This window comes from Thalassotalea agariperforans, from assembly GCF_053470345.1.
This window is the reverse complement of the sequence record NZ_JBQMWH010000002.1, coordinates 1-57,671: the sequence shown is the minus strand read 5'-3', so window position 1 is coordinate 57,671 and position 57,671 is coordinate 1. Positions and strand designations below refer to the sequence as shown.

General features: G+C 37.4%; 45 protein-coding genes (1 of these 45 running past the window's edge). 27 read left to right on the top strand and 18 right to left on the bottom strand.

Annotated elements, in window-relative coordinates; all coding sequences use genetic code 11:
* A protein-coding gene (uvrB, locus tag ACSLUO_RS03450; RefSeq protein WP_448246240.1) for an excinuclease ABC subunit UvrB crosses the window boundary here: on the top strand, positions 1-68 show its 3' portion. Its footprint begins 1,936 nt before the window's first position; the window shows 68 of its 2,004 coding nt (coding positions 1,937-2,004); its start codon lies beyond the left edge, outside the window; the stop codon is at positions 66-68.
* 153 nt (positions 69-221) lie between these two features.
* Here uvrB and ACSLUO_RS03445 read toward each other — a convergent pair whose 3' ends face one another.
* Together ACSLUO_RS03445 and cspD are read right to left on the bottom strand one after the other, a co-directional pair.
* Positions 222-434 carry a hypothetical protein gene (locus tag ACSLUO_RS03445; protein WP_448246239.1) on the bottom strand — a complete coding sequence of 71 codons (213 nt, stop codon included), beginning with the start codon at positions 432-434 and terminating at the stop codon, positions 222-224.
* Positions 435-681: 247 nt separating this feature from the next.
* Positions 682-903 (bottom strand): cold shock domain-containing protein CspD, encoded by a 222-nt coding sequence (cspD, locus tag ACSLUO_RS03440; RefSeq protein WP_448246851.1) that lies wholly within the window; start codon positions 901-903, stop codon positions 682-684.
* A 196-nt stretch (positions 904-1,099) separates the two neighbouring features.
* On the opposite strand from cspD, the gene clpS reads away from it, so the two are divergent.
* Together clpS and clpA are read left to right on the top strand one after the other, a co-directional pair.
* Positions 1,100-1,420 (top strand): ATP-dependent Clp protease adapter ClpS, encoded by a 321-nt coding sequence (gene clpS, locus ACSLUO_RS03435; RefSeq protein ID WP_448246237.1) that lies wholly within the window; start codon positions 1,100-1,102, stop codon positions 1,418-1,420.
* A 27-nt stretch (positions 1,421-1,447) separates the two neighbouring features.
* Positions 1,448-3,706: an ATP-dependent Clp protease ATP-binding subunit ClpA gene (gene clpA, locus ACSLUO_RS03430; RefSeq protein WP_448246236.1), complete on the top strand. Its 2,259-nt coding sequence runs from the start codon at positions 1,448-1,450 to the stop codon at positions 3,704-3,706.
* Between the two features lie 109 nt (positions 3,707-3,815).
* Here the strand turns inward: clpA and ACSLUO_RS03425 are convergent, their stop codons facing one another.
* The 8 genes from ACSLUO_RS03425 to ACSLUO_RS03390 all read right to left on the bottom strand — a co-directional run bounded on the left by ACSLUO_RS03425 (position 3,816) and on the right by ACSLUO_RS03390 (position 10,925).
* Entirely contained in the window at positions 3,816-4,277 is a 462-nt protein-coding gene (locus ACSLUO_RS03425; RefSeq protein ID WP_448246234.1) for a GNAT family N-acetyltransferase, read from the bottom strand.
* 5 nt (positions 4,278-4,282) lie between these two features.
* Positions 4,283-5,455, bottom strand: coding sequence for a JmjC domain-containing protein (locus ACSLUO_RS03420; RefSeq protein ID WP_448246232.1), 1,173 nt, complete (start codon positions 5,453-5,455; stop codon positions 4,283-4,285).
* Between the two features lie 109 nt (positions 5,456-5,564).
* Positions 5,565-6,935, bottom strand: a complete 1,371-nt coding sequence (gene purB / locus ACSLUO_RS03415; RefSeq protein ID WP_448246230.1) for an adenylosuccinate lyase — start codon at positions 6,933-6,935, stop codon at positions 5,565-5,567.
* A gap of 118 nt (positions 6,936-7,053) precedes the next feature.
* Entirely contained in the window at positions 7,054-7,671 is a 618-nt protein-coding gene (hflD, locus tag ACSLUO_RS03410; RefSeq protein WP_448246228.1) for a high frequency lysogenization protein HflD, read from the bottom strand.
* Between the two features lie 21 nt (positions 7,672-7,692).
* Positions 7,693-8,856, bottom strand: coding sequence for a tRNA 2-thiouridine(34) synthase MnmA (gene mnmA / locus ACSLUO_RS03405; RefSeq protein WP_448246226.1), 1,164 nt, complete (start codon positions 8,854-8,856; stop codon positions 7,693-7,695).
* A gap of 123 nt (positions 8,857-8,979) precedes the next feature.
* Positions 8,980-9,540 (bottom strand): VF530 family protein, encoded by a 561-nt coding sequence (locus ACSLUO_RS03400; RefSeq protein ID WP_448246224.1) that lies wholly within the window; start codon positions 9,538-9,540, stop codon positions 8,980-8,982.
* A gap of 89 nt (positions 9,541-9,629) precedes the next feature.
* Positions 9,630-10,145 carry an NUDIX hydrolase gene (locus ACSLUO_RS03395; RefSeq protein WP_448246223.1) on the bottom strand — a complete coding sequence of 172 codons (516 nt, stop codon included), beginning with the start codon at positions 10,143-10,145 and terminating at the stop codon, positions 9,630-9,632.
* Between the two features lie 57 nt (positions 10,146-10,202).
* Entirely contained in the window at positions 10,203-10,925 is a 723-nt protein-coding gene (locus tag ACSLUO_RS03390) for a pseudouridine synthase (RefSeq protein ID WP_448246221.1), read from the bottom strand.
* Positions 10,926-11,110: 185 nt separating this feature from the next.
* Here ACSLUO_RS03390 and ACSLUO_RS03385 point away from each other — a divergent pair, with 185 nt between their 5' ends.
* The 4 genes from ACSLUO_RS03385 to ACSLUO_RS03370 all read left to right on the top strand — a co-directional run bounded on the left by ACSLUO_RS03385 (position 11,111) and on the right by ACSLUO_RS03370 (position 18,478).
* A complete protein-coding gene (locus ACSLUO_RS03385) occupies positions 11,111-13,333 on the top strand; it encodes an NADP-dependent isocitrate dehydrogenase (protein WP_448246219.1) in 2,223 nt (740 codons plus the stop codon).
* Positions 13,334-13,592: 259 nt separating this feature from the next.
* Complete coding sequence (locus ACSLUO_RS03380; protein ID WP_448246218.1) at positions 13,593-14,012, top strand: CBS domain-containing protein; 420 nt, start codon at positions 13,593-13,595, stop codon at positions 14,010-14,012.
* Positions 14,013-14,117: 105 nt separating this feature from the next.
* Positions 14,118-18,038 (top strand): ATP-dependent RNA helicase HrpA, encoded by a 3,921-nt coding sequence (hrpA, locus tag ACSLUO_RS03375; protein WP_448246216.1) that lies wholly within the window; start codon positions 14,118-14,120, stop codon positions 18,036-18,038.
* Positions 18,039-18,178: 140 nt separating this feature from the next.
* Entirely contained in the window at positions 18,179-18,478 is a 300-nt protein-coding gene (locus tag ACSLUO_RS03370) for a PilZ domain-containing protein (RefSeq protein WP_448246215.1), read from the top strand.
* Between the two features lie 90 nt (positions 18,479-18,568).
* Here ACSLUO_RS03370 and ACSLUO_RS03365 read toward each other — a convergent pair whose 3' ends face one another.
* Complete coding sequence (locus ACSLUO_RS03365) at positions 18,569-19,759, bottom strand: class I SAM-dependent methyltransferase (protein ID WP_448246213.1); 1,191 nt, start codon at positions 19,757-19,759, stop codon at positions 18,569-18,571.
* A gap of 130 nt (positions 19,760-19,889) precedes the next feature.
* On the opposite strand from ACSLUO_RS03365, the gene ACSLUO_RS03360 reads away from it, so the two are divergent.
* From ACSLUO_RS03360 to ACSLUO_RS03345, 4 genes are all read left to right on the top strand, one after another.
* Positions 19,890-20,159, top strand: coding sequence for an acylphosphatase (locus ACSLUO_RS03360; RefSeq protein ID WP_448246212.1), 270 nt, complete (start codon positions 19,890-19,892; stop codon positions 20,157-20,159).
* 54 nt (positions 20,160-20,213) lie between these two features.
* Positions 20,214-21,185, top strand: a complete 972-nt coding sequence (locus tag ACSLUO_RS03355; protein ID WP_448246210.1) for an NAD(P)H-quinone oxidoreductase — start codon at positions 20,214-20,216, stop codon at positions 21,183-21,185.
* A gap of 154 nt (positions 21,186-21,339) precedes the next feature.
* Positions 21,340-22,650, top strand: a complete 1,311-nt coding sequence (locus ACSLUO_RS03350) for a methyl-accepting chemotaxis protein (RefSeq protein WP_448246209.1) — start codon at positions 21,340-21,342, stop codon at positions 22,648-22,650.
* 485 nt (positions 22,651-23,135) lie between these two features.
* Complete coding sequence (locus ACSLUO_RS03345; RefSeq protein WP_448246207.1) at positions 23,136-26,108, top strand: TonB-dependent receptor; 2,973 nt, start codon at positions 23,136-23,138, stop codon at positions 26,106-26,108.
* Between the two features lie 260 nt (positions 26,109-26,368).
* Here ACSLUO_RS03345 and ACSLUO_RS03340 read toward each other — a convergent pair whose 3' ends face one another.
* On the bottom strand, positions 26,369-29,335 hold the full coding sequence (locus ACSLUO_RS03340) for a TonB-dependent receptor (protein ID WP_448246205.1): 2,967 nt from the start codon (positions 29,333-29,335) through the stop codon (positions 26,369-26,371).
* Positions 29,336-29,433: 98 nt separating this feature from the next.
* Positions 29,434-32,010 (bottom strand): family 16 glycosylhydrolase, encoded by a 2,577-nt coding sequence (locus ACSLUO_RS03335; RefSeq protein ID WP_448246203.1) that lies wholly within the window; start codon positions 32,008-32,010, stop codon positions 29,434-29,436.
* Positions 32,011-32,560: 550 nt separating this feature from the next.
* On the opposite strand from ACSLUO_RS03335, the gene ACSLUO_RS03330 reads away from it, so the two are divergent.
* The 4 genes from ACSLUO_RS03330 to ACSLUO_RS03315 all read left to right on the top strand — a co-directional run bounded on the left by ACSLUO_RS03330 (position 32,561) and on the right by ACSLUO_RS03315 (position 39,137).
* Positions 32,561-36,004 carry a 1,3-beta-D-glucan phosphorylase, GH149 family gene (locus tag ACSLUO_RS03330; RefSeq protein ID WP_448246201.1) on the top strand — a complete coding sequence of 1,148 codons (3,444 nt, stop codon included), beginning with the start codon at positions 32,561-32,563 and terminating at the stop codon, positions 36,002-36,004.
* A gap of 205 nt (positions 36,005-36,209) precedes the next feature.
* A complete protein-coding gene (locus tag ACSLUO_RS03325; RefSeq protein ID WP_448246200.1) occupies positions 36,210-37,250 on the top strand; it encodes a sensor histidine kinase in 1,041 nt (346 codons plus the stop codon).
* An 18-nt stretch (positions 37,251-37,268) separates the two neighbouring features.
* Complete coding sequence (locus tag ACSLUO_RS03320; protein ID WP_448246198.1) at positions 37,269-38,078, top strand: LytR/AlgR family response regulator transcription factor; 810 nt, start codon at positions 37,269-37,271, stop codon at positions 38,076-38,078.
* A 264-nt stretch (positions 38,079-38,342) separates the two neighbouring features.
* Positions 38,343-39,137 carry a transporter substrate-binding domain-containing protein gene (locus tag ACSLUO_RS03315; protein WP_448246196.1) on the top strand — a complete coding sequence of 265 codons (795 nt, stop codon included), beginning with the start codon at positions 38,343-38,345 and terminating at the stop codon, positions 39,135-39,137.
* 68 nt (positions 39,138-39,205) lie between these two features.
* Here ACSLUO_RS03315 and yfaE read toward each other — a convergent pair whose 3' ends face one another.
* The 5 genes from yfaE to ubiG form a co-directional block, all read right to left on the bottom strand.
* Complete coding sequence (gene yfaE / locus ACSLUO_RS03310) at positions 39,206-39,463, bottom strand: class I ribonucleotide reductase maintenance protein YfaE (protein ID WP_448246195.1); 258 nt, start codon at positions 39,461-39,463, stop codon at positions 39,206-39,208.
* A 5-nt stretch (positions 39,464-39,468) separates the two neighbouring features.
* Entirely contained in the window at positions 39,469-40,599 is a 1,131-nt protein-coding gene (gene nrdB, locus ACSLUO_RS03305; RefSeq protein ID WP_448246193.1) for a class Ia ribonucleoside-diphosphate reductase subunit beta, read from the bottom strand.
* A 141-nt stretch (positions 40,600-40,740) separates the two neighbouring features.
* Entirely contained in the window at positions 40,741-43,008 is a 2,268-nt protein-coding gene (gene nrdA / locus ACSLUO_RS03300; protein WP_448246191.1) for a class 1a ribonucleoside-diphosphate reductase subunit alpha, read from the bottom strand.
* A 403-nt stretch (positions 43,009-43,411) separates the two neighbouring features.
* Positions 43,412-44,065 carry an HAD family hydrolase gene (locus tag ACSLUO_RS03295; protein WP_448246189.1) on the bottom strand — a complete coding sequence of 218 codons (654 nt, stop codon included), beginning with the start codon at positions 44,063-44,065 and terminating at the stop codon, positions 43,412-43,414.
* 5 nt (positions 44,066-44,070) lie between these two features.
* The gene (gene ubiG / locus ACSLUO_RS03290; protein ID WP_448246188.1) at positions 44,071-44,778 is read right to left on the bottom strand and encodes a bifunctional 2-polyprenyl-6-hydroxyphenol methylase/3-demethylubiquinol 3-O-methyltransferase UbiG; all 708 of its coding nucleotides are present in this window, start codon (positions 44,776-44,778) and stop codon (positions 44,071-44,073) included.
* 171 nt (positions 44,779-44,949) lie between these two features.
* On the opposite strand from ubiG, the gene ACSLUO_RS03285 reads away from it, so the two are divergent.
* The 12 genes from ACSLUO_RS03285 to ACSLUO_RS03230 all read left to right on the top strand — a co-directional run.
* A complete protein-coding gene (locus ACSLUO_RS03285; RefSeq protein WP_448246186.1) occupies positions 44,950-45,471 on the top strand; it encodes an Mpo1 family 2-hydroxy fatty acid dioxygenase in 522 nt (173 codons plus the stop codon).
* Positions 45,472-46,211: 740 nt separating this feature from the next.
* On the top strand, positions 46,212-48,917 hold the full coding sequence (gene gyrA / locus ACSLUO_RS03280) for a DNA topoisomerase (ATP-hydrolyzing) subunit A (RefSeq protein ID WP_448246184.1): 2,706 nt from the start codon (positions 46,212-46,214) through the stop codon (positions 48,915-48,917).
* 143 nt (positions 48,918-49,060) lie between these two features.
* Positions 49,061-50,146 (top strand): 3-phosphoserine/phosphohydroxythreonine transaminase, encoded by a 1,086-nt coding sequence (gene serC, locus ACSLUO_RS03275; protein WP_448246182.1) that lies wholly within the window; start codon positions 49,061-49,063, stop codon positions 50,144-50,146.
* A 1-nt stretch (position 50,147) separates the two neighbouring features.
* The gene (gene aroA, locus ACSLUO_RS03270) at positions 50,148-51,440 is read left to right on the top strand and encodes a 3-phosphoshikimate 1-carboxyvinyltransferase (protein WP_448246180.1); all 1,293 of its coding nucleotides are present in this window, start codon (positions 50,148-50,150) and stop codon (positions 51,438-51,440) included.
* A gap of 111 nt (positions 51,441-51,551) precedes the next feature.
* On the top strand, positions 51,552-52,232 hold the full coding sequence (gene cmk / locus ACSLUO_RS03265) for a (d)CMP kinase (RefSeq protein ID WP_448246179.1): 681 nt from the start codon (positions 51,552-51,554) through the stop codon (positions 52,230-52,232).
* A gap of 107 nt (positions 52,233-52,339) precedes the next feature.
* On the top strand, positions 52,340-54,010 hold the full coding sequence (gene rpsA, locus ACSLUO_RS03260; RefSeq protein ID WP_448246177.1) for a 30S ribosomal protein S1: 1,671 nt from the start codon (positions 52,340-52,342) through the stop codon (positions 54,008-54,010).
* Positions 54,011-54,094: 84 nt separating this feature from the next.
* Complete coding sequence (gene ihfB / locus ACSLUO_RS03255; RefSeq protein ID WP_448246175.1) at positions 54,095-54,379, top strand: integration host factor subunit beta; 285 nt, start codon at positions 54,095-54,097, stop codon at positions 54,377-54,379.
* Positions 54,380-54,458: 79 nt separating this feature from the next.
* Positions 54,459-54,686 (top strand): lipopolysaccharide assembly protein LapA domain-containing protein, encoded by a 228-nt coding sequence (locus ACSLUO_RS03250; RefSeq protein WP_448246173.1) that lies wholly within the window; start codon positions 54,459-54,461, stop codon positions 54,684-54,686.
* 17 nt (positions 54,687-54,703) lie between these two features.
* Entirely contained in the window at positions 54,704-55,873 is a 1,170-nt protein-coding gene (gene lapB / locus ACSLUO_RS03245) for a lipopolysaccharide assembly protein LapB (RefSeq protein WP_448246171.1), read from the top strand.
* A gap of 151 nt (positions 55,874-56,024) precedes the next feature.
* Positions 56,025-56,723, top strand: coding sequence for an orotidine-5'-phosphate decarboxylase (gene pyrF / locus ACSLUO_RS03240; protein WP_448246169.1), 699 nt, complete (start codon positions 56,025-56,027; stop codon positions 56,721-56,723).
* A gap of 86 nt (positions 56,724-56,809) precedes the next feature.
* Positions 56,810-57,112, top strand: coding sequence for a ComEA family DNA-binding protein (locus ACSLUO_RS03235; protein ID WP_448246167.1), 303 nt, complete (start codon positions 56,810-56,812; stop codon positions 57,110-57,112).
* Between the two features lie 144 nt (positions 57,113-57,256).
* A partial coding sequence (locus tag ACSLUO_RS03230) for a transposase (RefSeq protein ID WP_448246165.1) occupies positions 57,257-57,671 on the top strand: 415 nt, incomplete at its 3' end.

Below are 57,671 nucleotides of genomic sequence, written 5' to 3'. Positions count from 1 at the left end.
TTGAAAAAGCCGCTGCTGCTCGTGATACCATCAATAAATTAAGAGAACATCAGTTATTAAGAGGGTAGAAGTTGTATTTTCAGGCTGATGAGTTTCACCTGATAAAGATATAGCATGAAGTTTATTAATAAATGAGATAAATATATCTAGCGTGTATTTTGTATTACTTTAACACCGCAACGTTGTTGTTAATAAACTTCAAATGCTAACCTTAATTTTGATTAATTGAGCTCCATCATTGAATAGTTAAGAATAATATTCGATATCGATTCTTCAGTACATTTACCTAAACTACTTATTTCCTCAATAATTTTATCTTGAATATCAACTGGAAATAACATTAGCTGTTCAAGATATAAGTGTGCCTGTGTGTTTTTATTACAATTAACCAGCTCTTTCAAATGACGAGCATGATTAGTCCAAGTCGAACTCATATGTTTCCTCGTATTGTCAACAGCTAATTAAGCTTAGTCGATAGTGGCAGAAGTAAATATATTAATTTAGCATTAAAATGGCGCTCTAGTAGCCATTTGATATAAGCGTACTTAGGGAAAGAAATAATAGATATGGGAATTAGATGAATAATATGTTTTTTATTGGTTGTTATCCTGAAATGTCTAAAGATTGCGGGCATAAAAAAACACAGACTTGCTGTGCTTTTTTATTAGTTGTCGGTAAATATTATTCCGACACGTCATCGCCTGTCGGAGTAATACTTGCTGCATGATGTCCTTTTGGACCTGCATCAAGCTCGTAATTAACGTCTTGACCAGCTTTTAGCGTTCGATAACCATCCATTTGTATCGTCGAATAGTGTGCGAAAATATCCTCACCACCATCCTCTGGACGAATAAAACCAAAACCCTTTGCATTATTGAACCATTTAACTGTACCGTGAGCCATACTTCTACTTCCTTCTATTTCTTCCTTCAGTACTAAAACTTCCCAGAGACAAATGCGTATAAAAAACATACGCTTTTCAAATCCTAGATAAAATATAGAATTAGTCAAGTTAAATAACATCTTTTTTACAAAATAAATGATAAAAAGTTATGAAAATATGCCTGCAAAATATTTAAGATAAGGCTAATATAAAGTTATGAGTATTATGAATGTATCGACGGATCATCAGGAAGCTACTGATGTATCTGTTACCAATAAAATTCAGCCACCTTCTATGTATAACGTTATTTTATTTAATGACGATTATACGCCAATGGATTTTGTGGTTGATGTATTAGCTAAATTTTTCAATATGGATTCGGACAAAGCAACGGATATTATGTTGACTGTTCATTATCAAGGTAAAGCAAAATGTGGAACATATACTGCAGAGGTAGCAGAGACCAAAGTTAGTCAAGTGTTAAATTATGCGTTAGAGCACCAACATCCACTCAAGTGTGATATGGAAAAGGCTTAGTATCATGGTTTTATTTAGGAGTAGCCTATGTTGAACAAAGATTTAGAAGTTTCTTTGAACTTAGCATTTCGTCAAGCAAAAGAATCTCGTCATGAATTTATGACGGTTGAACATCTTTTGTTGGCCTTATTAGACAATCCATCCGCAACCGATGCATTATCTGCATGTGGTGCCGATATGGCGCAATTAAGAAAAGAGCTAAATGATTTTATTGTTGATACCACGCCGGTTATTCCAGCTGAAGATGGCGAAAGAGAAACTCAACCAACGTTAGGCTTTCAACGGGTTTTACAACGTGCTGTGTTTCATGTTCAGTCATCAGGTAAGACAGAAGTTACGGGCTCAAATGTACTGGTGGCTATTTTTAGTGAGCAAGAGTCACAAGCCGCTTATTTTCTTAAAAAATCAGATGTTACTCGTTTAGATATCGTTAATTTTATTTCTCATGGTATCAGTAAAATTGAAAGCCATGATGAACATATCGCCGATCAACCAGCAGTTGAGGCGCAAGAAGAAGAGCCGCGCACCATTGAAAACTTTTCAGTAAACCTTAACGAAGAAGCGTTAAAAGGCAATATTGATCCGTTAATTGGCCGTGAGCAAGAATTAGAAAGAACCTTACAGGTATTAAGTCGTCGTCGTAAGAACAACCCATTATATGTTGGTGAAGCCGGTGTTGGTAAAACCGCGATAGCAGAAGGGTTAGCAAACTTAATAATTTCGGATAAAGCACCAGAATTTATTGCCGATGCCACCATTTATTCGTTGGATATGGGCGCTTTATTAGCAGGAACTAAGTACCGAGGCGATTTTGAAAAACGTTTTAAAGCCTTATTAAAAGACTTAGAAAAAGATAGTAACGCGATTTTATTTATTGATGAAATTCATACCATTATTGGTGCAGGTGCTGCATCAGGGGGCATGTTGGATGCGTCAAATTTAATTAAGCCGTTATTATCTTCAGGGAAATTACGTTGTATTGGTTCGACAACTTATCAAGAATACCAAAGTATTTTTGAAAAAGATCGCGCCTTAGCACGTCGTTTCCAAAAAATTGATATCAGTGAACCAAGTGTTGATGATACAACAAAAATTTTGATTGGTTTGAAAGAAAAATACGAATCGCATCACGGTATTCGTTATACCAATAAAGCATTACGTGCGGCAGCTCAATTGTCGGCGAAGTATATTAATGAACGCTTTTTACCTGATAAAGCAATTGATGTTATTGATGAAGCAGGGGCAAAACAACAACTTGTTGCCGCGTCAAAACGTAAAAAAGTGATTAACAATACCGATATTGAAACTATCGTGGCAAAAATTGCCCGCATACCGGAAAAATCGGTGTCATCAACAGAAAAAGATAGCTTAAAAGCACTTGATCAAAACTTAAAGATGTTAGTGTTTGGTCAAGATCATGCCGTTGATGAATTATCATCAGTTATTCGTTTATCTCGTGCGGGTTTAGGAAATGAAGAAAAACCTGTTGGTTCATTTTTACTTGCTGGTCCTACGGGAGTAGGTAAAACCGAAGTTACTAAACAATTAGCTAAGTTGTTAGGGGTTGAGTTTCTTCGTTACGACATGTCTGAATACATGGAAAAACATGCAGTTAGTCGATTAATCGGTGCGCCTCCTGGTTATGTTGGTTATGAACAAGGCGGCTTATTAACTGATGCTGTATTAAAACACCCACATGCAGTGGTGCTATTAGATGAAATTGAAAAAGCACATTCTGATGTTTTTAATATTTTATTGCAGGTTATGGATCATGGCACGCTAACGGATAACAATGGTCGAAAAGCAGATTTTCGTAATATCATTTTAGTATTAACAACCAATGCTGGTGTTGAAGAAACCACCCGTAAATCGATTGGTTTTACTCAACAAGATCACAGTGTTGATGCGATGAATGAAATTAATCGCGTATTTTCACCAGAGTTTCGTAATCGCTTAGATAATATTGTTTGGTTTAACCACTTAAGTTCAGAAGTTATTAATCAAGTGATTGATAAATTTATTGTTGAATTACAAGCGCAGTTAGATGCTAAAGGTGTTTCATTAGAATTAACCAAAGATGCTAAAACTTGGTTTGCTGAGCATGGCTATGACAAGTCGATGGGCGCTCGTCCAATGGCTCGTTTGATCCAAGAGCAATTGAAAAAACCATTAGCCAATGAATTATTATTTGGTGAATTAGCGAATGGCGGTGTTGCTAAAGTGACTATTCGACAAGGAAAAATTGCGATCCAGTGTGAGAAGAAAAAAGAGTTGGTAGAACATTAGTTACTGACTGCACTGATAGCAAGACAAAATAAGTTAAAAGCCCGCAAGGGCTTTTTTTATTTATGTTTTCTGCATAACTTTGGATTAATAATGTTAAATGAAAGTAGATTTAGTGGGCTAGGTAACATTTAACGGGAGCCACTTTACCAATAGGGCAAGCTAACCTTTGTCTAGCAATACCAGCTTCCATATAAACACTGCCGGCAATTTTAAAATTGTTTTCTTGGTAATGAGCAACTTTTGTCAGTGGCGAATTAACAAAAACTTGGCTTAAGCCTATTTCTTTCGCAACTTTTAATAGTCCGTTCAGTATTATTTTATCTATTTGGTATTGGCGGTAATGTTTTAATACGGCTATGCGGCTAATTTCACCAGTGACTAATATTCTACCGGTAGCAATAGGCTCTTGGCTTTCATCATCACACACTATCATGTGAAAAGCGTATTTGTCGTGTTGATCAAATTCAATACGCTTAGGAATTCGCCATTCACAAATGAAGACTTTTTCTCTAATACTTTTTAATAGTGGAGCAGCTTGCTCCCAATCAACACGACTGACACTAAAGCTCATATAAACTATTCAATATACCAACAACCATTATTTAAAAGGCTAGTTAACAACTGTTTATTTTTCAAACATAATTTGAAACTTTTTATTTGTTTAATGGTCAAAGGTTCACTTTTGGCGAGAGCAATAGCAAATTCTTGGTTAATATCGGTTAGTGAAAAACATTCACCATTAACATACAAGGTATTGTTTACCTCATTATAAAGTGATTTAACGCCATTCGTTGGCACAATACTTTCAGCATCTTTAAAAACTTCGTCCAATTCATCAACACTATAAAATTCATCTTCTTCTGCCACCACAATATCTAAGCTGTGGTGATTTTGTGTTAAATGTTGGCAAATAAAATGATTGAAAGTTTCGTCATGGTTGAACGTTGTTAACATGAAATTTTTAAGCGCTTGGAAATCTTGTGCTTTAATTCTTTCTGGTTGTTTGGTTATTTGTCGTTCGGCATCACCAAAACGTTGTTCGGCTAAATTTTTATCAATGATCATATCGGCAAAGCCTGACCATAACTCTTTGCCACTAGGCGCTTGAAAACCCACGGAATAATTCACTGAGTTTTCAAGTGATACACCATTATGTGGGTGATTAGGCGGAATATAAAGTAAATCGCCGGCTTGCGTTACTACATCAATAACTGGCGTAAATTCAGAAACTTGTTTGAGATCACAATGGGGAATTAAGGTTGCTAAATTATCATCAGGTAAACCAACTTGCCATCTGCGTTTACCTTGTCCTTGAATAATAAAAACATCGTATTGATCTAAATGAGGACCAACCCCACCATTGGGAGTTGAAAACGACACCATAACATCATCAATTCGCCAGTTGGGAATAAAACGAAATGGTTTAAGCATGGCTTGTGTGCTCGTTGACCAATGATTGGTTGCTTGTACAAGTAGCGTCCAATATTCTTCACCAAATTTTGAAAAATCGTCAAAAGGACCATGTTCAACAAACCATTGTTTTTGTGCATTTTGGCCAACAATACGCGATTGAATTTCTTCTTCCATGGCAAGACCAGCAAGTTCATCAGCATCAATAGGAACAACAAAAAAACCTTCGCTGTTGCTAATAGCACCACGAATGAATAAAGGTTTTTTTTGCCAATATTCTTTTAAAAATATTTCAGGGGTGATGTGTTCGGCGCAGGCTTCCCAGTTAATTTGATACATAATTATTCTCTAAGCTTGTGGGTAATATTTTAAAACATAGCAATAAAAAAAGGACTCTTACGAATCCTTTTTTATCATAAATAATTTAACTGTTTTTAGTCTAAGTCTTTTAGTCTAAATCGTTAATAAACTCAATGGCACGACCAATGTACGAAGCTGGTGTCATTTTAGTTAATTCATCTTTAGCGGCTTGTGGCATATCTAAAGTAGCGATAAATTCACGCATTGAGTCAGCATTAACACGCTTACCACGGGTTAATTCTTTTAATTTTTCGTATGGCTTTTCAATGCCGTAACGACGCATTACCGTTTGAATTGGCTCTGCTAATACTTCCCAGTTTTGATCTAATTCATCTAATAACGCTTGCTCGTTAACTTCTAATTTACTAATGCCTTTTAATGTAGCGGCATAAGCAATTAATACATGACCAAAACCAACACCTAAGTTACGTAATACGGTTGAGTCAGTTAAGTCACGTTGCCAGCGAGAAACCGGTAATTTTTGCGCTAAATGACCCATAATGGCGTTAGCAATACCTAAGTTACCTTCTGAGTTTTCAAAATCAATTGGGTTCACTTTATGTGGCATGGTTGAAGAACCAATTTCACCGGCAATTGTTTTTTGCTTAAAGTGTCCAAGGGCAATATAACCCCATACGTCACGATCAAAGTCAATTAAGATGGTATTAAAACGGGCTACGGCATCAAATAACTCAGCAATATAATCATGTGGTTCAATTTGCGTGGTAAATGCGTTCCACGTTAAACCTAATGAAGTGACAAATTCATTAGAAAAGTTGTGCCAGTTAACTTCAGGATAAGCAGAAAGGTGAGCGTTATAATTACCAACAGCACCATTAATTTTACCTAACATTTCAACCGCGGCAATTTGATCACGTTGACGCTTTAAACGAATATACACGTTAGCCATTTCTTTACCCATAGTACTAGGTGAAGCTGGTTGACCGTGAGTACGACACATCATTGGCATTGCTTGGTATTCAAATGCTAATGCTTTAATCGCACCAAGGATTTCATCAATCGTTGGTAACAATACCGTACGACGACATTCTTCTAACATTAAACCGTGAGATAGGTTGTTAATATCTTCAGAAGTACAAGCAAAGTGAATAAATTCAGTGACGGCATTTAATTCGGCATTATCAGCAATAGCTTCTTTTAAGAAATACTCAACTGCTTTTACGTCATGATTGGTAGTTGCTTCAATATCTTTAATTTTTTGCGCATCGGCTTCAGAGAAGTTAGCAACAATAGCATCTAATATTGCTGTTGCTTGGGCGCTAAATGCAGGAACTTCAGCGATTTCTGGTGTTGCGGCTAACTTTTGTAACCAACGTACTTCTACAGTAACACGGTATTTAATTAAGCCAAATTCACTAAAAATAGGGCGTAAGGCTTTAGTTTTACTGCCGTAACGACCGTCTACGGGTGAGATAGCACTTAGAGCTGAGAGTTCCATAACATGATCCTAATAATTTCGTTATATTAAGTTTCGTTATATAAAAGTTAACTATTAAACTTTGTTATAACTGACTTTGTTAAAATGAATAAATGAATACTAGTAAAAAGCGCGTTAATTAACAGGCTTTTAATAATGTTTGTGCACAATCAACTATTTTTGATCGTGCAAATAATATATTTCGTCTTTTGCCACCTAATTGGCGCCATAACACAGCACTTCTGACGCCAGCCAATAACAAGGCTCGAATTTTATGCTGATTAATATTTTGTTTTAAAATAGCGGGCTCACCCGATATTTGAATTTTTGTCGCGATTGGACTGATCACATCGCTATATATACTCGCTAAGCTAGCTAACAGTGTTTCACTATTAATCGCGTAATGTTCAGTTTGGCGTTTAGCTTGTTCTAAACGTTCACCTAGGCTGGCAAGGGCTTTAGAATTTTTAGATAATTTACGCTCTAGTGCTAATAAGCTCACGATATAGCGGGTAATTTCAGGATCTTTTGCTTTATTTTGATCGCCTAACTGCTCGCTTAATGTTTGTAAACCTAAGCGTAAATTTGCTATCTCGCCACCATAGACATCTAATGGCTCATCAGGGGATGTAACTAACGTACTGCTTAATAATGTTGTTAAAGCCGTGTCATCAATTTGACCTGTTCTAGCAACTTGTTGTACTAATTTAGCCACTTGAAAAATAGCGGCGAACGTATAAGTTTGTTGATTCGTCATAAGATTAATAATTACTGCTTTTTATCGAATTAGGGTATTGATAATACCGCCACCAAGACAAACATCCGCTTGATAAAACACCACAGATTGCCCTGGGGTTACAGAACTTTGTGCTTGCTCAAACATAACTTCCATATCACCGTTAGCTAATGGGGTTACTGTACAAGCCACATCTGCCTGACGATAACGTGTTTTAACGGTACATTGAAAAGCGTCGTTAATGTTACAGCGATCTACCCAGTGTAACTGCTTAGCAATTAAGCCTTTAGAAAATAGGCGAGGGTGATCGTGGCCTTGGCCAACAATGAGTACGTTTCTTTCTAAATCTTTATCAACCACATACCAAGGGGCTTCACCAGCTTCGGCAAGACCACCAATGCGTAAACCTTTACGTTGACCAAGTGTGTGATACATTAAACCGTCATGATGGCCAACTTCAACACCTTCTGCTGATTCAATAATACCCGGTTGAGCTGGTAAATATTGCGCTAAAAAGTCTTTAAATTTACGCTCACCAATAAAACATATACCAGTGCTGTCTTTTTTATTATGGGTAATTAAGTCAGCTTGTTCGGCAATGGCTCGTACTTGTGGTTTCTCAATATTACCTACGGGGAATAAAGTTCGACCTACTTGTTGATGGCTTAAGGTATATAAAAAATAACTTTGATCTTTATTGTTATCTAAACCACGGATCATCGCCCATTTGCCTTCCCCATGTTTGTCAGGCATAAATTCACGGCGAACATAATGACCAGTGGCAATAAAATCAGCACCTAAATCTTCACAAGCAAACTCTAAAAAGGCCTTAAATTTGATTTCTTTATTACACATAATGTCAGGGTTGGGGGTACGTCCTGCTTTGTATTCAGCAAGAAAATATTCAAAGACATTGTCCCAATATTCCGTGGCAAAATTTATAGTGTGTAATTTTATTCCTAGCTTGTCACAAACGGCTTTAGCATCTTGCAGATCTTCAGCGGCAGCACAATATTCATCACTGTCGTCTTCTTCCCAGTTTTTCATGAACAAGCCTTCAACTTGATAACCTTGCTCAATTAATAAATGAGCAGAAACAGAAGAGTCTACGCCACCAGACATACCAACAATGACTTTGGTTTGTGAAGGGACATGCGTAGGAGCATCAATACTTGCAGAATTTGTGTTTGTCTTACTTGTTGTCATTAACTTTTAGTGCTAGGAAAAATGGCGCGAAATTATAACATAGCAAAGTAGCTGATGTAATAGCTGGAAATAAGTTTTCGTTACCTGCTTTTTAAAACGTAAAACAAGCTAAAAAGCACAGGTTTATCTATGATTAGCCCAAGGGTCGACTTTTGTTGAACGCGCTGTAGTGTTATCTGTTTCACTGTCATCAGATTGCGTTGACTGGGTATCGTCGTAAATCGTTTGCTTAGTGGCTTTATTATAGGGTGAAGCGCGGCGGTTATCATTCGGCTTGCGGTAATTTTGCCGACGTGAATTATTATCTGTGTTATTTCTTGCTCCTCGAACTTTTGGCTCAGGCGCTTCGCCTAAAATCAGTACTGCTGGCTCTCTCGGTTTTTGATGGGCAGGGATAATACGTTTGCGCGGAGGTAATTCAAAGTTGGCATCATCCGCTTTCGGTAAGTTTTTGAAATAATAAAGGTAAAAACGTTCCATCTTTTCACGTGCCCATTCGGTTTTACGTAAAAATTTTAAACTTGATGCCATACTAACGTTTTTTTCAAAGCATTTAATGCGGGTATATTCCGCTAATATTTCCCAGCCATAATGATCAACTAACTCAGCTAATAACTGCTCTAATTTTAAACCGTGTAATGGATTGTTGAGCATTTCGTTTTGTTTTGTGTCGTTATCTGTCATGGTGCTTTTGCATGTTAATTTAGCGGATGTTGTTATTATACATGGCATAAGCCGTGTCGTGAGAGATTTATCAATATTCGCTAGAAAAATTATAAATTTGTTGCAATCATCTCAAGGGGAATTTTTTGTTTACTTTGATTATTTACATCATTTATCGCTAAATAATCGTCAATACAATCAAGTACCATGGCACTACGTAATTGTTTTTTGCGCTGTTGAATTTGGGCTAAAGTTAACCAGTGGCATGCTATTATTTCATCATCTTGGGGTGTTGCCGTTAAGCATTCATCAAGCTCAATGACAAAACAAAAACGTAAAAAATATAAACTTAAATCAGGGCGATGAAAATAATAAATCCCTGAAATGTAATCTGGTGATAAAGTTAAGCCGGTTTCTTCGAGTACTTCTCGTTGGCAAGCGGCTAACAAAGATTCTCCCGCTTCAATATGACCTGCTGGTTGGTTGAACACCCGCTGATCATGCTCGATTTCTTCCACTAACAAAAACTTACCTCGGCAATGAATTACGGCGGCAACGGTAGTATTAGGTTTAAACTGTTGTTCGCCATGAGGTGAACTTGGTGTTGTATTTAATTGTGATGTCATTATTCCTACTTTATGCTGACTTAGTTATATACTGAGCGTTAGTTAGCTACACGTTACCTACAATAAACGGTAACTGCCATTAGCAATATTGTCGATAGTATATTGGCCAATAGCATATCGTATTAAACGTAAGGTAGGGAAACCAATATGGGCGGTCATTCTTCTTACTTGCCGATTTCGTCCTTCGTTAATGGTGATACTTAACCAAGTCGTTGGAATTGATTGACGTTCTCTAATGGGGGGGGTTCTTGCCCAAACATCCGGTGCATTCATGATGGCAACTTTTGCAGGTAAGGTTAATCCGTCTTTTAATTCAACGCCATGGCGTAGCTTATCTAAGTCAAGTTCAGTGGGAGCACCTTCAACTTGCACCCAATAGGTTTTATCGGTTTTATGTTTTGGATCAGCCAACTGATGTTGAAATTTTCCATCATTGGTGAGTAGCAATAACCCCTCGCTGTCTCGGTCTAAGCGACCAGCGGCATAGACATCTTTAATATCAATAAAGTCTTTGAGTGTTTGCCGTTTTTGATCATCGGTAAATTGACTTAAGACATCAAAGGGCTTGTTGAATAATACGATGATTCGTTCTTTAGGCGAAATTCGTTTTTTGGCAGAAGAAGTAAATGTTTTGCCGGTTTTACGCTGACTAGTTTGTTCAGCATTTCCTGCCACATATCTGATTTTATTATTGTTACTTTTGTGGGTTTTGTTTCGCGGACTGTCATTTTTTTGCTTTGTTCGGCTATTTGATAAGCTTAAGGTTTTACCATTATTCATTATAAAACTATTTTTGTTGAGGAGTATTCACATCATTAATCTCGAATATACAACAGATCAACACAATAGGTATATTAAAGTATTTTCAAATCCGATAAAATGCATCCCAATTATTTTAATCTGGCAAAATTATAGTTTTATACTATTGTATTTTGTTCCACGGTCACTAGCGAGTAGGACATTCAATGACTAAATCAAAGATCATTTATACTATTACCGACGAAGCACCAGCGTTGGCAACTCATTCATTATTACCAATTATCCAAGCATATGCAGCGCCTGCAGATGTTGAAGTGGATACTCGTGACATTTCATTAGCAGGTCGTATTCTTGCTAATTTATCTGATTATTTACCAGCTGATCAAAAAGTGGCTGATGCGTTAGCTGAATTAGGTGACTTAGCTAAAACACCTGAAGCTAACATTATTAAATTACCAAACGTTTCTGCTTCTATCCCACAATTACAAGCAGCAATCAAAGAATTACAAGCGAAAGGTTTTGCACTTCCTGAATACCCAGAAGATGCTAAAAACGATGAAGAAAAAGCTATTAAAGCGGCTTATGCAAAAGTATTAGGCTCAGCGGTAAACCCGGTATTACGTGAAGGTAACTCAGATCGTCGTGCACCAGGTTCAGTTAAGCAATATGCTAAAAACAATCCACACCGTATGGGTGCATGGGCGAAAGATTCTAAATCGCACGTTGCACATATGTCTGGTGGTGATTTTTACGGTAGCGAGCAATCAGTAACAGTAGCTGACGCAACTGACGTTAAAATTCAATTTGAAGGTAAAGACGGCGCAGTAAACGTATTAAAAGCGTCAACACCTTTATTAGCAGGCGAAATTATTGACTCATCAGTAATGAGCTCAAAAGCATTACAAGCGTTTTTAGCTGAGCAAATCGCTGATGCTAAAACACAAGGCGTTTTATTTTCATTACACATGAAAGCCACCATGATGAAGGTTTCTGACCCGATTATTTTTGGTCAATGTGTTTCTGTATTCTACAAAGACGTATTAGAAAAACACGCAGCATTATTTGCTGAATTAGGTGTTGACGTTAACAATGGTATTGGTGATGTTTACGCTAAAATTGCTTCATTAGATGCAGCTAAACAAGCTGAAATCAAAGCTGACTTTGATGCTGTTTACGCTAATGCACCAGCAATGGCGATGGTTGATTCAGATAAAGGTATTACTAACTTACACGTACCTAGTGACGTTATCATTGATGCATCTATGCCAGCGATGATCCGTGGCGGCGGTAAAATGTGGAATGCTGACGGTCAAGAGCAAGACACTAAAGCGGTAATTCCAGATCGTTGTTATGCCGGTGTTTATGAAGAAACTATTCAATTCTGTAAAGAAAATGGTGCTTTTGATGTAACCACTATGGGTACAGTACCAAACGTTGGTTTAATGGCACAAAAAGCAGAAGAATACGGTTCACACGATAAAACTTTCCAAATGAGTGCTGACGGTGTTGTTAAGGTAATTGACGCTGCTGGTAATGTGCTTATGGAACAAAACGTAGAAGCGGGTGATATCTTCCGTATGTGTCAAGCGAAAGACTTACCAATTCAAGATTGGGTGAAGCTTGCTGTTAATCGTTCACGTTTATCAAATACGCCAGCAATTTTCTGGTTAGATGAGAACCGTGCTCATGATGCTCAGATGATCAAAAAGGTGAATACTTATTTAGCTGATCATGATACTAACGGCTTAGACATTCAAATTTTATCGCCAGTTGAAGCAACACGCGTAACATTAAAACGCGCTAAAGAAGGCCTTGATACAATTTCTGTTACTGGTAACGTTTTACGTGACTACTTAACAGATTTATTCCCAATTTTAGAATTAGGTACTTCGGCTAAAATGCTTTCAATTGTCCCATTAATGAATGGCGGTGGTTTATTTGAAACAGGTGCGGGTGGTTCAGCGCCTAAGCATGTTCAACAATTCGAAAAAGAAAACTACTTACGTTGGGATTCTTTAGGTGAGTTTTTAGCATTAGCCGCTTCTTTAGAGCATGTAAGTAACTTTGCTAACAATAGCAAAGCGAAAGTATTAGCGGATACATTAGATAGAGCAACAGGTACTTTCTTATTAAATGATAAGTCACCAGCACGTAAGCTTGGTTCTATTGATAACCGTGGTAGCCACTTCTACTTAGCACTTTATTGGGCACAAGAATTAGCGGCACAAACTGATGATGCTGAATTACAAGCTAAATTTGCGCCGTTAGCTGAAACGTTAACAGCCAACGAAGCTAAAATTGTTGCTGAATTAAATGATGCTCAAGGTCCTGCGCAAGAAGTTGGTGGTTATTACCTACCTACAGCTGAATTAGCATCAAAAGCGATGCGTCCTAGTGCAACATTAAATGCTGCTATCGCAAGCTTGTAATTGATACCGTGTTATAAACACGTATCTATTAACATGTTAATGAAAAGCCAATTACTTAGGTAATTGGCTTTTTTTATGGTTATGTCGGTGAGCTTATATTTACAGCCAAAGCAATATCACTTTGATAGCTAAGAACTTTAAATGGTTTATTAATGAGAAAAATTTCACTTTTTTTACACTTTTAATTGTGTGTTATTGCCATTTTATGTCTACGCTTAATATTGAGAGCAGTGTTAAAGTGTAATAGAAGGAAATTAAAATGGAATCAGTACAAATAAAAGAATATATGAACCATTATCCAGTAACCTTTACTGAAGATATGAGTGTTGAAGAAGCTTCATTACGCTTTTTAAAAACCAAACAAATTGGTGGGCCAGTCATTGATAAGCACAATCGTTTAATTGGTTTTTTGTCTGAAAGCGATGTTTTAGCTAAAATGCTAGAGAGTATTTATTACAATGAGCAAATCGCCAATGTTTCCGACATCATGGTGAAAGAGCCAAAAACAGCGAAGCCATATGAAAGTATTATGGAGCTGGGTCAACAAATGTTAAGAACAACCCATAAGGTTTATCCTGTTGTTGATGAAGATGGCTATTTATTAGGTTCGGTTTGCCGAAACGATGTATTAATCGCAATTGATAAACATATGCGATCGCATTTTGATAAATCGGCATAAGTTGTTTTTAGATAAAATTTGAGTTTTTAATGAATTAAAGCCCGCATATTGATACTATGCGGGCTTTATTTTTTCTCAATTTTTGTTATAAGTTTTTGTGTTAATATGACTGATATTTCTGCGTTATTTTCTTCTCTTGAACAAGTTAAACATTCTGACAAACAGTGGTTGAAAAAACGTTTATTTGGCGCTAAAAAGCTCAATGAAGAGAAACAAGCGAAAGTCTTGGTAAAAATTGCCCAAGATATCGAAAAATCAATTACGCATAAGCAAGTAAAACTGGCGAACTTACCTAAAGTTGAATACCCAGAAGATTTACCCGTTTCACAAAATGCGGCTGCCATCGCCAAAACGATTAACGACAACCAAGTTGTTATTATTGCAGGTGAAACTGGTTCCGGTAAAACCACACAAATTCCAAAAATCTGTCTTGAGTTAGGTCGTGGTGTTGATGGCTTAATTGGGCATACTCAGCCACGACGTATTGCTGCTCGTACTGTGGCTAATCGCATTGCCGAAGAATTGGGAACTAAGCTTGGCGAAACTGTTGGTTACAAAGTCCGTTTTAACGATCAAGTTACTGATAAATCGTATATCAAGTTAATGACAGACGGTATTTTATTGGCAGAAATGCAGCGAGATCGTTTATTGCGCCAATACGATACCTTAATTATTGATGAGGCTCATGAACGTAGTTTAAACATTGATTTTATACTAGGTTACATCAAGCAAATTTTACCTAAACGCCCAGATCTAAAAGTTATTATCACTTCGGCAACAATAGATCCCGAACGATTTTCCAAACATTTTAATAATGCGCCGATCATCAGTGTATCGGGTCGAACGTATCCGGTTGAAGTGTTATACCGGCCATTGGCTGAGCAAGAAGACAGTGATGTGATCACTGGTATTATTAACGCGGTGGCTGAATTATCGGAAATTAGCCACGGTGATATTTTAATTTTCTTAAATGGTGAACGTGAAATTCGTGACACAGCAGCAGCACTTGAAAAAGAAAACTTACGCCACACCAATATTTTACCCTTATATGCACGATTAACCGTACAAGAGCAAAACCGTATATTTCAACCACATAGTGGCCGCAATATTGTATTAGCCACTAACGTTGCTGAAACCAGCTTAACTGTACCAGGTATTAAATACGTGATTGACCCAGGTACCGCACGTATTTCACGTTATAGCTATCGTACTAAAGTACAGCGCTTACCTATTGAAGCTATTTCACAGGCCAGTGCTAATCAGCGTTCGGGTCGTTGTGGGCGAGTATCTTCTGGTGTTTGTATTCGATTGTATTCCGAAGAGGACTTTTTATCTCGTTCCGAATTTACCGATCCTGAAATCCTTCGAACAAATTTAGCGACGGTAATCTTACAAATGTTATCGCTAGATTTAGGTGAAATAACCGCCTTTCCTTTTGTTGAGCCGCCAGATAGCCGCAATATTAATGACGGTGTCCGTTTATTAGAAGAGTTAGCGGCGATAGAGCCTAAAAAGCAGTTAACGAATAAAGTAGGCAATAAACAGTTAAGCAATAAACCAAGCCAAGCTTTTAGCTTAACCGCAAGTGGTCAGCAATTGGCAAAATTTCCAATAGACCCACGTTTAGCTAAAATGATGCTGACAGCGATTAACTTAGGCTGTAGCGAAGCGGTAATGATTATTGTTAGTGCGCTGAGTATTCAAGACCCGCGTGAACGGCCACATGAAAAACAACAAGCTGCTGATGAAAAACACAACCGCTTTAAAGACAAAACATCAGACTTTGTTAGCTATTTAAATTTATGGCGCTACATTCAAGAGCAGCAAAAAGCGCTTACCAATAATCAGTTTCGTAAACTTTGCCAAAAAGACTTTCTTTCGTATATTCGTATTCGTGAATGGCAAGACATAGTCACCCAATTAAAACAAAGTTTAAAAGAACTAGACGCTCCCATTACGCGACTTGATATTGAAGACGAAGCTAATGTAGATATTATTCATCAAGCCTTGTTATCTGGTTTATTAAGCCACTTAGGCCAACTTGACGAAAACAAAGAATATAAGGGCGCACGAGGCAGTAAGTTTTATATTTTCCCTGGTTCCGCTTTAGCCAAAAAATCACCTAAATGGTTAATGGCGGCAGAGCTTGTGGAAACTAGTCGTTTGTTTGCTCGTGGTGTCGCTAAAATTGATCCCACTTGGTTAGAAAATTTAGCCGAGCATTTAGTGAAAAAAAGCTATAGCGAACCTCACTGGGAGAAAAAGCTTGGCTCCGTCATGGCATTTGAGCAAGTCTCACTTTATGGTTTAGTGATAGTTGCAAAACGAAAAGTTCAGTTTAACAAAATTGAACCGGCGACATGCCGTGAAATATTTATTCGTGAAGCCTTAGTTAATGGCGATAGTTTTATAAAAGAAGCCTTTTTTACTGACAACAAAAAACTGATCGTCAGTATTGAAAAACTTGAACAAAAAGCACGACGTAAAGACTTTCTTGTTGATGAAGAATTGTTATTTCAGTTTTATGATGAAAAACTGCCTGAGCATATTATTTGCCAAACCAGCTTTTTGTCTTGGTGGAAAAAAACAAAACATCAACAGCCTAAGTTATTATCATTTACCCGCGAATTTTTATTAAACGAAAGTTCGCAAGAGCTGAAAAAACAAGAATACCCTGATGTTTGGCAGCAAGGTAATATTAGTTTGCCATTAACTTATCACTTTAGCCCGGGTGATATTGATGACGGTATTAGTTTAAATATTCCAGTAGGCATTTTAAATCAGTTACAAGATTTACATTTTGACTGGCTTATACCGGCGATGCGATATGATTTAGTGATCGCACTGATTAAAGGCTTACCTAAAACGCTAAGACGTAATTTTGTACCAGCACCTAATTATGCCCAAGCTTGTATTGACGCGATAGAGCCACTAACTATGCCGTTAGTTGATGCGGTTGCGAAACAGTTACTACGGATGACCGGCGTTAGGATCCCCGAAGAATCATGGTCAGCCATTGAATTACCTAAGCACTTAACGATGAATTTTAAGGTGCTAGATGAACGTAATAAGTTAATTAAACAAGGGCGCAACTTAACCAACTTACAAGCTGAATTACAAGGCAAGGTTAAAGCGTCAATATCGAAAGTGGCTGAAAAGGGCATTGAGCGAAATGACATTACCCAATGGGATTTTACACAATTACCTAAAGGTTATGAGAAAAAGGTAGCTAACTTAACTATTAAAGCCTTTCCTGCGTTGGTAGATAAAAAATCCAGTGTCGCGATTGAGCTTTTTGAACAAGAATCGCTAGCCGAACAAGCTATGTTAACAGGCGTAAGCCGATTAATTTTATTAAACGTACCTTCGCCAATAAAATATTTACAAGAAAAGCTACCAAACAAAACCAAGTTAGGCATGTACTTTAATCCATTCGGCTCAATTTCGGATTTATTAAACGATTGTATTCAAGCCGCTTGTCAACATATTGTCTTACAAGAGCCTGAATTGCCAAGGGATGAACAAGCTTTTCAACAGGTCAGAGATAAAGTCCGTGCTGATATCGCCGACTGTGTTTTAGCCGCCGCGTTAAAAGTAGAAACCGCCTTGAGTTTGTCGCACGATATTCGTAAGAAAATGAAAGGAAGTGTGCCGCTTAACGTTATTCAAGCTCATGGTGATATTAAACAACAGCTTGAAAAGTTAGTGTTTAAAGGCTTCGTTACTCGCTCTGGTATTGATAAGCTCGATGATATTATTCGTTATTTAAATGGCATATTACGACGCTTTGAGAAGTTACCCATTGATCCAAACCAAGATCGTTTAAAACTGCTTGAAGTAATAAAAGTACAAGAGCAATTTGACGGTGTGCTAAAAAAACAGCCTAAAGGTGTACCGGTGCCAAATGAACTTGCCGATACGCGTTGGATGATTGAAGAGTTTAGAGTGTCTTTATTTGCCCAAAATTTAAAAACGGCTTTTCCTATTTCAGCCAAACGGATATTAAATCACCTTAAAACATTTTAATGATGGTGAAAGTGATCGCAGCTTGAATATTATCACTGCGTTGACACTGTTGAGGATAGTCAGTATAAAGGTATTAGTTTTTAGTGAGTATAAACTTGTTTTTTATACTCAGTTTTCTTACTTATATTCATGGAGTTTTAATGATTAATTTTGATGATAAACGCGGCTTCTACCGTATGCTTCTTAATAGCGAAGTTAAAATCACAATCATTGATGATGAGGTTAACAGCGATATTTTAGCGACTTGTCGAGATTTAAGTGCCACAGGAATGGCCATTGAAATGAGCCACCCAATAGAAATTGGTACGCCGGTGAAAATATATGTCGATTCAGCCAGCGGTAGTGTTCAAGCATTAGATGCCAAGGGCAAGATTGTTAGAGTTACCGAAGAAGGGCCTGAGTGTTATTTAGTGGGTGTTGAAATTTCTGAATTGGCTTAAAAACTAAGGTATTGCCAGTAATTAGCAATACCTTAGAAATATAGCAATATTAGCAATATTTACGTTGTTAGTGTTAGTTACGCGCAAGGCTTAACTAACCTGACAAACTAAACCTTTTAAATAATAACCTTCCGGATAATTCGATGAAATAGGGTGATCCGGTGCCTGTTGTAAGCGCTCAACAAAATAGGCATTTTTACCAGCATCAAGTGCAGCATCCGCCACCACTTTTTGAAATAAGCTTTGCTCTAATAATCCCGAACATGAAAAAGTCATTAATATACCGTTGTCATTTAACAGTTCCATGGCAATGCGGTTAATGTCTTTATAACCACGACAAGCTGAGTTTAATTGCGCTTTTGAATCAACAAATTTAGGCGGATCAAGAATGATCATATCAAACTTAGTGCCTTGTTCTTTATAGTGTCTTAATAATTTAAATACATCTTCTTTTAAAAAGGTCACTTTATCTTCAGGTAAATTATTTAGGGCTAAATTACGTTTAGCGATATCTAAGGCGGTTTGCGAAACATCAACATTGGTGACATGCTTCGCGCCATTGGCGACACAATGTAAAGCAAATGTGCCAGTATAAGAAAAACAATTCAGTACCGTTTTATCTTTAGCGTAAACACCTGCAGTTAAACGTGATACTCGTTGATCTAAATAAAAACCGGTTTTATGGCCTTGTTCAATATCAACATACATTTTTATACCATGTTCGTTGATCACACATTCAGTACTGGCTTGAGGATCCGTTAACCAGCCGGTCACTTTTTCTAAGCCTTCTTTTTTGCGGACATCAACATCTGAGCGTTCATAGATATGGCAGCTTGGATAAAGCTCTTTTAAACAATCAACAATGACATGACGATAAATATCTGCGCCAGCACTTAGTAGCTGACAAACAATAAAGTTATCGTAGCGGTCAATAGTAATACCGGGCAAGCCATCAGATTCACCGGCAATTAAGCGGTAACCGGTTAATTCACCTTGTTGAATGAAAAAATCACGGCGTTGCTGCGCTTGCGTTAATTTATCTAAAAAGAAGGTGCGGTCAATACGTTGTTCAGGAATAAAACTCCAAACACGAACACGAATTTGAGACTCAGGAGAATAGGCACCACAAGCCAGCCAGTTACCTTTATTATCATAAATGTCGACAGTGTCGCCTAAAATAGGTTTACCCTTGATACTTTTTATGGCTTTTGAAAAAACCCAAGGATGTTTGCGTAACAATGATTTTTCGCGACTTACATTTAAATAAATTTTTGCTGACATTTGCCTATACTTAACAATAGGATTAAAAAGTGAAGCGATTGTAAAGCAATTGCCCGTTTATACCAAGTTTACGGCCTACCAATAGCGTGTAAAAATTTGTATAGGAATAAACATTAAAAAGGGAGCTTTTATGAAAGTATGTAAAGTTGTGCATGTTAGTGGCAAGGTACAAGGGGTATTTTTTAGAGCATCAACCCAACAGCAAGCCATTGCATTGGGGCTCAGCGGTTATGCAAAAAACTTAATTGATGGCGATGTTCAGGTATTGGCTTGTGGTGAGGAAGAGCAGCTAGCGCAATTACTGACTTGGTTACACCAAGGCCCTTCAAATGCTAATGTGACTAGTGTTAAAGTAAAAGATGTAGCTTGGCAAGAACACACGTTTTTTGCCATAGCGTAAAACCATGTAATTATGTAACCCGAAATATATAACCCGAAATAAATAGAGCACAATGTGAAATATATCGCTGTTCAAGATCAGTCGTTGCTGTTTTCTGATACAAATACCCCTCAAATTACCGACCAACAATGTTTAATTAAAGTAAAAGCAATAGGCATTAACCGTGCTGATATTTTGCAAAAGCTTGGTAAGTACCCGCCACCTAAAGGAGAATCTCCTATTTTGGGCATTGAGGTTGCGGGTGAAATTGTTCGTTGTGGTCAACAAGTTCAAGATTGGCAGGTTGGCGACCGTGTTTTTAGTATTGTTGCTGGCGGTGGTTATGCGGAATATGTTGCTGTTAATGCTAATCACCTGATTAAAACGCCAGAAAATTATACCGATAGCGAAGCGGCGGCTTGTGCAGAAACGTTTTTAACGGCTTTTCAAAGTTTATTTTTTATTGCTAAGCTAACGTCAAAACATAAGTTATTAGTACATGCTGGCGCGAGTGGTGTTGGTAGCGCTGCCATTCAATTAGCTAAGGCGATTGGTTGTTATGTGGTTACTACAGTGGGTAGTAATGAAAAAAAAGCGAACTGTTTAAGCTTAGGTGCCGATGTGGCAATTAATTATCAGCAAGAAGATTTTGTTGCTTGGAGCAAAAAAAACTTATCCCATGGCTTTGATGTTATTTTAGATGTTGTTGCTGGCCCTTATGTAAATAAAAATATTGATGTCGCCGCACTTGACGCAAATATCATTATGTTATCCATATTAGGAGGCCGATATAGTGAAGGAATTGATGTGGCTAAAATGTTATTAAAACGCTTAGCGATTCAAGCATCAACACTTAGAAACCGAAGTGATTCTTATAAAACCGAGCTGATTAAAGCGTTTGTTGAGCAGTTTTACCCTTTATTGGCTGCTAAAAAAATTACACCGTTAATCGATCATGTTTATCCTTGGCAGCAAGTAGAAGATGCCCATCAACGTATGGAAAATAATGAAAATTCTGGAAAATTAGTGTTGATCGTGCCTAATTAAAACTACTGGTGGTGTGTTTAGGAATTGCTTGAAAAGAGGTTCGAGCAAGAAAATTTATCCATTAAATATTCATGTAACTTTAATTTTAATTTAGTAGTGCGTAGTTTAGATATATTGGTATAGTGAAGAGAGTATTAACTTAAAGGATTTATTAATGTTTGATTTTGGGAATAAAAAAGAGTTAATAGCAAAAGAATTAGAAAACTCTAAACAACAAGTTAATGAGCTTAGCGCTAATTTAGATGCCATTAATCGTTCGATGGCGGTTATTGAGTTCTCGCCTGATGGTAAAGTCATAACCGCCAATAATAATTTTTTATCGACAATGGGTTATGGCCTTGATGAAATAAAAAATAAACATCATCGCATGTTTTGTCCTGAACAATACGCGAATAGTTCGGAATATCAGGCATTTTGGCAAGAGCTAAATCAAGGCCAATTCTTAACAGGGCAGTTTGAACGATTAGCGAAAGGTAATAACGCAATTTGGCTTGAAGCAAGCTATAACCCTGTGTTTGATCAACATAATAACTTAGTTAAAATTATAAAATTTGCGGTAGATATCACAGACAGAGTCACCAAAAGCCAAGCACAAGCAAGTATGGTTAATGCAATTAACCGTTCAATGGCCATCATTGAATTTAGTTTAAATGGCGAAATTCTTACCGCTAATGATAATTTTTTAACCACTAGCCAATATCACTTAAATGAAATACAAGGTAAACATCATCAAATTTTTTGCGATCAAGACCTTGTTAATTCTTCCGAGTATTCGGCATTTTGGCGAGATTTAAACCAAGGCCAATATAAGTCTGGTCAATATAAGCGCCTTGATAAGCATGGTAACATTATTTGGTTAGAAGCCAGCTACAACCCTATTTTTGATGCAAACGGTAAGCAAATTAAAGTGATTAAATTTGCTACAGACATAACACGTAAAGTTGAACAGGCGAATGAAGCCAGAGATTTAGCATCAGAAACCTCTAGCCAAGCAGATCAGTCCGCACAAAAAGGTATGGATATTGTTGCAGAAACCGTAACCTTAATGACTAATTTGTCAAAGGATATTACGCTTGCCTCTGAAAGCTTATACGCGCTCAATACCCAAGGCGATAAAATTAATAATATTGTTAATACAATTAGCGGTATTGCCGATCAAACTAATTTATTAGCATTAAATGCTGCCATTGAAGCTGCTCGTGCTGGTGAGCAGGGCAGAGGTTTTGCTGTTGTTGCTGACGAAGTAAGACAATTAGCAGCGAGAACCAGTAGCTCAACAACGGAAATAGCGGACGTTGTCAAAAAAAATGTCGAGCTGTCTAATCAAGCAACTAAATCGATGGAGCAAAGTACAATTCAAATAGCCGATGGTGCCGTTTTGGTTGAAAAATTAAATAAAACAATTGCAGATATCAATGCCGGTGTTACTGCTATCGGTGAAGCGATTGAACGCTTAAACCAATAAATAATCTTTTAGGAAACGGCAATAATATAAAAACTGAACATTTATCATCTGTGCTTTGATAGATGATAAATGTTTTTATTCATACTTTATTTCAATTCCCCCCCTTTAAAAAAATCAGTTTATTCAGCCTAGCCAGAGTTAATTATTTTCATTCGTTATTTTTAAATCACCTCTATATCAAAAATACATTTTCTATTTTTATCGTTAACTAGTTAACCAATATGATCAAGCGGTTTCTTGTTGGGAAAAATATTTTTTAAGCCTAAATTTAACCTTGTAAAAAACAAATTATTTGCTTTTAGGTTAGTGACTGCACCAATTTATTAATTTTTATTTTTATAATTTCCAAGTTTATCAAAGGATTATATATATTTTTTATTTATTTTATTGGTAAGGCCGTTTTACGGCTTTACCGTAAGGCTGCTGGGTGGTATATTTATTGAGCATAAGAATTTTAATAATAATATCAGTACAGGGGAATGAATATGCCTATAAATAAAATCGAAAAAACAATACCTTGCTTTAAAAGAACTTTAATTAGTTCGATTGTTGCAATGAATATCATGGGAGTTAATGCTTATGCTGAAGAGGCTGCGCAAGAAACACTTGAGGTTATTGAAGTTACTGCAAGTTTTCGTGGTAATTTAGAATCAGCACTTAATGATAAAAAATCATCGTCAACCATTGGAGATAGTATTTCGGCTGACGATATTGGTTCATTACCTGCTCTTGATATGGGCGAAGCATTACAAGCAGTGCCGGGTGTTCAATTAAACCGTGAAGGTGGGCGCCGTGAATCAAGTGTTAACTTACGTGGATTACCATCAGGTTTTGTTTTAACCACAGCGAATGGGCAAACAATCGCAACACCAACTCGAAATGGCTCGGCATCTGCGTACGGTGCTGGTAACCCATTTGGTGCATATAATCCTGCTGTCTTTAGTGGCATTAAAGTCGTCAAGTCACAAACAGCCGAAATGCAAGAAGGTGGTATAGCCGGGACTGTCGATCAAGGTTTACGTGGTCCATTAGGTCGCAAAGATTCATTACAACTTAGTCTCGGTACTCGATATGAAGAACTATCGGACTCTTTTGACCCAGAAACGGTAATTTCTGGTTCTAAAACCTTAATTGAAGATGTATTAGCCGTTAACGGTACATTGGCTTATTCAGAGCAAACCTTCCGCCAAGATCTTATCAAAATTAATGCGTATGATACTATTTCTAGTGGTCATTTTGATCGCGGTACGGGCAATACTGGCACTTTTGCCGAGTGGAAAACAGCGAATGGCCTAGTTTCTGATGCAATTGTCAAAATGCCAGGTGAATATAGACAACAAAGTGAAACCAATACCGGTGATCGTTTTTCATTTTCGGGTGGTGTTGAGTATCGACCAACGGAAAACTTAAAATTAGGTTTTAATACCATTTATACTAAACGCGAATTAGACGGTAGCCGATTAGAACAACTTGAAATGCGTTTAGATCAAAGTACTGTCGGTATTACGCCATTAGAACAATACCCGCCAAGAGCAACAGGTGAAAAAGGCACCGGTGGTGAACCTGTTTATGTATTGTCAGGTGTTGATTTTAATAATGCTCGTTATTATTTTGATAACCGCCAAGATGCACAATTACAAGAATCAAAAGCCTTTTTATTTGATGCTCAATGGACATTAGATGACTGGACTCTAGACGGTGCATTAACGCTATCAGATGCGACTAACCAACGAAATGAGGTTTTACTTTCATCACGTATCGATAACTCAGGTGTGAATGGTAGAGTATTTACTGGTGAAGGTGATATAGGTAAATTTTTCTTTGATATGGAAAATGCCAATAGTGCGATGGATTTTGATAATGCCGTTTGGAGTCCAAAAAATGCGGTCGCTAATACGGCATTGGTAGGAGCTGACAATGGTTTATATATGATCATTACGGGTAACTACGAGCAAGTTGCTCATGAAAGTGATGCTATTGAATTTAATGCCGAGCGTGTTTTTGCTGATGGTATTTTAACGAGTGTTAAGTTTGGTTATCGCTATGCTGAACAATCTCAAGACTCTGATTATTCAAAAGGTTCTTCTGTTGGCGTAGATCCTACAGGCATTTTAACAAGTTCGGCTATTTCTGATCCTTCATATACGTCAGAAGAAACATTTTTTGGTGGTAAAGCACCTGGTTTTGTGACAGCAGCGGATGGTTGGAGAGCATTTGATTTCAACACCATTAACCAAGCCTTAGTTAATACTATTGATATTACTAATGTTGCTCCTTCTGGTGATGGTGAAAAACCGGTATTTACACCTATGGGCTATATTCAACGTGGTGGCAGACAAGCGGATGGTTATATTTTTTCATCGGCAATCAATACCCACGCTTTGTATGCTATGGCTAATTTTGAATATGAGTTAGGTGACACCATTGTTAACGGTAATGTTGGTGGTCGTTATATTCAATCTGAAACTGAATCTAGAGCACCGCTTGCAGGTCAAGGTGATATTAATAATTTAGATGAAGGTGTTTTCCCTGATGATTATAATCACTTTTTACCAAGTGCTAATGTTGCATTAAACTTAGATGAAGACGGCGATTTAATGTTGCGTTTTGCTTACAATAAGTCATTAGTTCGTCCTGATTTACGAGCCGCATCACCAACCGCACAATTTAAATACATTCCAGGTTTAGCTGAAGTTCAATTACCGGGTGTTGGTATTAAACCCTTTGAAGCTGATTCATTTGACCTTTCACTTGAATGGTATAACCGTGAAGGTAGTGCAATTACTGTGGCATTATTCCAAAAAGAAATTGAAAATCTTTTTGATAGTGTTGGTATCTGTGATAGCTCTGCGTTAGAAGGAACGGGTGTTAATTTAGGTAAATTAACTGAGCAAACCGACGGTACTTGTATTACTGACGGAAATGACAACTTATCTGATGATACGTTATTAGTTTCTGGTGATGAAGTAAGAATGAGCGGTATTAAAAATGTTACCGATACGATCACTGTTGATGGTTTAGAAATTTCAGTTCAGCAAAATTTAGATTTTTTACCATATCCATGGAATGGTTTAGGTGGCGTGCTTAACTACTCTAAAACTAATCAAGATGAAAATGATGAAACCCGTGTTCCAGGTATTTCAGATGAAACTTATAATGCTATTGCTTATTATGAGCAAGAAAATTATGGTGTGCGAATCGCCTATAACTACCGTACCGATTACGATTTAAGAACAACGGGGACAGCAAATGGTTCTGGTGATCGTTCAGTTAAAGGTGGTGGTCGTTTAGATGCTTCTTTCTACTATAATATTTCTGAAGATCTTAAGTTCAGTTTTAAAGCTTATAACTTAACTGATGAACTTTATGAAGAGTTTCAAAGTAATGAATGGCAACCTAGAACAACCAAGTTTGCAGGTAAAGTTTATTCAGCATCAATTAAATATACTTTTATGTAAAAAATATTTAATTTAAATATTAGCCTCTGCAATGAAGATTGTAGAGGCTTTTTTATTTCTTGAAATTAATGCTTTTCATTGTTGCGGTTAAGTACTAATTAACTAGACGATCGTTTAATTAGAGTATAGCGAGGGAGGTAAGGGGGAACGGAGTGTTAAGGTGGATTAAAATTTTTTAGTTGTAGTTAAACAAACAATGAAACAATATTAAAAAGAAAAGGGCATATCAATATGATGATATGCCCTTTAGTCAGAGAGGGTTAGTTAAAGCTGTAACGAACGCCTAAACCATAACGAGGTCCGTATTGACGAGCGAATAAAAACTGCTCTTCGTAACGACCAAAGCCTTGTTCGGTTTCGTTGTTTAAGTTAATGCCTTCAAAGAAAACAGTGATGCGTTCATCAATGTCATAATTAACACTCATATCCCATTGGCCAAACTCTTTACCAAATTGCGGTGGGTTATCTGAAGAACCTTGGCTTTGTCCAACACCAATTAGGTATTCATCACGCCATGCATAGGTAACTTTCACTGATAAGCCATCTTTTTCATAAAATGCTTGCAAGTTAGCTGAATCACTTAAGCCGGTTAGTGGTGTTTGGTTTTCAAGGCTATCAACATCAAAAGTAACATCACCATCAACTACCGTAGCATTAATACCAAAACCAAAACCGGTTTCACCGATCAGATGTTGCAGGGCAATTTCAAAACCATCAACCGTTTTGATATCTGAAGCATTAAATGGTCTAGTGATATCCCATTCAATTAATGGATCGCCAGCTTCAGGTACTAAAAAGCCCGAATCGTTTAGTGCTGAACCATTGGCAATAATTTGAGCGAAAATTTCATCATTAGTGGCCGATCCTCCAAGATCTGCTTCTGCTTGCAACCAACGAGGGCCTAGATAGATATCTTGCAACTCAATACCGCTTGGCGCAGTTGTTTGATAAATTTCGGTGCCAATAAAGTTTTTAACATCTTTCTTAAAATAACCAACAGAAGCATAACTACCTTCCCCATAATAATATTCAAGACTCAAATCCAAGTTAGTTGATTCATAAGGTTGAAGATTAGTATTACCTTCTGAGCCATTACGAGAACCAACCTTAGGGCTGCCAGATAACGATAGAGCGCCGGCTAAGTTACCTAAAGGAGCACGAGCTATGGTTTTACCCCATGAGATACGACCAACAAGATCGTCGGTAATATCCAGACGTAAATCAAGCATTGGCAACAAGACATCATGTTCACCTGTCACTGTTAAAATGCTGTTATCTCCAGTTGCATATTGGGTAAGAAATTCACTGCCACCTTTCCACCAAACGGCAGTAGGAACAGGTTGAGCAACTTTACTGGTAACATCAGTTTCTTCATAACGAACACCGGCATTAACTTGCAAAGAAACGTTTGAAAACTCAAATTCCCATGCCGTGTTTAAATAAACACTCGTGGTGTCTTCTTGCACAGCACCTGAACTAAAACTGCCTATACCATCATCACCACGATATGCGCTAGTGGAGAAAGAATCAGTGCCTCCCAATTCTTCGTTAGTTAAAAATGCCTCAGAACGTGTTACAACCTCATCAAAATCGAAGGTGTAATAATAATGAGGTGAAAGATCACTACCGCCACCGTCAAAAGCATCTAGAAAACCAGCAGTACTATTGCGGGTAAACATATTGTCTGGGAATAATTCTGTATATGATGGGCTAAATAAGAAACCACCAATTAAACCACTCCATGCATTTGAACCACTCATTGTTTGCTCGGTACGGCCAAGGCCAAATTTTACATCAACTAAACCAATGTCATACGTGTAGTTTTCCCATACTGCATCAAGTTGTAATTGCTCAATTTCTGATTTACCTTTGCCATGAAGAAATTGACTGAAGTGTGAATCTATTTCACCTGGTGCCAGTTCATTGGTACCGTTCTTCCAAAAAATTTCACCGTGTGGAATTTCGCCAGTGCGATAGTCATAAGTTTTGGTTACTAGCTGATCAGAACCTAAAGTTAATGCCCCTGTACCGCCTAAGCCCTTATCTTTACCATTATCTGTTTCGCTGCTTGAATCATGATAATCAAGTGTTAAAAACAAAGATTCACTTGCTTGCCATTCAACATTTAAACCGATAGATTTTGAGTCAACCTCAGTGGTATCACGGTTGGCACTAAAAGAGCCGTCGTTGCCAGCAAGATCAGCGTAAAGTACGGTGCCATTGGCATCAATTTCATATCCATTGATATTACCGCCATAATCATGCCATTGCCCCCAGCCGATACTATTAGAGCCAGTAACTGAATTAGATGCAGTGTAATCTAAACCAATAATTACCTCTTCAATTGGAGCATATTGAAAGATCACATAACCATTCGTTCTTTCACGTTGTACATCATTAAAGCTGTAATTTAGATTACGAGGGAAGAAAATATTACCAATACGTTCACCTTCATCATCTAGTGGACGAGGATCAATAACATTGGCAGGGGCTAAATCGCTGGGTACACCCACATTCGCTTGCCAACCAGCAACGGTAGCACTTTGCTGTTGGAAATCACGACGATGGCTATTAACCGCGAAAGCAACGCCAAATGAATCATCTGCAAAAGTATTTGAATACAAGGCAGAAAGTTCAGGAGTAACGTCATCGCCAGCTACATTCGAAGTGTCATTGATCGCTTTAGCTGACACTGATAATTTTTCACCAGGACTTTGTAAGGGTTTAGTGGTCACAATATTTACTGTTGCGCCTAAACCTCCCGTTGGGTTTTCAGCACGTGCCGTTTTATAAACTTCAAGGGCAGAAACACCATCTGAAGCTAAGTTTTCAAACTTAAATGAGCGACTATTACCGGTACCAGGCATTTGACGACCATTTAAGGTTACCAAGTTAAAGTCTGGACCAAAACCACGTACGGTAATTTCACTACCTTCACCATTTGAACGACTAACGCTGACACCGGTAATTCGTTGCAATGATTCAGCTAAGTTAGTGTCAGGGAATTTCCCCATTTCTTCTGCAGAAATAGCATCGACAACACCAGACATATCACGCTTAACATTCATTGAACGCATTAAGCTACCACGAATACCTGTCACCTCAATCACTTCTGTCTTATTTTCTACTGCTGCTTCTTCTGAAAATGCTATTGGAGAATACGCGGCGCCAACAAGCATAGCTATTGATGCGGCGATTTTTGTGTGTTTAAAATTTGTTGAGTTCATAACATACCTACGATTTATATTTTGTTATTGCGGTATTACGTGTCGAAAATACCGCTGGAAAATGAGCACTATTTGACTCAGTACATTGGGTTAATCAGTTATTTGTTCACGAAACGAATATTGTCGAACTTAACTGTCATAACTCCTGTAGGGTCCATAACAAATGGGTTAACGATATTGGTATTATCAGCAAACTGACCAGGTGCATAAGCATTTTCATCAGCTAATAACGTTTGCAGGTTTAATCGAACTTCTTGCCACTCACCCATTAATGAGGTATCAACCACCACATCACTTACCGCAGGCCAGCCACTGTCGAGCTTAATTAATAATTCAACGCCACCATCAGCGCTTACTACGAACATATCAAACACTAATTCGCTGTTAGGGCCATAGCCACTAATGTCAAATGGTGCCGCTGACGAGTTCAAGTACCAGTTACCATTGGCACCTGTTTTTACAATTTCAATAATATTGCCGCGACCATCTTCGGCAACTTCTGTCGCTGTAATTGCGCCATCAGGGTTATAGCTATCAAAAACGATATCACCTGTTGTGGCATCATCATATAACGGCACTTCTACCGAAGGAGCTGGTTCTTCAAAACGAATATTGTCGAACTTAACTGTCATTACGCCGGTAGGGTCCATAACAAATGGATTAACGATATTGGTATTATCAGCAAATTGACCAGGCGCATAAGCATTTTCATCAGCTAATAGCGTTTGCAGGTTTAATCGAACTTCTTGCCACTCACCCATTAATGAGGTATCAACTACCACATCGCTTACCGAAGGCCAGCCACTGTCTAGCTTAATTAATAACTCAACACCACCATCAGCACTTACCACGAACATATCAAATACCAATTCGGCATCACTGTTAAAACCACTAATATCAAATGGTGAAGCTGACGAGTTCAAGTACCAGTTACCATTGGCACCTGTTTTTACAATTTCAATAATATTGCCGCGACCATCTTCAGCTACTTCTGTCGCTGTAATAGCGCCATCAGGGTTATAGCTATCAAAAACGATATCACCTGTTGCGGCATCATCATATAATGTGACGGTTTGACCGCCGCCACCGGATTCAATGCGAATATTATCAAACTGAGCACTCATTATGCCGGTAGGATCTAGTACGAAAGGGTTAACAATAGATGTAGCATCAGCAAATTGGCCTGGTGAAAACGCGTTTTCGTCAGCCAATAAAGCTTGGATGTTTATTCTAACTTCTGTCCAAACACCAATAGGGGTTGGAGCAATAGCAACATCACTTACCGAAGGCCAGCCACTGTCTAACTTAACTAATAATTCAACACCACCATCTACGCTTAACACATTCATATCGAATATAAGTTCAGCTTCAGGGCCATGGGCTGATAAGTCATAAGGAACAGTTGATTGAAAATAGAAATTGCCATTAGGGCCAGATTTATCAACTTGTAGCACCATGCCTCGACCATCTATAGCGACTTCATTGTAACTGATGACGCCATCAGGGTTATAGCTATTGAAGATCAAATTATTGTCAAGTTCATCTTCGTAAAAAGATATAACCGCAGGCACGCCAGTTGAAGGAGGAACAGGGATAGGTGCTTCACCGGTAACTAAAGTATCTTCATCTAAATAACCTGAACGAATGGTTTCACAGCCGGAACCGTCATTTGTTTCTGCGTCACATTGGTAAACGCGAACATAATCAACTTCCATGGTTTGGCCATCGGCAAATGCTGCTGCGTCAACACCCAAGTTATTAACGTTTTCAGGCCAGTCACCACCGACCGCAAAATTTAGTAAAAGGTGGAAGTCTTGATCAAAAGGAGCAGCACTCCAATAATCAGTTAATTCGCCTGTTATTGCATCATAATAATTTGCAAACCAACCTCGATGGTTTAAAGCGATAGCATCACCATTTGAGTTGTACTTTACCTCAGATTGTTTTTGCGTTGCATAAAGGTAATTATCCACATACCAACGAATTTCACCTTTTTGCCATTCTACGGCATAGACTTTGAAATCATCTGCTGGGTTTACACCATCTGCAAATGAAAATTCTTTACCAGAATGAGCATTATTTGGCCATGATTCACCATAATGCAAAGTACCATAGATACTACTTTCAACATTACCTTCACCGTCTACAGCTTTTAAGTTAACGGTTTCGACAATATCGATTTCACCTGAATGTGGCCAGCCACCGTAAACGTTATCGGTAGGTAACATCCAAAAGGCAGGCCATGCACCTTGGCCTGATGGCATTTTAATACGCGCTTCAAAACGGCCATAGGTCCAGTCGCCTTTACCTTTTGTACGTAAACGTGCAGAGTTATAAGGTTTATCGGCTCCTTCTACTGGCGTTGCAACTATTTTTAATGTGCCATCACTGACATAAGAGTTTTCCGCTGCATCGGTATAACATTGTTTTTCGTTATTGCCGCCGCCGTCACAATTTACTTCGTGTTCCCATTTATTTGAATTGATTGAGGTACCATCAAATTCATCATTCCATACCATTTTCCAATTGCTGGCAGGTAATGTTGGGTCAACAACATCATGTTTAGTATTGGTTTCAACACCGCCACCACAACCGGCTAATATAGCGGTTGTGATGATACCTGCAGAAATTGAAAGTTTTCGCGTTTTTAATTTCGCGTTATTTATAATTGTCATTTCTCTCTCCCGTTTAAATAATCACAACGCATCTTAATCACAATATTGTTTAGCAACTGGTATTTTGCTTTTTGTGTTTAATGTGATGGTTATGTCTTAGTGTAGGAATAGCACAACAAAAAATGCGCTGTGATAGAAATGCGTTAAAGTGGTTTTTCAGTGAGATAAAGCGGACAAATTGTCATTAAAATGAAATTTTTGTTGATATTTACCATTAGTTAAGTGGTAACACCTACCTTGTTAAAAGAAGTTGTTTTAGGAAACGTTTCAGCGCTTTAACACATCGTTTGTAGCTCACGGCGAGTAATAAAATTAGGCGGTTGCTGTTAGCAATTTCATGGTGATTTTAACGTAATATTGAGAATTTATACGGTTAATCGCAAATAAAGTCCGCTTTAGCTTATTTACATTGTCTTCGTTCATTCCTTCTTTATGCTTTTAAAAATTAAGCACCAAATTTTAATTTTTTATCAAGATAATAACTGAACCACAATATTTATTTACCCGAATAACGATAAATTGATAACGGTTTGGTTGGAGAACTTTAGCGATGCATCAGCAAACAGTAACCAATAAAACATCAGGTAAATTCATCAGCAAAAATAATGAACGTTTTTATCTGATCGAAAACATGGATGAGATGGCGCCATTTTTTATCAGTGTTGTCTCCAACAGTGACCATTGGTTATTTGTTTCAACAACAGGAGGTTTAACAGCAGGGCGAGTATCGCCAGAAACGCCGTTGTTTCCATATGAAACCGTAGATAAAATTCATGATAGTTATTTAAATACCGGCTGTAAAACCTTAATTCGTGTAAGCAGCAATGAACAAAGCCTAGTTGTTTGGGAACCGTTTAATAAAGAGCATAATGGTCGATTTAAGGTAACGCGTAACGTATATAAAAATGTTTTAGGCAATAAATTATGCTTTGAAGAAATCAATCATGACCTAAAGCTAGCCTATAGCTACACTTGGTGTACCAGTGATAAATTTGGTTTTGTTAGAAACTGTCAACTTGATAATTTAGCATCCGAAAACCGTAACATTGAAATTGTTGATGGTATGCAAAATATTTTACCCGCGGGTACACCAAGATACACTCAAACTAACTCTAGTAATTTAGTGGATGCCTATAAATGGACCGAACTTGATGAAGTAAGTCGGCTTGCTTATTTTACCTTATATTCAGGTATCACCGATCGTGCAGAGCCTTGTGAGTCGTTAAAAGCAAATACTGTTTTTAGCTTAGGCTTAACTGAAGTAAAAACATTGTTGTCGAATGAGCAAATAGACGGCTTTAAAAAAGGTCAAAAAATAGTACAAGAAACCTTAAAGCGTGGCATTCGTGGTGCTTATTTTATCAATAGCTTATTAACGCTTGATGCAAATTCATCACAAACATGGCAGTTTGTTGCTAACGTTGAAATGACACAACAAGCTGTGGTTTCATTACAACAGCAACTTAAACAACCTGATGTTGTTGCTCAGGCAATCGCAACCTCGATTGAAAGTGGCTCTGATGCGTTAGCTCGAATTATGGCAAGTGCTGACGGCTTTCAATTAACGGCAGAAGAAAATGTCACGGCGCATCATTATGCTAACGTTTTATTTAATGTCTTACGTGGTGGTATTTTTGATGAACAGTACAACATTAACAGCCAAGATTTTGCTAAAACCATCGCCATATTTAATCAGCCAGTTTATCAGCAACATCAAGCGTTTTTAGCGGCTTTACCTAAAACCATTGCTTTTGCGCAATTGTCGCAATTAATTTTAAATCAAAATGATCTACAACTCACTCGATTAGCCAGTGAATATTTACCGATTTCGTTTGGTCGTCGCCATGGTGATCCTAGCCGACCGTGGAATCAGTTTGCTATTAAATTAGTCGATGAAAACAACAAGCGCTTATTGTCATACCAAGGTAACTGGCGTGATATTTTTCAAAACTGGGAGGCATTAACTTTTAGTTATCCTGAGTTTATTGAAAGTGTTATTGCAAAATTTGTTAATGCTTCTACTGTTGACGGTTATAACCCTTACCGCATTACCAAAGAAGGCATTGATTGGGAAGTGGAGGAGCCGGATGACCCATGGAGCTATATTGGTTATTGGGGCGATCATCAAATCATTTATTTGCAAAAATTACTTGAGCTTTCTAAGCAATTTCACCCTGAAAAATTAACTGAATTATATCATTTACCTATTTTTAGTTATGCCAATGTGCCTTACCGTATTAAAGCTTTTGCTGACATGGTTGAAAATGCCAAAAGCACAGTCACATATGATAATGAGTTAGCCCAGCGTATTGAGCAGCGGGTAAGTGAAATTGGCGCTGATGGTAAATTATTACTCGATGGTAACGGCCAAGTTTATCAAGTTAACTTAATTGAAAAATTGCTTGTTGCCATGCTGTGTAAATTAGGTAATTTTGTTGTTGACGGCGGCATTTGGTTAAATACTCAACGACCAGAGTGGAATGATGCCAACAATGCTTTAGTTGGCCAAGGGCTATCTATGGTAACACTTGGTTATTTACGACGTTATATCGCCTTTTTACAAGGACAGTTAACCAGTGAACAAGGCACGGTTGAACTATCAACTGAAGTAAATACTTGGCTTGGTAGAACGTCGGAAATTTTTAGTGCTTTAGCGCAACAGTTGGAAAAAAATACGTTAACCGGACAACAAAAATATCAGGTGACTGAAGATTTAGGCAGAGCAGCCAGTGATTATCGCGCAGCTATTTACCAGCAAGAAAGCTTTAGTGGCAAACAAGCGCGAGCGCTTGATGATATCCAATTACTGTTGAGTAATGCTTTAGTTGCGATTGATGCGTCAATTAAAAATAATGAACGCCAAGATAAGTTATTTAATGCATATAACTTGGTGGAATTTGCTGAACATTCATTAACCGTTGATGAACTTTATCCTATGCTTGAAGGGCAAGTATCAGCTTTAAGTGCAGGATATTTGTCGGCTAAGCAAACGGTTTCGGTATTAGAGACCTTGTTTAGTAGTGACGTTTATCGTGATGACCAAGCAACCTTTATGCTTTACCCCGACAGAAACTTAGCTAAATTCCTTGAAAAAAACTGTATTGCCAGTGAACAAGCTCGTGATATTCCATTGTTAACACAATTATTAGCGCAAGATCAGCAATCAATTATTATTGAAGATGAACAAGGCCAGTTACGTTTTAACGGTAATATTAATAATAAAGAGGACTTGGTCAAAGCATTAAATAATTTGCCCGTTAATTATAAGGATGAAATAAACCATGCAAGCACTGAAATTCAGCAGTTATATGAAAATGTGTTTAATCATAAAGCCTTTACCGGTCGCTCTGGTGGTATGTTTGGTTTTGAAGGATTAGGTTCAATTTATTGGCATATGGTGACTAAGTTATTATTAGCCGTTGAAGAAAACTTTTTTACCGCGATTGATAATAACGCCGATGCAGCAGATATTTTTGCACTTGCTAATTGGTACTATCGTATTCGCCAAGGGATCGGTTTTAACAAAACGCCACAAGAATATGGCGCATTCCCGATGGACCCTTATTCTCATACGCCAAAACATGCTGGCGCTCAACAACCAGGAATGACAGGACAAGTGAAAGAAGAAGTGTTAACACGCTTTGCTGAACTTGGTTTGCGGGTTAATGATGGTCAGGTTGCGTTTAAACCTTATTTATTAAGGGCCTGTGAGTTTACCAAAGAACCGGCTATATTTACTTACTTAGATGTTACTCAGCAATGGCAAAACCTCAACATACCTGCCAATAGTTTAGCGTTTACTTGGTGTCAGGTGCCGATAATTTATCAGTTAACCAATGAGCAATCGATGGACATAACAGTAACAGGAGCTGAGCCTGCAAGCTATTCTTCTGATACCTTATCACCTACGATGAGCAAAAAACTGTTTACCCGCAGTGGCGAGATAAAAAGTATTACCGTTACTTTCAATAAAAATATTCTCTTTGCCGGCTAGATGAATAAAACTATGCTTTTAACTTAAGTAATTGAGCAATATAATTTTCTAACTGTGCTATCTTTAATTTTGAGGTACAGTTTGAAAGTTACTTTCATGACATATTTAAGATTTACAAAAGGTTATCGTTATATTTAGCATAAAAGATAAAAAACCGATTTCATACTTTTGGTCAATGCAGCTTTGTTTTTGGCTATTTCTAGCGGTGATCAGTTTATTTACCTTAACCTTATGGTACGCAGAGCTTGGTTGGAGCCACATAATTCATACCTTGTTACAGTCCATGTTAGGTTTATTAATGTCTATGCCACTTTATTGGATATTTATTCGCATCTGGGATAAATCGGCTTTAGTACGTCTGGTAATTAGTTTTGTTTGTGTGTTTTTTGTTGCGCTAATTTGGACCCTTGCCCGAATGTATCTGTTTTTATTAATTATTGATGCAGATAATCTTTGGGCTGAATTTGGTGGTTGGTTTTTCAGTAGCATTTTTGTTTTTTTATGTTGGGCGGGATTTTTTCATGGCATTAAATACTACCAATTATTACAAAAAGAGCATTTAATTATGCTGGCAGCGGAAGCTGAAGCGAGAGAAGAGCAGCTCAAACGCATGACCGCCCAAACGGTTGCCCGTGATGCCAAAATTAAAATGTTACGTTATCAGCTCAATCCTCATTTTTTATGCAATACCTTAAATGCCATCAATTCCTTAATAGAAATTGAAGCACCAGAGCGCGCGCAATTAATGACAGTTCAATTGAGTAAATTTTTACGTTATTCATTAGATCATAACCCTGATACAAAACTGGCGTTAGCGCATGAATTAAATGCGTTAAATTTATATTTAGAAATTGAAAAAACCCGTTTTGGCGATCGTTTAACGTTAGATTTTGATATAAGTGATGAAGCACGATCCGCTCATGTGCCTAGTTTATTAATTCAACCTATCATTGAAAACTCAATGAAACATGTCATTGCACAAAGTGAAGAGGGTGGTACGATAAGTTTACTTGCTCGTGTTGTTGATAAACAATTAGTGCTTGAACTAAGTGATACAGGCTTAGGTGGTCAAGTAGCAAAAAGTAAAATTAATCGCTCGAGTGGCCGTGGTGTTGGTTTAAGTAATATCGATGAACGGTTAAAAGTATTATATGAAAAAAATTATACCTTCGAGTTAACTATTATGCCGACTGGAGGTATAAAAACAACGATCAAAATACCCTATGAACATTTACCCACTCGTTAATGTAACCACAGGTAACCTATGAATATATTACGTACCATCATAGTTGACGATGAACCATTAGCGCGTGATATGTTACGCGCTAAGTTAAATAAAATTCCACAAATTGAAATTATCGCTGAATGCAAAAATGGCCGAGAAGCCATTGCCGCCACCATGGCATTGTCACCCGATCTGCTGTTTCTTGATATTCAAATGCCTGGTATTGATGGCTTTGGTGTTGTCGAAAAAATTCAATCAGATATTGTTCCTCTAGTGGTGTTTACTACGGCATATGAGCAATATGCGCTTGATGCTTTTGATGTGCATGCTGTTGATTATATATTAAAACCTTTGGATGCTGAGCGTATTGAGCGAGCGGTAAAGAGGGCAGAAGAGCGCTTAGCACTTGATGGTGAAAGCGATAATAAGCATAGTATTATTGGTGCAATTGATAGTATTAATACTCGGGAAGAGTCCGAACAATCCGCCATGAGCTTCCCTGCGCAATCAGCGGAAGATAAACTTGAACGTAAAGTGGTGATCAAAGAAAAAGATGACATTACCCTATTAAAACAGGCTGAAATTGAGTGGATAGATGCTGCCGGTGATTATGTTTGTTTACATGTTGATGGCGTTACTCATATTAAACGCAGTACCTTAAAAAGTTTATTAGATGAGCTTGACCCTGAAATATTTAAACGAGTACATCGTTCAACCATTGTTAATCTTAACTTTATTGAAAAAGTGATCCCACAGGCAAAAGGTGAGTTTATTTTGATGTTAGGGGAATATGATCAAGTGAAAGTGAGCCGCAATTATCGAGATGTGATCAAACGTTTTATTGACTAGATCGCGTTACACTTTTAGTGTGTTTTTTGAACTATTTCTTTTGTTTTAAAACAATTGTGAACCATAATCGTTTAATTGAGATAAATATATTTGCGGATAACGAGTTAATTAAGGTCAACACGCTCTCGTTTAACTAATCATATGACAAAGGAGATAAGCTTGTTTAACCGAACATCCTATTTAGCGTTTTGTTTTTATTCTTTGTTATTCATGATATTAGTTTTATTTTCTAGTCAGGTTTTTTCAACGGAAAAAGCGACAGTTATGAAGATAAAACACCCTCATATAGGCGGAGATTACACTCAAGATGACATCTATTTTTTATCATTATTAAAACTTGTCTTAGAAAAAACCAAAGCCGAATTTGGCCCTTATCAGTTAATTAGTGCACCTTTACCTATGTTACAGCAAAGAGCCATTGCTGAAATCATTGATAATCGCTTAGATGTTACTTGGACAATGACATCACCAGAGCGAGAAATTAAATTAAAACCTATTCGAGTACCAGCACTTAAAGGTTTGGGCGGCTTTCGTATTTTTCTTATTAGAGCAGATGAGCAAGCTAGGTTTGAGCAAATACAATCTGAAGCACAATTAAAAAAAATATTGGCGGGACAAGGGAGATATTGGCCAGATTCGGATATTTTGTTAGCGAATAACTATCGTTTAATACAAGCGGCTGATCACGCAACGTTAATGAAAATGTTAAGATTTAAACGTTTTGACTATATGCCAAGATCTGTTCATGAAATATGGTCAGAAGCCGAGTTATTTGATGATATACAAGTCGAAGAAACATTAGCCATTTATTATCCTTCGCCGTTTTATTTTTTTGTTAATAATGACAATGCTTTGTTATATGAACGAATTAAACTCGGTTTACATAAAGCGATTAATGATGGCAGTTTTCAACGTTTTTTTGAAAATGAGCCATCGAGTAAAAATTTATTAACTCGTGCTAAGCTTAATGAACGAAAGATATTTAGATTAGAAAATCATTTTATGACAGAGGAAACTAAAGCTGTCATGGCGAATGAAAAATATATTTATCGGCCATGAGCTGAAAGTAGCGGAATTGCGCTAGGGTTTTAATTGTGATCTAGCTCTTTAAGCTTTTTTCACCTTGTTTAATCTATTTCTAGCGTGATGTTAGAGACAGGAATGGCACAGCAAGTGAGAATTTCATTCTCGCCAATAAATGCCAGAGGTTCACCCTGCGGATAATTAATTGAGCCTTTTACTAGGGTGCAACGACAAGCACCACAATAACCATCTCGACAATGGTAATGGCTTTCTATGTTTTCTCGATCTAATGTGTTTAAAATAGTTTTATCTTCATCGAGGAAGGCTATTTCACGTTCCCCGATGGTGATACTAAAAGACATATTTACTATAAATCGAAATCGTCAAAATCATCAGAGGCTACAGATGAATCAACTTGACCAACTAAATAGCTAGAAATCTCGGTTTCTTGTGGCGCAACTTGTACGTTATCACTTACCAAATAAGCGTTCATCCAAGGTAATGGATTACTTTTAATGCTAAAAGGAGCATCAAAGCCAATAGCAGCCATTCGTTGATTACTAATATATTCAATATATTGGTTTAAGATTTCCGCATTAAGGCCGATCATTGAACCATCTTTGAACAGGTATTGTGCCCATTCTTTTTCTTGTTCAACTACATCAAGAAATATTTGTTTGCCTTGCTCACGTAATTCATCTGAAATTTCTTTCATTTCAGGATCATCTTTACCTGAGAACCAGTTGTTGAGAATGTGTTGAGTACCAGTTAAATGTAAAGCTTCATCACGAGCAATAAGCTTGATTATTTTGGCATTACCTTCAAGTAATTCACGTTCAGCAAAAGCAAATGAACAAGCAAAACTGACATAAAAACGTATTGCTTCTAACGCATTAACAGAGCAAATAGCTAAAAATAACCGTTCTTTTAACTTACGTTTAGTGACTTCTACTGTTTTGCCTTCAACCTCATATTCTCCTTCACCTTGTGATTGTAATAACTGGGTTGTTAAAATTACATCATCAAAGTATTTAGCAATACTGCTAGCGCGTTTTAAAATGGCAGGGTTTACAACAATATCGTCAAATATCTCACCAGGTTCAGTGAATAAGTTACGTAAAATATGAGTATATGAACGTGAGTGAATGGTTTCACTGAATGCCCATGTTTCAATCCAGGTTTCAAGCTCAGGTAAAGACACTAATGGCAATAATACCGCGTTAACAGAACGGGCTGCCATACTATCAAGTAACGTTTGATATTTTAGGTTTGAAATAAAAATATGTTTTTCAGAGCTGGTTAAACTTTGCCAGTCAGCACGATCTTTTGAAACATCAACCTCTTCTGGACGCCAGAAAAACGAAAGTTGTTTTTCAATCAACTTTTCAAAAGCCATATAGCGCTGCTGATCATAGCGAGAAACATTAACGCTGTTACCTAAAAACATAGGTTCAATTAAAGCATTTGTAGGTGTTTGGTTAAACGTGGTGTACGACATTGTTTTCTCCCAAATATATTGCTAGTGCAATATTGTCGTGTAATAACAGCAATGAATTTTTATCGTTAGCTTGCTGGTTGCATCGTTAGTTTTGTAAACCAACGATGCATATTCAATAAAATCAGTAGGTGAATAAAGTACTTAGATCTTACAAGCGCCGCCGGCACAATCGTCACTTTCTTCCTGAATATCAGAAGCGCCATCACGTGTATTATGGTAATACATGGTTTTAACCCCTAATTTGTAGGCGGTTAATAAATCTTTAATGATTTGTTTTACCGGTACTTTGCCACCTTCAAAACGTGATGGGTCGTAATTTGTGTTAGCAGAAATGGTTTGATCAACAAACTTTTGCATAATACCAACTAACTCTAAATAGCCGTCATTATTAGGAATATTCCATAATAACTCGTAGTTATTCTTTAATCGTTTATATTCAGGAACCACTTGCTTTAACACGCCATCTTTACTGGCTTTTACACTGATCAAACCACGAGGAGGCTCAATACCGTTAGTTGCATTAGAGATTTGTGATGAGGTTTCTGATGGCATTAATGCTGAAACTGTAGAGTTACGTACGCCATGTTGTTTAATGCTTTCACGTAAACCTTCCCAGTCTAAATGTAACTGTTCATTTGTTACTTTATCGATTTCTTTTTTATAAGTATCGATTGGTAAAATACCTTGTGATAAACGTGTTTCATTAAATAAAGGACAAGCACCTTGTTCTTTAGCTAAGTTGTTTGATGCTTTTAATAGGTAGTACTGGATCGCTTCAAAGGTACGATGGGTTAAATTATTGGCACTACCATTTGAGTAATAAACCCCATTTTTAGCTAAGTAATAAGCGTAGTTAATAACACCTATACCTAAAGTACGTCGGCCCATTGTTGCCGTATATGCCGCTGGAACAGGGTAATCTTGATAATCTAATAAGTTATCAAGCGCGCGTACGGCTAAATCAGCTAAACTTTCCAATTCGTCTAAACTTTCAATTGCACCTAGGTTAAAGGCAGAAAGTGTACATAAAGCAATTTCACCGTCTGGATCATTAACTTCTTTCATTGGTTTTGTTGGTAACGCAATCTCTAAACATAAATTACTTTGTCTGATCGGCGCAACTTCTGGTCTGAATGGACTATGAGTATTACAGTGGTCAACGTTTTGTAAATAGATACGTCCAGTACTTGCTCTTTCTTGAGCAAATAAGCTGAAAATCTCAATCGCTTTAATACGTTTTTTACGAATTGACTCATCCGCTTCATATTGTGTATATAAACGTTCAAATTCGTCTTGATCTGCAAAGAACGCATCGTATAAACCAGGGACATCGCTTGGGCTAAATAAAGTGATAGATTCACCTTTGATCAAGCGTTGGTACATTAATTTATTAAATTGCACACCATAATCTAAATGACGAACGCGGTTTTCTTCAACACCACGGTTATTTTTCAGTACTAATAAGCTTTCAACTTCTAAATGCCATAGTGGGTAAAATAACGTAGCTGCACCGCCACGAACACCACCTTGAGAACAACTTTTTACTGCTGTTTGAAAGTGTTTGTAAAATGGAATACAACCTGTGTGGAAAGCCTCACCGCCACGAATATTACTACCCAAAGCACGAATTCTACCGGCATTTACACCAATACCCGCACGTTGAGAAACATATTTAACAATAGCACTTGAAGTGGCGTTGATTGAGTCTAAGCTATCACCACATTCAATTAACACACATGATGAAAATTGACGAGTAGGGGTGCGAACACCGGCCATGATCGGGGTTGGTAGCGATAACTTAAAGGTAGAAATAGCATGATAGAAGCCTTCTACGTAGGCTAAACGTTCAGATTTTGGATATTTAGCAAATAAGCAAGCAGCAACAAGAACATACAAAAACTGTGCACTTTCGTAAATTTCACCAGAAACACGGTTTTGAACTAAATATTTACCTTCAAGTTGTTTTACCGCGGCATAACTAAAGTCGAGATCACGACTATGCACGATGAATTTTTCCATCGCTTCAAAATCTGCTTGATCGTAATCAACTAATAAATGTTGATCGTATTTACCACGCTCTACTAAATCAACTACGTGACCATATAACGCGGGTGGCTCAAATTGGCCATAAGCTTTTTTACGTAAATGAAAAATAGCTAAGCGGGCAGCCAAATATTGATAATCTGGTGTTTCTTCCGAAATTAAATCAGCGGCTGATTTGATAATAGTTTCGTGGATATCACCGGTTTTAATACCGTCATAAAATTGGATATGAGATTTTAATTCAACTTGAGAAACAGAAACATCTTCAAGACCTTCTGCGGCCCATGCGATGACTTTGTGAATTTTTTCAAGATCAATGGCTTCTTTTTCGCCATTACGTTTGGTTACGAAGAGATTGCTATTCATGAAGGACCTGTTTATCTAATTATAATTTTTATTATTAAGACGGTTAAAGTTTACGTTATATACAAATTGTTTAGCAATTGTGCCGTTTGAACAATTCATACACAACATCTTGGGTTGTTTTTTTTTCTAGACACAAGATAGTGAGGTTTTAACTGTTTTGCAAGTGTTAAAATTACGTAGAAAATCACACTTTTTACTCAATTTTTTTTAGGGTTAGTTGTCACTAACGTAGTAGTGCTTTTCAATTTTACTTTTTGAGAAAGGCAAACTTTATTTTAACTTTTTTATTGATATAGAATTAATAATTTATTTTTTAAAATGCGTTATAGCGATTTGTAATAACGCATTTTACTGCGACTTAATCCCTTAAATTGAACAAGGTTAATTATGTGCGATTTTTAGGCTAAATTAAGGCCAAAATATCGGTTGGCGATAAACACAAATGATCACTTTGCCAAGTGTCGCAATCATTAATGTTTGAAATATAGCCCCAGCCAGCAATAATCGTTGGCATATTTGCTCGATTTCCAGCTTCAATATCCCGAGGGGCATCACCCACATAAAAACATTGCTGGGCAGGTACGTTTATTTTATCCAGTGAATATAATAGGGGGGCTGGATGTGGTTTACGTTCAGCTAATGAATCTCCTCCTACCATAACTTGTGACTGCGCTAACTCAGGAAAATGTGGTAATAATTTTAACGTCAAACCTTCAGGTTTGTTGGTGACAATGCCCCAAGCGATGTTTTTAGCGTTTAATTCATCAATAAGCTCGGTAATGCCATCATATAGCTTGGTATGATGAGCAATATTATCTTCATAATAATTGAGAAACATTTGACGAAGCGTGGCAAAATCATAATCACTTATTTTGTCACCAAAACCTAATTCTAATAAGCCTTTGGCGCCATCAGATGCAATAGGGCGATAAGCTTCACTGGTGACTGTGGGTAAGTTATACTCGGTTAAAACAAAATTTAAGGCTGCACCAAGATCGTCAGCAGTATCTAATATCGTGCCATCTAAATCGAATAATACTCCGGTAATTTTAGGCATAACTATTAGACCTTTTGACAACAGAGAAGGTAATTAACATCTAAACCAGCAGCAAGCTTATGATTTTCAGTTATCGGGTTGTAATGGATACCGGTAGCGTCAATACACTTTAATTGTGCTTGTTCTGCCCAGCTGATAAGTTGTGATGGTTTAATAAACTTATCATGATCATGCGTACCATTAGGAACTAACTTTAATAGTTTTTCAGCCGCGACAATCGCCATAAGATATGATTTGATGGTTTTATTTAGGGTAGAAAAAAACACATAACCGCCAGGTTTTACTAATTTGGCGCAGGCTTGCACAACCGATTGCGGATCTGGCACATGCTCTAGCATTTCCATACAAGTAACAATATCAAATTGTTCAGGGCAGCTTTGAGCTTTTTCTTCGGCAGTAATTTTTTCATAATTAACGCTAACACCAGATTCTAATGCGTGCAGTTTGGCAACGTTTAAAGGCTCTTCACCCATATCAATACCGGTAACATTAGCGCCTAATTTAGCTAAACTTTCGGCTAAAATGCCGCCACCACAACCAACATCAATGATTGCTTGTTCAAAAATATTTTCAGCATGCTGAATAATAAATTGTCGGCGTAATGGGTTGATTTGATGTAGTGGTTTAAAATCACCTTGTAAATCCCACCATTGATGGGCAACTTCTTCAAATTTGGCAATTTCGTCTAAATTAACGTTTAATGGTTGGCTCATAATTTTACATATATTTGATATTTTTAGTCATTCTAAACGAATCATTTTCTGAAACCTAGCGTCTTAGCTTAAGTTAACTGAATTTTGATTAGGTTTAATCAATGCCAACTCATATAATGAAGCTGATTTCGAACTATTCGTGGTAGAAATAAGAGGGATAAAAGCTTAATCATGAGAAAGATAGAAGCGCATTTATCGCGTTATAAAAGTGTTCATCTTAATAAAAAAAATGTCATCAGCCACTTTATTGGCGTGCCACTGATATTATGGGCAATTGCCTTGGTATTCAGTACATTGACTTTTACGGTTGAAATTGCAGAAAAAATACAAACTCATTCGGTGTTACCGTTTTTAGCGCTTGCGTTGTTTATCTATTATTTACTACTTAATAGCCGACTTGCTTTTTGGGCAATTATTTTACTCTCGCCCATTTTTTATCATGCTTCTTTATATAACGACCATATTTATGTTTATTGGTTGGCAGTAACGGTATTTATTATCGGCTGGTTATGTCAATTTTTAGGGCATTATTTTGAACAAGCCAAACCCGCTTTTTTTGATGACATCAAGCAACTATTGATTGGCCCATTATTTTTGATTGCCGAATTGTATTTTGCTTGTGGTTTTGAAAAGGAGTTGGCTGACAAGATCCACCAAACAGCAATTGCTTATCGAAAGAAAATGGCAAAATAAAATATAGGTTGCTAAATCGCAATGAATATTCTCAAGCAATATTTGTTATGTACTAGAGCGTGTTGAACTTTTCTGTATATTTTTGCAACAGTCTGTATGGGTTTTATACAAGGCAGAGCGATTGGGTGTAGTTGTTCTACATAAATGAGCGATAACGTAGTAGAAAGTCCATACAGATGTTGCCCTTCGGGTTCGTCCTGAGCGTTTCCAGCACTGCGTTACTCACTTTTTATATATTCCTGTATGGATGCAGGTTATTAGGGCAACGCAGGAGCAGTTGTCGAGAATAACTATATTACATCGCTCGCGCCTTGTTCTGAAAGCGCTCAGTTAGAACAAAAATGATACCCGAAAGGTCAATACGCTCTAATAATTTAGTACAAGATAAATTTGTGAAAAATTACCACTAAAATAGGTTGAATTTCACCTTCGCTAATCGTTGTTCTTGATCAGCTGCTTGGTTAACTGTTTATAAATCGAACAGCTGCCGTGTGATTTAATTTTAGCTGTCTAAAAAATCAACTTATTTACAAAATTTTCAACAACTTAACTTTAACTGCCGGTTCCATAAATATTTACTTGAAATCGTATCGGATACCGCGCAAAATGTCTTGTTATAAAGCAGTTTGGCATGCGCAGAAATTGTGTTAGTATGCGCTGTTGTTAATATAATAATAATTTCGAAATTTTCTGAGTTTCTTCTTAGTTATTTTCTTAAATAAAAGGGATACCATCGACCTATGACCGATTTGGCAAAAGAAATCGTCCCAGTCAATATTGAAGACGAGTTAAAAAGCTCGTATCTAGATTACGCCATGAGCGTTATTGTTGGCCGAGCACTTCCTGATGTACGTGACGGTTTGAAACCTGTGCATCGTCGTGTTTTATTCGCGATGAATGTATTAGGTAATGACTGGAATAAAGCATATAAAAAATCAGCCCGTGTGGTTGGTGATGTAATCGGTAAATATCACCCGCATGGTGATACTGCTGTTTACGATACTATTGTTCGTATGGCTCAGCCATTTTCGCTTCGTTACATGTTGGTTGATGGCCAAGGTAACTTTGGTTCTGTTGATGGTGATTCAGCAGCCGCAATGCGTTATACCGAAATTAGAATGGCAAAAATTGCCCATTCAATTTTAGCTGATTTAGATAAAGAAACCGTTGATTTTGTACCTAACTACGATGGTACTGAACATATTCCTGCTGTAATGCCAACACGTATTCCTAATTTATTAGTGAATGGTACGTCTGGTATTGCTGTTGGTATGGCAACGAATATTCCGCCTCACAACTTAACAGAAGTGATCAACGGTTGCTTAGCGTTAATTGATAATAATGATTTAACCATTGATGAATTATTAGAATATATACCAGGCCCTGATTTTCCAACGCACGGTATTATCAGTGGTAAAGCGGGTATTATCGAAGCCTATAAAACAGGTCGCGGTAAAATTAAAATTCGCGCTCGTGCTGAAATAGAAGTTAATGAAGCTACGGGTAAAGAAACCATTATTGTTCATGAACTTCCTTACCAAGTTAACAAAGCTCGCTTAATTGAAAAAATGGCCGAGTTAGTTAAAGAAAAACGCTTAGAAGGTATTTCTGCTTTACGTGATGAGTCTGATAAAGACGGTATGCGTATGGTTATAGAAATCAAGCGCGGTGAAGTTGGTGAAGTTGTTTTAAATAATTTATTTAAACTGACACAAATGCAAGTGTCTTTTGGTTTAAATATGGTGGCGTTAACTGACGGCCAACCTAAATTATTTAACCTGAAAGAAATGCTTGAAGCTTTCTTACTGCATCGTCGTGAAGTGGTAACTCGTCGAACAATTTTCGAATTAAGAAAAGCCCGTGAACGCGCGCATATATTAGAAGGTTTATCGATTGCTCTTGCTAATATAGACCCAATTATTGAGTTAATTAAAAACTCAAATAACCGTAAAGAAGCAGAAGAAAAATTAATTGCTCAAGGTTGGCAGTTAGGTAATGTTGCTGGCATGTTAGAGCGTGCTGGTACCGATGCTGCTCGTCCTGAATGGTTAGAGCCTGAATACGGTATTCGTGACGGTTTATATTATTTAACTGCGGAACAAGCAAAAGCGATTGTTGAATTACAGATATACAAATTATCTGGTATGGAACATGAAAAAATTCTTAATGAATATAAAGATTTATTAGAATTAATCGCTGAATTGATGCACATTCTTGCTAGCCCTGAACGCTTAATGGAAGTGATCAAAGAAGAATTAGAAGCTATTCGTGATGAATTTGGTGATGAACGTCGTACAGAAATCACTTCTGCTTCACATGATATTTCGTTAGAAGATTTAATTTGTGAAGAAGATGTGGTTGTTACTCTTTCTCATGAAGGTTACGTTAAATACCAAGTGTTATCGGATTATGAAGCGCAGCGTCGTGGTGGTAAAGGTAAAGCCGCAACTAAGATGAAAGAAGAAGATTTCATCGAGCGTTTATTAGTGGCTAATACTCATGACACGATTTTATGTTTCTCTAATCGTGGTAAATTATACTGGTTAAAAGTGTATCAATTACCATTAGCAAGCCGAACGGCACGTGGTCGTCCAATTGTTAATTTATTACCACTTGAGGCTGATGAACGTATTACCGCGATCTTGCCGGTTCGAGAATACGAAGATGATAAGTTTATTATCATGGCGACAGCTTCAGGTACAGTTAAGAAAACACCATTAAAAGCATATTCTAATCAACGTAATGGCGGTATTATTGCCCTTAACTTACGTGATGATGACACGTTAATTGGTGTTGACATTACTAACGGTGAAAATGACATCATGTTGTTCTCAGATGAAGGTAAGGTGGTTCGCTTTAACGAGAAACAACGTGATAGCGAAACCGGTGAAGTGAAAATCGATCCTGAAACTGGCGAAGAAATTCATGCACTACGTGCTATGGGACGAACAGCTACGGGTGTTCGTGGTATTCGCTTAGAAGGTGAGCAAAAAGTGGTATCACTGATTGTACCGAAAAATGACGGACCTATTCTAACGGTTACGGAAAACGGTTACGGTAAACGTACTGCCCTTGAAGAATACCCTGCGAAAAGTCGTGCAACTAAAGGTGTTGTTTCTATTAAAGTGAGCGAGCGTAACGGTAAAGTGGTTGGCGCAGTTCAAGTTGAAGATAACGACGAAATTATGATGATCACAGACAACGGTACTTTAGTACGTACCCGCGTTAATGAAGTGAGTGTTATTGGTCGTAATACCCAAGGTGTTCGCTTGATCAGAACGGCAGAAGACGAACATGTTGTTGCTTTACAACGTATTGACGAAATTGAAGAAGCAGAAGTGCTTGTTGATGAAGCGTCAGAAGAGGGCTTAGCGACTTCTGAAACACCAAGTGTTGACGTTGATAGTGCATCTGAAGCAAGTTCTTCGGAAGACACTACCGACTAATCTTTACGCGTTTAAACAATTAATGGGCGGCAGCAATACCGCCCATTTTCTATTTTTTAAATCCCAAATCTATTAACACCATAGGTTTGGGATTTTTGTAAATTTAAATATCAACTTTAAAATTAAAAAGGACACATTAAATCATGTCTAGTGTTTATAACTTTTGTGCTGGCCCTGCTATGTTGCCTCAACCTGTTATGCAACAGGCGCAACAAGAGTTTATTAATTGGCAAAATCATGGCTGTTCAGTAATGGAAATGAGCCACAGAAGTAAACCCTTTATTGCGCTAGCAGATAAAGCTGAGCAAGACTTACGTGATTTAATGAACATACCTGACAATTATAAAGTGTTGTTTTGCCATGGTGGCGGCCGCGGTCAATTTGCTGCAGTAGCCTTGAATCTTTTACCTAAAGGTGGAAAAGCTGATTATATTGTTGATGGTTCATGGTCTGAAGCGGCGGCATCAGAAGCTCAAAATATTGGAGATGTTAATATTATTAGCATTAGCCAAGAGCAAAACGGGAAAACTTCTGTTTTGCCTGTTGAGCAATGGCCTTTATCAAAAGATGCTAGCTATGTACATTATTGCCCGAATGAAACAGTCAATGGTATTGAAATATTTGATATTCCAGAAACGGGTGATATTCCGCTAGTAGCCGATATGTCTTCAACGATTTTATCGCGTGAGATTGATGTTAGTAAATTTGGCGTTATCTACGCTGGAGCACAAAAAAATATTGGCCCGTCTGGTTTAGCGATTGTTATTGTACGCGAAGACTTAATGGGTAAGGCCCGAAAAACCACGCCTAATATTATGAATTATCAAGTATCTGCTGATAATGACTCTATGCACAATACTCCTCCAACTTATGCTTGGTATTTAGCGGGTTTAGTTTTTCAGTGGTTAAAAGATTGTGGTGGTGTAAAAGCACTTGAAGCAAAAAATAAATTAAAAGCACAACTGCTTTATGATTTTATTGATAGCTCTGATTTTTATCAAAATAATATTGTTACAGAATATCGTAGTCGTATGAATGTGCCATTTTGGTTAACGGATGAAAGTTTAAATAATGAATTTTTAGCCCAAGCTGAGAAAAACAACTTATTAGCCTTAAAAGGGCACAGAATAGTTGGTGGTATGCGTGCGAGTATATATAATGCCATGCCAATTGAAGGGGTACATGCCCTTATTGAATTTATGAAAGCCTTTGAGCAGGAGAACAAATAACGTGGAACAACTAACTTTACACCCAATTAACAAAATTGATGGGGAAGTGTTTTTACCCGGCTCAAAAAGTTTATCAAACCGCGCGTTATTAATTGCTGCTCTAGCTAACGGTACAACTAAAATTACTAACCTTTTAGTGAGTGATGATATTAAACACATGCTGAATGCGTTAAGCAGTTTAGGCATTAGTTATACATTAAGTGACTGTGGTACTGAGTGTACCGTTGTTGGTAACAATGGCTTTTTTAATACAGATGCTCCGTTAGAATTATATTTAGGAAACGCTGGCACCGCAATGCGTCCACTTTGTGCGGCACTTGCTGCAAGTAACGGTGAATTTGTGTTAACCGGCGAACCTAGAATGAAAGAGCGTCCAATTGGTCATTTAGTGGATGCACTGAATCAATTGAATGCCGATGTTGAATATCTTGAAAATAAAGATTATCCGCCAGTTAAAATTAACGGTAAAGCGTTAAGTGCTAATTCAAATGAAAGTAAAGTTAGCATTGACGGTTCAATTTCAAGTCAATTTTTAACGGCTATTTTAATGATAGCCCCGTTATTAAAAACCAATACTACCATTGAAATTGAAGGTGATTTAGTTTCTAAGCCTTATATTGATATTACTTTAGATATTATGGCGCGCTTTGGTGTTCAGGTAGAGAATAACAATTATCAATCTTTTTTTGTTAAAGGCGAACAGTCATACCAAGCCGTTGAACGTTATATGGTCGAAGGTGATGCTTCTTCTGCTTCTTATTTTCTTGCTGCAGCAGCTATTAAAGGTGGCGAAGTAACGGTACATGGTATTGGTAAACTCAGCGTACAAGGTGATAAATATTTCGCGGATGTGCTTGAAAAAATGGGCGCAGAAGTTATTTGGCATGATGAGTCTATTACGGTTAAAGGTGCGCCATTAACCGCTGTTGATATGGACATGAATCATATTCCTGATGCCGCAATGACAATCGCGACAACAGCGCTGTTTGCTAAGGGTACAACCAGTATTCGTAATATTTATAACTGGCGCGTAAAAGAAACCGATCGTTTATTTGCTATGGCAACTGAATTACGAAAAGTAGGTGCTGAGGTTATTGAAGGCGATGACTTTATTACTATCACACCACCGGAAGTTATCACACATGCCGCAATTGATACTTATGATGACCACCGTATTGCCATGTGCTTTTCTTTAGTGGCGCTTAGTGATACGCCAGTGACGATTAATGATCCTAAATGTACTTCGAAAACATTCCCTGATTATTTTGATAAATTGGCACAAGTTTCAAGTTAATAAATAATTTTATTGGTAATACAGTGAAATTTACTGAAACAATTTTTTTGGCGATTTTATGCTTTGTTTCTCGTATAATGCTGCCGATTTTCGACTTTAGGAGAGAAATCTATGCAGGAATGCATTCCAGTTATTACTATTGATGGACCAAGTGGTGCAGGTAAAGGTACTGCTGCTAGGTTAGTAGCTGAGCATTTAGGCTGGCAATTATTAGATAGTGGCGCCATCTATCGAGTTTTAGGTGTTGCCACTCAGCATCACGGTATTAGTGTTGATGAAGAAGAGCCACTTATTCCTGTTGCTGCTCATTTAGATGTCCAATTCACCATTAATAAAGATGGCGAAAGCCAAGTTATTTTAGAAGGTGAAGATGTTAGCAACTCCATTCGAACTGAAGAAGTTGGTGCCTTAGCTTCAAAAGTTGCGGCTTTTCCACGCGTTCGTGAAGCTTTATTAAGACGTCAGCGGGCATTTAGAGTTTTGCCTGGCTTGGTTGCTGATGGTAGAGATATGGGTACGGTTGTTTTTAAAGACGCACCGGTAAAAATATTCTTAACTGCCTCGGCCGAAGAACGCGCAGAACGACGATTTAATCAGTTGAAAGCTAAAGGCTTTGATGTTAAAATCGGGCGCCTTTTGGATGACATACGTCAACGAGATGAGCGAGATGAGAACCGAGAGGTTGCTCCGCTTGTACCCGCTGAAGGGGCGTTAATTATTGATTCTACTGACATTTCTATTGAAGAAGTGGTTAATAAAATCCTTTCATTTGCGAATGAAAAACTTAATTAACAAAACAAATTTATATTCAAAACCTAAAGTATGGATACGCTAGGTTCTATTAACAACCCCATAAAACAATGATGTTGATTGGATTAAAACTGAGTTCATAAAAAATTATGACTGAAAATTTTGCACAACTTTTCGAAGAAAGTTTAAAAGAAATCGAAACACGCCCTGGTTCAATTATCAAGGGTACAATCGTAGCTATCACTAAAGACAACGTTTTAGTTGACGCCGGTCTTAAGTCTGAATCTGTAATTTCAATCGACCAATTCAAAAACAATGCTGGTGAAGTAGATGTTAATGTTGGTGATGAAATTGATGTTGCTTTAGACGCTACTGATGATGGTTTTGGTGAAACAATTCTTTCTCGCGAAAAAGCAAAACGTCACGAAGCTTGGCAAGTTCTTGAAAAAGCATACGAAGAAAAAGAAACTGTTATCGGTGTTATCAACGGTAAAGTTAAAGGCGGCTTCACTGTTGAAGTTAGCGACATTCGTGCGTTCTTACCAGGTTCATTAGTTGACGTACGTCCAGTACGTGACACTGCACACCTTGAAGGTAAAGATTTAGAATTTAAAGTTATTAAGCTTGATCAAAAGCGTAATAACGTTGTTGTTTCTCGTCGTGCTGTTATCGAATCAGAAAGCAGTGTTGAACGTGATCAATTATTAGAATCATTACAAGAAGGCCAAGAAGTTAAAGGTATTATTAAAAACCTTACTGACTACGGTGCATTCGTTGATTTAGGCGGCATCGATGGTCTTCTTCACATCACTGACATGGCTTGGAAACGTGTTAAGCACCCAAGCGAAATTGTTAACGTTGGTGATGAAATCCAAGTTAAAGTTCTTAAATTCGACCGTGAGCGTACTCGTGTATCGCTTGGTATGAAGCAATTAGGTGAAGATCCATGGGTAGCTATTGCTAACCGTTACCCTGAAGGCGCTAAGCTTACAGGTCGTATCACTAACTTAACTGATTACGGTTGTTTTGTTGAGATCCAAGAAGGCGTTGAAGGTTTAGTTCACGTTTCTGAAATGGATTGGACTAACAAAAACATTCACCCATCTAAAGTTGTTAACTTAGGTGATGAAGTTGAAGTAATGGTATTAGAAATTGACGAAGAACGTCGTCGTATTTCTCTTGGTCTTAAGCAATGTATCCCTAACCCATGGGAAGAGTTTGCTAAGAACTTCAACAAAGGTGATAAAGTTTCAGGTAAGATCAAGTCAATCACTGACTTTGGTATCTTTATCGGTCTTGACGGTGGCATTGACGGTCTTGTTCACTTATCAGACATTTCTTGGAATGCTGGTGAAGAAGCTGTTCGTGAATACAAGAAAGGTGATGAGATTTCAGCTGTTGTATTACAAGTTGACCCAGAGCGTGAGCGTATTTCATTAGGCGTTAAGCAAACTGAAGACGATCCGTTCAATCAGTATCTGACAGATAACAAAAAAGGTGCTATTGTTACAGGTAAAGTACTTGAAGTTGACGCAAAAGGCGCTAAGATTGAATTAGCAGAAGGCGTTGAAGGTTACTTACGTGTATCTGACATCTCTCGTGACCGTATCGAAGATGCGTCTACAGAGTTATCAGTTGATGACAGCATTGAAGCTAAGTTTATGGGTGTTGATCGTAAGAACCGCACTATTAGCTTATCTATCAAAGCGAAAGATCAAGCTGACGAACGTCAAGCAATGGACAATGTAAACCAAGCACCTGCTGAAGATGCTGGTTTTGCAAATGCTATGGCTGAAGCGTTTAAAAACGCTAAAGGTTAATCTTTAGGTTTTAGGTTGAGGAGGGAAGATTTCCCTCCTTGTATATTTTAGGTTGCGAGAGCAAAATGAACACTGGGAGGTCCTGTGACCAAGTCAGAACTCATTGAAATATTAGCCGATAAATTAAGTCATTTATCTGCGAAAGATGTTGAATTAGCAATAAAAGAAATTCTTGAAATGATGGCGCAAACTTTATCTAAAGGTGAGCGTATTGAAATCAGAGGCTTCGGCAGCTTTTCATTGCACTATCGAGCACCTAGAGTAGGTCGAAACCCTAAAACAGGTGAATCTGTTGAACTTGCTGGAAAGTACGTTCCTCATTTTAAACCAGGTAAAGAATTACGTGAACGAGTTAATCTTAACGCGTAAAAGCAAAATATATTAAAATTGGCATGCTTATACGCATGCCTTTTTTTTATTTAAAGTTTATTTTAATAGGTTATATACTGTGCGCTTGTATATTACGGTTCTATTTTTAATTGTTTTATTAACCATCGCTTTTATTTTTGGTAGTCAAAATAACCAATTATTTACCCTCAATTATTTAATCGCAAAAGCAGAAATTTCCGTTGCTGCTGCGGTGAGCTTGTTTACAACAATAGGTTTTTTACTCGGTTTATTAACGGCCGTTTTATTTCGAATTGTTAAATCGTTAAAATCTAAATCCACTAATTAATAGAGTTTCAAAATTTTATGCTTGAGTTAGCATTTCTTTTATTACCCATTGCTGCAGCCTACGGTTGGTATATGGGTCGCAATAGCATTAAGCAAAATGACCAATCGGTTAAAGAAGCTTTATCAAAAAAATTCTCCACTGGTATTAATTATTTATTATCAAATCAACAAGATAAAGCGATAGACTTTCTCATTGAAGCGCTTAAAGTTGATGATGATACTGTTGAAGCGCATTTTGCTATGGCGAACTTATTTCGTCGTCGAGGCGAACTAGATCGAGCGCTGCGAGTACATGAGCACCTTGTTCACCAAAAACACTTACCGTCAAAAGAGAAGCAAAAAGCGGTATTTGAATTAGGTAAAGATTTTTTAAGTGCCGGATTGTACGACCGGGCTGAAGATATGTTTATGCGCCTGATCAAAACCCGTGTTTATGGTTTGAAATCGTTAACTTATTTATTTCAAATTTACCAATCAACGAGTGATTGGCAAGCTGGTTTAGCAATGGAAAAGTTAGTTGTTAAACATAATGATAAAAAATTACTTCATATTCTAGCTAACTTTTATTGTGAACTGGCAACCACAGCTCTAAGCCAAGATAAGTACATTGAGGTTGTTGAACTGTTAGAAAAAGCTTTAAGTTTTGATCCTCAATCTTGTCGGACAAATTGGTTATTAGCGAAAGTTTATGAAAATCAAGAGCAATATAATGTAGCTTGCCGTTGTTATAATGAAATTTATCAACAAGACAATGAGTTTTTCCCTGATGTGATAGAAAACATGCATCAGTGTTATTTAAAGTTAGATGCCGAAAAAGAATTTTATCAATTTCTTCGTAAAGCTTACGATGAAACAGGTTCCACAAGTGTGCTGATCAAATATGTGACACATATTGAACAAAAAAATGGTAATAAAAAAGCACAAGATTATATGGTGACCGCACTTAATCGTCGTCCGACCATTCGTGGTTTTAAACATTTTGTAAAATTGCAAAACAATGAAGAAAGTGTCAATGGCAATACGGAAAGTCTTGATATGATCAAAGGTTTGATCACCTCATACTTAAAAATAAAGCCAAGATACTCTTGTCGTACATGTGGATTTAATAGCAGTACCCATTATTGGTCTTGTCCATCTTGCCATGGTTGGGAGCAGTTAAAACCCGTACGTGGTTTAGAAGGCGAATAACGACGTATTATTTGCTATTTTATTCGATATTTTCGTCAAAGGTACTCACTTAACTTATAAGTAACGTGCCTTTTCCCAATCTAGAATAAAATACCTATCAGTACATTCGTTTTTAAAAAGTTAAAACTTGAAAATTTTGAAGGAAAATATAATGAATGATGCAAAAGTTGTTGTTGCATTAGATTTTAATAATCAAGCCGATGCCTTAGCATTTGTTGATAAAATTAACCCAAGTGATTGCCGTTTAAAAGTTGGCAAAGAAATGTTTACTTATTTTGGCCCTGAATTTGTCAAAGTATTAGTTGGTAAAGGTTTTGATGTTTTTTTAGATTTAAAATTTCATGATATTCCTAATACTGTCGCTAAAGCAGTTACTGCAGCCGCTGAGCTTGGCGTCTGGATGGTTAACGTTCATGCTTCTGGCGGTTTAAAAATGATGGAAAAGGCGAAAGAAGCACTACTTCCTTATGGTGATAAAGCACCATTGTTAATTGCGGTAACCGTATTAACCAGTATGGAAGAAAGTGATTTGTTAGGGCTTGGTATTACTAAATCACCAGCCGAGCAAGTTGAGCACTTAGCCACCTTAACCAAACAAGCAGGGCTTGATGGTGTGGTGTGCTCTGCACAAGAAGCGCAGTTATTAAAAAATAAATTAGGTAAAGATTTTAAATTAATCACACCAGGTATTCGTCCTGAAGGTAGCAGCGTTGATGATCAAAAGCGGATCATGACGCCAGTTCAAGCCGTTGAGATAGGGGTTGATTATTTGGTAATAGGGCGACCAATCACTAAAGCAGAAGACCCACATAGTGTTTTACAAGTGATTAATGACTCGTTAAATAAATAGAATATTTGACAAATTGCGGATTCAATTCTAAACCTATTAAGGTCACTAGTTTGTGATGTTAATAGGTTTTTTAAAAGGATAGAATTATGCAAAAATCACGCTTATTACTCGTTTTAACCCTTCTTATTTCATTTCTAACGCCTACTGTCTTTGCTGTTGACCATGATGTTCAGTCAACGAATAACAGTACAGCTATTCAATTAGTTGATATTAATAAGGCTGATATTAAGACGTTAGCAAAATTAAAAGGAATAGGAGAAGTGAGAGCTAAGGCAATAGTCACGTATCGGACAATGCATGGTAAATTTACTTCTCTTGAGCAGTTAAAGAAAGTGAAAGGCATTGGCGAAAAAGTGTTGACCGAAAATAAAGCTTTTTTAACGATTTAATTTGATCATTAACAAGGCATAAAAAAGAGGCTGAATAGCCTCTTTCTCTTAAAATAAGTTAATCAAAGTTAACTTAGACCCTGTAACAAAATCTGTGTAACTGCCTATCATTAATACCCATGTAGGGTTTAGGATAGGCAGACTATGAATAAGAAAGAACTTGAAGCGTTTGCGAAGCAAGCCGCTAAATCGATTAAAACCGAAGCAGACTTAACTGACTTTCGTAAAATACTAACTAAGGTAACGGTTGAAGCAGCACTTAACGCTGAATTAGACGAACACCTTGGTTATGCCCGCCATGAACAATCTGAGCATCAGAATTACCGTAATGGTTTTTCACCTAAAACCATTCGTACAGAAGATGGCGAGGTTGATTTAAACGCACCTCGTGACAGAGACTCCAGTTTTGAGCCTCAGCTCGTTAAGAAAAACCAAACCCGTTTTACTTCGATGGATGACAAGATTTTATACCTGTATTCCAAAGGTATGACAACGCGAGATATCGTCGCAACGTTCAAAGAAATGTATGATGCTGATGTCTCACCAACACTTATTTCTA

What these genes read in the sequence shown, in the direction of transcription:
- ACSLUO_RS03445 (WP_448246239.1), bottom strand. Translation starts at nt 434, where the DNA reads ATGAGTTCGACTTGGACTAATCATGCTCGTCATTTGAAAGAGCTGGTT.
- cspD (WP_448246851.1), bottom strand. Translation starts at nt 903, where the DNA reads ATGGCTCACGGTACAGTTAAATGGTTCAATAATGCAAAGGGTTTTGGT.
- clpS (WP_448246237.1), top strand. Translation starts at nt 1,100, where the DNA reads ATGAGTATTATGAATGTATCGACGGATCATCAGGAAGCTACTGATGTA.
- clpA (WP_448246236.1), top strand. Translation starts at nt 1,448, where the DNA reads ATGTTGAACAAAGATTTAGAAGTTTCTTTGAACTTAGCATTTCGTCAA.
- ACSLUO_RS03425 (WP_448246234.1), bottom strand. Translation starts at nt 4,277, where the DNA reads ATGAGCTTTAGTGTCAGTCGTGTTGATTGGGAGCAAGCTGCTCCACTA.
- ACSLUO_RS03420 (WP_448246232.1), bottom strand. Translation starts at nt 5,455, where the DNA reads ATGTATCAAATTAACTGGGAAGCCTGCGCCGAACACATCACCCCTGAA.
- purB (WP_448246230.1), bottom strand. Translation starts at nt 6,935, where the DNA reads ATGGAACTCTCAGCTCTAAGTGCTATCTCACCCGTAGACGGTCGTTAC.
- hflD (WP_448246228.1), bottom strand. Translation starts at nt 7,671, where the DNA reads ATGACGAATCAACAAACTTATACGTTCGCCGCTATTTTTCAAGTGGCT.
- mnmA (WP_448246226.1), bottom strand. Translation starts at nt 8,856, where the DNA reads ATGACAACAAGTAAGACAAACACAAATTCTGCAAGTATTGATGCTCCT.
- ACSLUO_RS03400 (WP_448246224.1), bottom strand. Translation starts at nt 9,540, where the DNA reads ATGACAGATAACGACACAAAACAAAACGAAATGCTCAACAATCCATTA.
- ACSLUO_RS03395 (WP_448246223.1), bottom strand. Translation starts at nt 10,145, where the DNA reads ATGACATCACAATTAAATACAACACCAAGTTCACCTCATGGCGAACAA.
- ACSLUO_RS03390 (WP_448246221.1), bottom strand. Translation starts at nt 10,925, where the DNA reads ATGAATAATGGTAAAACCTTAAGCTTATCAAATAGCCGAACAAAGCAA.
- ACSLUO_RS03385 (WP_448246219.1), top strand. Translation starts at nt 11,111, where the DNA reads ATGACTAAATCAAAGATCATTTATACTATTACCGACGAAGCACCAGCG.
- ACSLUO_RS03380 (WP_448246218.1), top strand. Translation starts at nt 13,593, where the DNA reads ATGGAATCAGTACAAATAAAAGAATATATGAACCATTATCCAGTAACC.
- hrpA (WP_448246216.1), top strand. Translation starts at nt 14,118, where the DNA reads ATGACTGATATTTCTGCGTTATTTTCTTCTCTTGAACAAGTTAAACAT.
- ACSLUO_RS03370 (WP_448246215.1), top strand. Translation starts at nt 18,179, where the DNA reads ATGATTAATTTTGATGATAAACGCGGCTTCTACCGTATGCTTCTTAAT.
- ACSLUO_RS03365 (WP_448246213.1), bottom strand. Translation starts at nt 19,759, where the DNA reads ATGTCAGCAAAAATTTATTTAAATGTAAGTCGCGAAAAATCATTGTTA.
- ACSLUO_RS03360 (WP_448246212.1), top strand. Translation starts at nt 19,890, where the DNA reads ATGAAAGTATGTAAAGTTGTGCATGTTAGTGGCAAGGTACAAGGGGTA.
- ACSLUO_RS03350 (WP_448246209.1), top strand. Translation starts at nt 21,340, where the DNA reads ATGTTTGATTTTGGGAATAAAAAAGAGTTAATAGCAAAAGAATTAGAA.
- ACSLUO_RS03345 (WP_448246207.1), top strand. Translation starts at nt 23,136, where the DNA reads ATGCCTATAAATAAAATCGAAAAAACAATACCTTGCTTTAAAAGAACT.
- ACSLUO_RS03340 (WP_448246205.1), bottom strand. Translation starts at nt 29,335, where the DNA reads ATGAACTCAACAAATTTTAAACACACAAAAATCGCCGCATCAATAGCT.
- ACSLUO_RS03335 (WP_448246203.1), bottom strand. Translation starts at nt 32,010, where the DNA reads ATGACAATTATAAATAACGCGAAATTAAAAACGCGAAAACTTTCAATT.
- ACSLUO_RS03330 (WP_448246201.1), top strand. Translation starts at nt 32,561, where the DNA reads ATGCATCAGCAAACAGTAACCAATAAAACATCAGGTAAATTCATCAGC.
- ACSLUO_RS03320 (WP_448246198.1), top strand. Translation starts at nt 37,269, where the DNA reads ATGAATATATTACGTACCATCATAGTTGACGATGAACCATTAGCGCGT.
- ACSLUO_RS03315 (WP_448246196.1), top strand. Translation starts at nt 38,343, where the DNA reads ATGAAGATAAAACACCCTCATATAGGCGGAGATTACACTCAAGATGAC.
- yfaE (WP_448246195.1), bottom strand. Translation starts at nt 39,463, where the DNA reads ATGTCTTTTAGTATCACCATCGGGGAACGTGAAATAGCCTTCCTCGAT.
- nrdB (WP_448246193.1), bottom strand. Translation starts at nt 40,599, where the DNA reads ATGTCGTACACCACGTTTAACCAAACACCTACAAATGCTTTAATTGAA.
- nrdA (WP_448246191.1), bottom strand. Translation starts at nt 43,008, where the DNA reads ATGAATAGCAATCTCTTCGTAACCAAACGTAATGGCGAAAAAGAAGCC.
- ACSLUO_RS03295 (WP_448246189.1), bottom strand. Translation starts at nt 44,065, where the DNA reads ATGCCTAAAATTACCGGAGTATTATTCGATTTAGATGGCACGATATTA.
- ubiG (WP_448246188.1), bottom strand. Translation starts at nt 44,778, where the DNA reads ATGAGCCAACCATTAAACGTTAATTTAGACGAAATTGCCAAATTTGAA.
- ACSLUO_RS03285 (WP_448246186.1), top strand. Translation starts at nt 44,950, where the DNA reads ATGAGAAAGATAGAAGCGCATTTATCGCGTTATAAAAGTGTTCATCTT.
- gyrA (WP_448246184.1), top strand. Translation starts at nt 46,212, where the DNA reads ATGACCGATTTGGCAAAAGAAATCGTCCCAGTCAATATTGAAGACGAG.
- serC (WP_448246182.1), top strand. Translation starts at nt 49,061, where the DNA reads ATGTCTAGTGTTTATAACTTTTGTGCTGGCCCTGCTATGTTGCCTCAA.
- cmk (WP_448246179.1), top strand. Translation starts at nt 51,552, where the DNA reads ATGCAGGAATGCATTCCAGTTATTACTATTGATGGACCAAGTGGTGCA.
- rpsA (WP_448246177.1), top strand. Translation starts at nt 52,340, where the DNA reads ATGACTGAAAATTTTGCACAACTTTTCGAAGAAAGTTTAAAAGAAATC.
- lapB (WP_448246171.1), top strand. Translation starts at nt 54,704, where the DNA reads ATGCTTGAGTTAGCATTTCTTTTATTACCCATTGCTGCAGCCTACGGT.
- pyrF (WP_448246169.1), top strand. Translation starts at nt 56,025, where the DNA reads ATGAATGATGCAAAAGTTGTTGTTGCATTAGATTTTAATAATCAAGCC.
- ACSLUO_RS03235 (WP_448246167.1), top strand. Translation starts at nt 56,810, where the DNA reads ATGCAAAAATCACGCTTATTACTCGTTTTAACCCTTCTTATTTCATTT.